Annotated in this window: 54 protein-coding genes and 1 other RNA gene; 34 read left to right on the forward strand and 21 right to left on the reverse strand. The window is 46.1% G+C overall.

Translation table 11 applies throughout. The features are described 5' to 3' along the window. Positions 1–23: 23 nt before the first annotated feature. The 6 genes from QUB63_RS30980 to QUB63_RS31005 form a co-directional block, all read right to left on the reverse strand. Positions 24–323: a hypothetical protein gene (locus QUB63_RS30980; protein ID WP_332949210.1), complete on the reverse strand. Its 300-nt coding sequence runs from the start codon at positions 321–323 to the stop codon at positions 24–26. Next, positions 320–2,599 (reverse strand): ATP-binding protein, encoded by a 2,280-nt coding sequence (locus tag QUB63_RS30985; RefSeq protein WP_332949211.1) that lies wholly within the window; start codon positions 2,597–2,599, stop codon positions 320–322. Before QUB63_RS30985 ends, QUB63_RS30980 begins: the two co-directional genes overlap by 4 nt. A 392-nt stretch (positions 2,600–2,991) precedes the next feature. Then, entirely contained in the window at positions 2,992–3,138 is a 147-nt protein-coding gene (locus QUB63_RS30990) for a hypothetical protein (RefSeq protein ID WP_332949212.1), read from the reverse strand. 64 nt (positions 3,139–3,202) lie between these two features. After that, on the reverse strand, positions 3,203–4,321 hold the full coding sequence (locus QUB63_RS30995; protein ID WP_332949213.1) for an alkene reductase: 1,119 nt from the start codon (positions 4,319–4,321) through the stop codon (positions 3,203–3,205). Positions 4,322–4,647: 326 nt separating this feature from the next. Next, positions 4,648–5,211 (reverse strand): Uma2 family endonuclease, encoded by a 564-nt coding sequence (locus tag QUB63_RS31000; RefSeq protein ID WP_332949214.1) that lies wholly within the window; start codon positions 5,209–5,211, stop codon positions 4,648–4,650. 75 nt (positions 5,212–5,286) lie between these two features. Then, complete coding sequence (locus QUB63_RS31005; RefSeq protein WP_332949215.1) at positions 5,287–7,125, reverse strand: RluA family pseudouridine synthase; 1,839 nt, start codon at positions 7,123–7,125, stop codon at positions 5,287–5,289. 256 nt (positions 7,126–7,381) lie between these two features. On the opposite strand from QUB63_RS31005, the gene QUB63_RS31010 reads away from it, so the two are divergent. The 3 genes from QUB63_RS31010 (at position 7,382) to QUB63_RS31020 (ending at position 10,512) form a co-directional block, all read left to right on the forward strand. Next, positions 7,382–9,064 carry a tetratricopeptide repeat protein gene (locus QUB63_RS31010; RefSeq protein WP_332949216.1) on the forward strand — a complete coding sequence of 561 codons (1,683 nt, stop codon included), beginning with the start codon at positions 7,382–7,384 and terminating at the stop codon, positions 9,062–9,064. Positions 9,065–9,222: 158 nt separating this feature from the next. Next, complete coding sequence (locus tag QUB63_RS31015; protein WP_332949217.1) at positions 9,223–9,366, forward strand: hypothetical protein; 144 nt, start codon at positions 9,223–9,225, stop codon at positions 9,364–9,366. Positions 9,367–9,663: 297 nt separating this feature from the next. Beyond that, positions 9,664–10,512 (forward strand): hypothetical protein, encoded by an 849-nt coding sequence (locus QUB63_RS31020; protein ID WP_332949218.1) that lies wholly within the window; start codon positions 9,664–9,666, stop codon positions 10,510–10,512. A 269-nt stretch (positions 10,513–10,781) separates the two neighbouring features. Here QUB63_RS31020 and QUB63_RS31025 read toward each other — a convergent pair whose 3' ends face one another. Then, entirely contained in the window at positions 10,782–10,907 is a 126-nt protein-coding gene (locus QUB63_RS31025) for a hypothetical protein (protein ID WP_332949219.1), read from the reverse strand. 308 nt (positions 10,908–11,215) lie between these two features. On the opposite strand from QUB63_RS31025, the gene QUB63_RS31030 reads away from it, so the two are divergent. Both QUB63_RS31030 and QUB63_RS31035 read left to right on the forward strand, forming a co-directional pair. Beyond that, a complete protein-coding gene (locus tag QUB63_RS31030; RefSeq protein ID WP_293131611.1) occupies positions 11,216–11,530 on the forward strand; it encodes an RNA recognition motif domain-containing protein in 315 nt (104 codons plus the stop codon). Positions 11,531–11,935: 405 nt separating this feature from the next. Next, a complete protein-coding gene (locus QUB63_RS31035) occupies positions 11,936–12,547 on the forward strand; it encodes a hypothetical protein (RefSeq protein WP_332949220.1) in 612 nt (203 codons plus the stop codon). 192 nt (positions 12,548–12,739) lie between these two features. Here QUB63_RS31035 and egtD read toward each other — a convergent pair whose 3' ends face one another. Then, positions 12,740–13,783 carry an L-histidine N(alpha)-methyltransferase gene (gene egtD / locus QUB63_RS31040; protein ID WP_332949221.1) on the reverse strand — a complete coding sequence of 348 codons (1,044 nt, stop codon included), beginning with the start codon at positions 13,781–13,783 and terminating at the stop codon, positions 12,740–12,742. Between the two features lie 22 nt (positions 13,784–13,805). Here egtD and QUB63_RS31045 point away from each other — a divergent pair, with 22 nt between their 5' ends. Both QUB63_RS31045 and QUB63_RS31050 read left to right on the forward strand, forming a co-directional pair. After that, a complete protein-coding gene (locus QUB63_RS31045) occupies positions 13,806–13,937 on the forward strand; it encodes a hypothetical protein (protein WP_332949222.1) in 132 nt (43 codons plus the stop codon). Positions 13,938–14,007: 70 nt separating this feature from the next. Then, a complete protein-coding gene (locus QUB63_RS31050; RefSeq protein ID WP_332949223.1) occupies positions 14,008–14,238 on the forward strand; it encodes a tautomerase family protein in 231 nt (76 codons plus the stop codon). A gap of 12 nt (positions 14,239–14,250) precedes the next feature. Here the strand turns inward: QUB63_RS31050 and QUB63_RS31055 are convergent, their stop codons facing one another. Both QUB63_RS31055 and egtC read right to left on the reverse strand, forming a co-directional pair. Continuing rightward, a complete protein-coding gene (locus QUB63_RS31055; RefSeq protein ID WP_332949224.1) occupies positions 14,251–15,609 on the reverse strand; it encodes an SUMF1/EgtB/PvdO family nonheme iron enzyme in 1,359 nt (452 codons plus the stop codon). Continuing rightward, on the reverse strand, positions 15,581–16,369 hold the full coding sequence (egtC, locus tag QUB63_RS31060; protein WP_332949225.1) for an ergothioneine biosynthesis protein EgtC: 789 nt from the start codon (positions 16,367–16,369) through the stop codon (positions 15,581–15,583). The genes QUB63_RS31055 and egtC overlap by 29 nt, the downstream gene beginning before the upstream one ends. 187 nt (positions 16,370–16,556) lie before the next feature. Between egtC and QUB63_RS31065 the strand changes: the two genes are divergently transcribed. The 3 genes from QUB63_RS31065 to QUB63_RS31075 all read left to right on the forward strand — a co-directional run bounded on the left by QUB63_RS31065 (position 16,557) and on the right by QUB63_RS31075 (position 18,169). Next, positions 16,557–16,775 carry a hypothetical protein gene (locus tag QUB63_RS31065; RefSeq protein WP_332949226.1) on the forward strand — a complete coding sequence of 73 codons (219 nt, stop codon included), beginning with the start codon at positions 16,557–16,559 and terminating at the stop codon, positions 16,773–16,775. A gap of 153 nt (positions 16,776–16,928) precedes the next feature. Beyond that, entirely contained in the window at positions 16,929–17,216 is a 288-nt protein-coding gene (locus QUB63_RS31070) for an RNA recognition motif domain-containing protein (protein WP_332949267.1), read from the forward strand. Positions 17,217–17,362: 146 nt separating this feature from the next. After that, complete coding sequence (locus QUB63_RS31075) at positions 17,363–18,169, forward strand: DUF1838 domain-containing protein (RefSeq protein WP_332949227.1); 807 nt, start codon at positions 17,363–17,365, stop codon at positions 18,167–18,169. Between the two features lie 78 nt (positions 18,170–18,247). Here QUB63_RS31075 and QUB63_RS31080 read toward each other — a convergent pair whose 3' ends face one another. From QUB63_RS31080 to QUB63_RS31090, 3 genes are all read right to left on the reverse strand, one after another. Further along, positions 18,248–19,282: a VOC family protein gene (locus tag QUB63_RS31080; RefSeq protein ID WP_332949228.1), complete on the reverse strand. Its 1,035-nt coding sequence runs from the start codon at positions 19,280–19,282 to the stop codon at positions 18,248–18,250. Positions 19,283–19,395: 113 nt separating this feature from the next. Continuing rightward, a complete protein-coding gene (locus tag QUB63_RS31085; RefSeq protein ID WP_332949229.1) occupies positions 19,396–19,842 on the reverse strand; it encodes a hypothetical protein in 447 nt (148 codons plus the stop codon). 216 nt (positions 19,843–20,058) lie between these two features. Beyond that, the gene (locus QUB63_RS31090) at positions 20,059–22,503 is read right to left on the reverse strand and encodes a putative PEP-binding protein (protein WP_332949230.1); all 2,445 of its coding nucleotides are present in this window, start codon (positions 22,501–22,503) and stop codon (positions 20,059–20,061) included. Positions 22,504–22,576: 73 nt separating this feature from the next. Here QUB63_RS31090 and QUB63_RS31095 point away from each other — a divergent pair, with 73 nt between their 5' ends. After that, on the forward strand, positions 22,577–23,263 hold the full coding sequence (locus tag QUB63_RS31095) for a ComF family protein (RefSeq protein ID WP_332949231.1): 687 nt from the start codon (positions 22,577–22,579) through the stop codon (positions 23,261–23,263). A 234-nt stretch (positions 23,264–23,497) separates the two neighbouring features. On the opposite strand, the gene QUB63_RS31100 is transcribed toward QUB63_RS31095, so the two are convergent. Continuing rightward, complete coding sequence (locus tag QUB63_RS31100) at positions 23,498–24,079, reverse strand: 2'-5' RNA ligase family protein (protein WP_332949232.1); 582 nt, start codon at positions 24,077–24,079, stop codon at positions 23,498–23,500. Positions 24,080–24,207: 128 nt separating this feature from the next. Here QUB63_RS31100 and QUB63_RS31105 point away from each other — a divergent pair, with 128 nt between their 5' ends. From QUB63_RS31105 to QUB63_RS31175, 16 genes are all read left to right on the forward strand, one after another. Beyond that, complete coding sequence (locus tag QUB63_RS31105) at positions 24,208–24,474, forward strand: YciI family protein (protein ID WP_293131564.1); 267 nt, start codon at positions 24,208–24,210, stop codon at positions 24,472–24,474. Between the two features lie 23 nt (positions 24,475–24,497). Then, an RNA gene (gene ffs / locus QUB63_RS31110) (signal recognition particle sRNA small type) lies at positions 24,498–24,594 on the forward strand. Positions 24,595–24,617: 23 nt separating this feature from the next. After that, a complete protein-coding gene (locus QUB63_RS31115; RefSeq protein ID WP_332949233.1) occupies positions 24,618–25,001 on the forward strand; it encodes a phasin family protein in 384 nt (127 codons plus the stop codon). A gap of 317 nt (positions 25,002–25,318) precedes the next feature. After that, entirely contained in the window at positions 25,319–25,762 is a 444-nt protein-coding gene (locus QUB63_RS31120) for a hypothetical protein (RefSeq protein WP_332949234.1), read from the forward strand. 24 nt (positions 25,763–25,786) lie between these two features. Continuing rightward, positions 25,787–26,356, forward strand: coding sequence for a Uma2 family endonuclease (locus QUB63_RS31125; protein ID WP_332949235.1), 570 nt, complete (start codon positions 25,787–25,789; stop codon positions 26,354–26,356). A gap of 61 nt (positions 26,357–26,417) precedes the next feature. Further along, a complete protein-coding gene (locus QUB63_RS31130) occupies positions 26,418–27,845 on the forward strand; it encodes a DNA phosphorothioation system restriction enzyme (RefSeq protein ID WP_332949236.1) in 1,428 nt (475 codons plus the stop codon). 328 nt (positions 27,846–28,173) lie between these two features. Next, positions 28,174–28,449 (forward strand): hypothetical protein, encoded by a 276-nt coding sequence (locus tag QUB63_RS31135; RefSeq protein WP_332949237.1) that lies wholly within the window; start codon positions 28,174–28,176, stop codon positions 28,447–28,449. Then, on the forward strand, positions 28,446–30,512 hold the full coding sequence (locus QUB63_RS31140) for an AAA family ATPase (RefSeq protein WP_332949238.1): 2,067 nt from the start codon (positions 28,446–28,448) through the stop codon (positions 30,510–30,512). The genes QUB63_RS31135 and QUB63_RS31140 overlap by 4 nt, the downstream gene beginning before the upstream one ends. Then, a complete protein-coding gene (locus QUB63_RS31145; protein WP_332949239.1) occupies positions 30,502–31,158 on the forward strand; it encodes a Uma2 family endonuclease in 657 nt (218 codons plus the stop codon). The genes QUB63_RS31140 and QUB63_RS31145 overlap by 11 nt, the downstream gene beginning before the upstream one ends. 46 nt (positions 31,159–31,204) lie before the next feature. Then, positions 31,205–31,864: a Uma2 family endonuclease gene (locus QUB63_RS31150; RefSeq protein ID WP_332949240.1), complete on the forward strand. Its 660-nt coding sequence runs from the start codon at positions 31,205–31,207 to the stop codon at positions 31,862–31,864. A gap of 12 nt (positions 31,865–31,876) precedes the next feature. Next, positions 31,877–32,209, forward strand: coding sequence for a nucleoside triphosphate pyrophosphohydrolase (locus QUB63_RS31155; protein WP_332949241.1), 333 nt, complete (start codon positions 31,877–31,879; stop codon positions 32,207–32,209). Positions 32,210–32,360: 151 nt separating this feature from the next. Further along, entirely contained in the window at positions 32,361–32,831 is a 471-nt protein-coding gene (locus tag QUB63_RS31160; protein WP_332949242.1) for a DNA phosphorothioation-associated protein 4, read from the forward strand. Positions 32,832–32,841: 10 nt separating this feature from the next. Next, positions 32,842–33,900: an endonuclease/exonuclease/phosphatase family protein gene (locus QUB63_RS31165; protein ID WP_332949243.1), complete on the forward strand. Its 1,059-nt coding sequence runs from the start codon at positions 32,842–32,844 to the stop codon at positions 33,898–33,900. A 77-nt stretch (positions 33,901–33,977) separates the two neighbouring features. Continuing rightward, the gene (locus tag QUB63_RS35190) at positions 33,978–34,166 is read left to right on the forward strand and encodes a DUF6888 family protein (RefSeq protein ID WP_442921882.1); all 189 of its coding nucleotides are present in this window, start codon (positions 33,978–33,980) and stop codon (positions 34,164–34,166) included. Continuing rightward, positions 34,153–34,371 carry a DUF6887 family protein gene (locus tag QUB63_RS31170; protein WP_332949244.1) on the forward strand — a complete coding sequence of 73 codons (219 nt, stop codon included), beginning with the start codon at positions 34,153–34,155 and terminating at the stop codon, positions 34,369–34,371. The genes QUB63_RS35190 and QUB63_RS31170 overlap by 14 nt, the downstream gene beginning before the upstream one ends. 61 nt (positions 34,372–34,432) lie before the next feature. Further along, positions 34,433–34,669, forward strand: coding sequence for a hypothetical protein (locus tag QUB63_RS31175; protein ID WP_332949245.1), 237 nt, complete (start codon positions 34,433–34,435; stop codon positions 34,667–34,669). Between the two features lie 95 nt (positions 34,670–34,764). Here the strand turns inward: QUB63_RS31175 and QUB63_RS31180 are convergent, their stop codons facing one another. The 3 genes from QUB63_RS31180 to QUB63_RS31190 all read right to left on the reverse strand — a co-directional run bounded on the left by QUB63_RS31180 (position 34,765) and on the right by QUB63_RS31190 (position 37,100). Beyond that, positions 34,765–35,157 (reverse strand): type II toxin-antitoxin system VapC family toxin, encoded by a 393-nt coding sequence (locus QUB63_RS31180; RefSeq protein WP_332949246.1) that lies wholly within the window; start codon positions 35,155–35,157, stop codon positions 34,765–34,767. Further along, positions 35,158–35,409 carry a DUF2281 domain-containing protein gene (locus QUB63_RS31185; protein WP_293190650.1) on the reverse strand — a complete coding sequence of 84 codons (252 nt, stop codon included), beginning with the start codon at positions 35,407–35,409 and terminating at the stop codon, positions 35,158–35,160. A gap of 98 nt (positions 35,410–35,507) precedes the next feature. Then, positions 35,508–37,100, reverse strand: coding sequence for a DGQHR domain-containing protein (locus tag QUB63_RS31190; protein ID WP_332949247.1), 1,593 nt, complete (start codon positions 37,098–37,100; stop codon positions 35,508–35,510). A 472-nt stretch (positions 37,101–37,572) separates the two neighbouring features. Here QUB63_RS31190 and dndB point away from each other — a divergent pair, with 472 nt between their 5' ends. Further along, on the forward strand, positions 37,573–38,682 hold the full coding sequence (gene dndB / locus QUB63_RS31195; protein WP_332949248.1) for a DNA sulfur modification protein DndB: 1,110 nt from the start codon (positions 37,573–37,575) through the stop codon (positions 38,680–38,682). Between the two features lie 55 nt (positions 38,683–38,737). On the opposite strand, the gene QUB63_RS31200 is transcribed toward dndB, so the two are convergent. Then, positions 38,738–39,349 carry a hypothetical protein gene (locus tag QUB63_RS31200; RefSeq protein WP_332949249.1) on the reverse strand — a complete coding sequence of 204 codons (612 nt, stop codon included), beginning with the start codon at positions 39,347–39,349 and terminating at the stop codon, positions 38,738–38,740. A gap of 237 nt (positions 39,350–39,586) precedes the next feature. Between QUB63_RS31200 and QUB63_RS31205 the strand changes: the two genes are divergently transcribed. The 6 genes from QUB63_RS31205 (at position 39,587) to dndE (ending at position 46,379) form a co-directional block, all read left to right on the forward strand. Beyond that, the gene (locus QUB63_RS31205; RefSeq protein WP_332949250.1) at positions 39,587–40,555 is read left to right on the forward strand and encodes an HNH endonuclease; all 969 of its coding nucleotides are present in this window, start codon (positions 39,587–39,589) and stop codon (positions 40,553–40,555) included. Positions 40,556–40,589: 34 nt separating this feature from the next. After that, positions 40,590–42,296 carry a DNA phosphorothioation system sulfurtransferase DndC gene (gene dndC, locus QUB63_RS31210; protein ID WP_332949251.1) on the forward strand — a complete coding sequence of 569 codons (1,707 nt, stop codon included), beginning with the start codon at positions 40,590–40,592 and terminating at the stop codon, positions 42,294–42,296. Positions 42,297–42,423: 127 nt separating this feature from the next. Beyond that, positions 42,424–42,987, forward strand: a complete 564-nt coding sequence (locus QUB63_RS31215; RefSeq protein ID WP_332949252.1) for a GxxExxY protein — start codon at positions 42,424–42,426, stop codon at positions 42,985–42,987. A gap of 344 nt (positions 42,988–43,331) precedes the next feature. Continuing rightward, complete coding sequence (gene dndD, locus QUB63_RS31220; RefSeq protein WP_332949253.1) at positions 43,332–45,326, forward strand: DNA sulfur modification protein DndD; 1,995 nt, start codon at positions 43,332–43,334, stop codon at positions 45,324–45,326. A 5-nt stretch (positions 45,327–45,331) separates the two neighbouring features. Beyond that, positions 45,332–45,973, forward strand: a complete 642-nt coding sequence (locus QUB63_RS31225) for a restriction endonuclease subunit R (RefSeq protein WP_332949254.1) — start codon at positions 45,332–45,334, stop codon at positions 45,971–45,973. Between the two features lie 4 nt (positions 45,974–45,977). Beyond that, positions 45,978–46,379: a DNA sulfur modification protein DndE gene (gene dndE, locus QUB63_RS31230; protein WP_332949255.1), complete on the forward strand. Its 402-nt coding sequence runs from the start codon at positions 45,978–45,980 to the stop codon at positions 46,377–46,379. A 522-nt stretch (positions 46,380–46,901) separates the two neighbouring features. Here the strand turns inward: dndE and thiD are convergent. The 3 genes from thiD to QUB63_RS31245 form a co-directional block, all read right to left on the reverse strand. Beyond that, a complete protein-coding gene (gene thiD / locus QUB63_RS31235) occupies positions 46,902–47,735 on the reverse strand; it encodes a bifunctional hydroxymethylpyrimidine kinase/phosphomethylpyrimidine kinase (protein ID WP_332949256.1) in 834 nt (277 codons plus the stop codon). Positions 47,736–47,743: 8 nt separating this feature from the next. Next, positions 47,744–48,664, reverse strand: coding sequence for a hypothetical protein (locus tag QUB63_RS31240; protein WP_332949257.1), 921 nt, complete (start codon positions 48,662–48,664; stop codon positions 47,744–47,746). A gap of 58 nt (positions 48,665–48,722) precedes the next feature. Beyond that, the coding region (locus tag QUB63_RS31245; protein WP_332949258.1) for a hypothetical protein at positions 48,723–48,915 on the reverse strand (193 nt) is incomplete at its 5' end.

Consider the following 48,915-nt stretch of genomic DNA (forward strand, 5'->3'; position numbering starts at 1 on the left):
TCTGTCCACTGCTTTACCGAGAATTACCTATTTAAAATATAGGTAAATATAGATATTCTGTCAACTGCCGTTAACCCATCCGTTCCCGGTAAGTTCAGGTCTAGCAGAATCAGTCCCGGGCGGGGAGCAGTTTTAGGATCGGTGTAGGGTTCGGTGCGGTAGAGAAACGCCAGCGCCCGATCGCCATTAATGCAGCGATAGACGGGGATCTCCGAGGAATATTGGTTTAGGTAGCGTTGGAGGGCTTCAAAGTCTTCGTTGCTGTCTTCAACGATCGGCAAGGGAGGGAGTTGCACAGTACACATGGCTGAATATCGGGTCATGGTTTCACCGCCCCCGATAAGGTGAAGTAAAACGTGCTGCCCTCACCGGGCGTGGATTCTACCCAAATTTTTCCCCCGTGTCGAGCGACAATTTTTTGGACGATCGTCAAACCTGCCCCTGTACCGCCACCATATTCGTCTTGTGCGTGGAGCCGCTTGAATATCTGAAAAATTCGCTCCCAATGGTGCTGGGGAAGTCCAATGCCGTTATCCCGGACGTAAAACCTGTAGGGAATCGGGTCTTTACCGCTGCCAGTTTCTGATTCGATACAGCCAATTTCCACCCCTTTCTCGCTTCGATCGTTGTATTTAATCGCGTTGCTAATCAGGTTGATGAATAACTCGCTGACTTGAGTGCGATCTCCGGCAATTGTCGGCAAAGTTTGGGGCAGGCGAAACTCGATCGCCTGCTGCGGCTGACCGATCTTTAAAGTGTCGATCGACTGTCGCACCAGATCGTTGAGATTTGTCGGTTGGCGCGAAAGTTCCGTGCGTCCCAGCCGGGAATAGTGTAGCAGCGAATTAATCAGATCCTCCATCCGCTGCGTAAGGCGCACCAGCGTTTGCAATTTGGCGGTGCCGTCGTCTTGCAACACATCCCCATAATCTTCTATCAAAAAATTAGAGTAGTTATGAATTCCGCGCAGCGGTTCTTTGAGATCGTGGGAAGCGACGTAAGCGAAGGCATCTAGTTCAGTGTTACTGCGTTCTAATTCTAAATTGATCCTTGCCATTTCATCTGCCTGACTGAGGATAATCCCGACGATCAGGCTGCGCAGTTCGGTAACGGTTTCGATCTCGCAGGACTTCCACGCCTCCGAGGTGCCCTGCACCGTTTCTTGCCATAGTTCAAAGGATTTGCGGGGAGACAACCGCATCTCGCCATCGGCTGCGACTTCGACAGGTTTGTTCGGGTTGCCGCCCCAGTTAACCGTTTGAATCACTTCTGGACGGAACCAGAGGATGTAATTTTGGTTGACTTGGGAAATTTCTAATGCTAACAGTCCACTTGCAACGGCCTTAAATGACTCTGCGGTTGGATAAATTTCAGACAGCGATCGGGTTTGAAACAGGTTGTGTTGAATCTGTGTTTCGATCCAGTCCCGCAAAGCAGGCAGTTCAGCTTCTGGCGGCGTTTTACCGATACAAATGACTTTTTCGCCCACAAAAACCGCAACTCCCGTCGCACCCACGAGATCTAGCAGGTTCGAGTTCAGTTGCACTAATCCATCCCAGAAGCTTTTTGACTGAGATAGCGATTCTACAAACTTGCTTTGCAGCGACTTCAACGCCATTTTGTAGTCTAAGTCTTCCCGATCTTCCTTGCTTGCCAGTTCGATCGACATCACCTGGGCCACAAACTCGCACAGGCTTCGCACGCTATAGGGAACATAGTTCGCCGTCGAGTGATGGCAGGAAATCAGCCCCCATAATTTTTGGTCTTGGATGAGTGAAATAGACATGGAGGCTGATACACCCATATTTTTGAGGTATTCCAAGTGTACGGGAGACACGCTCCGCAGCACCGATAAACTCAAATCCGTCGGGCGATCGTCTAAGGGATTGTGCGCTGGCACCAGTGCGACAGGCTCATAGGTGGAGTCGGGAATCAACCGCAGCCAGTTGAGGGTGTAAAGCTGTCTCGCTTGCTTGGGAATGTCGCTGGGCGGATAGTGCAAGCCCAGATAAGGCGTCAGCCTCTCTACCCGATCTTCTGCAATCACCAGCCCGGCTCCTGCGGCATCAAATTGATACACCATGACGCGATCGAATCCCGTGATTTTTCGCACTTCTTTAACCACAACCGCGCACATCTCCCGCAAGGTTGGAGCCTTTTGAATTTTAGTAATCGTGCCTTTTACTCCCTGGAAAAACTCAAAAAAGTTCGTTTTTTTTGTCGTTTTTTTGGGTTCTAATTCCAAAATAATCAGACTGTTACAGCGATGAACAATTCCATCAAACCGAAGTAATTTTTTTTGACGTTTGATGGAAATATCTAACGGATTCACATACTCAAACTCTTCGCTTAAGCATTGCCGGAGCGCCTCAATTTGCCCGGGAGCGAGTAAATTTAATAACGGTTTGCCCAACAGCTCTTGAGGATGCCTACCCACCAATGCAAACGTATTGCTGCTGACCTGGATGATGTTCAAGTCAGGTTCCTGCAAAACCAACAGCACCCCGTGGGGCTGAATCAGCCCGGGAATTTGAATCGGTTCGCGATCGCAATTGGTTAAATCGACAGTTTGGGTTAAATCAACAACCTGATTTATCATAAATATTGCGCGAAACTCCGGCTAAAAACAATTTTTTTTTCTCTTTAGTAATATCGTGTCCGGTCGATTCCCATAACAAAAACAGTTTGTAGTGCCCACTTAAGTCCGCTCTCAGTTTGTAGTGCCCACTTAAGTCCGCTCTCAGTTTGTAGTGTCCACTTAAGTCCGCTCTCATGCTGGGTACTGTTGTCCTAACGAGCGAACGAATCTGATTGCGTTTAATCGATCGGACACGATATAAAGCACTTCTCTAGAAGCTGGCAACGATCTGGTAAATTCACCTCAAGAGTCCAACAACTCTCCTTCAAAATAGCTCAAATTTGCCTGATTGGTACGGGAGACGGCTGCATATCCCCATTCTCCGAGGCGTTAACTTTGCTTTTGGTAACGCCTCAGATCGCGGCAAATTGCTTTTGATTGTGCGCCGCCAATTGTCGAATTTCCCGCATCATAGTGCCGACTTCAGGTTGCTTCAGCACCTGTGTCTGCTCTTGCAAAAATCGCCAACAATATTGAAAGGCATCTGCATTCCGAAGCATAAATCTGCGGTTGACCGATCGCAGATTTATGCAAGAGCTCGGGTACCCCAACCGAGCGCCTCAACTAAGAAATAGCTGCCGATTCCTGATAGCGAGGAAAGTCAATATAACCTTCAGGCCCAAAAGAATACCAGACGCCCATTTCAGCAGGCGGATTGAGCGGCCAACCGCGAGCAAAACGCTCTACCAAATCCGGATTGCTGATAAAATCCCGACCAAAAGCAATTAAATCCGCAACTTTGCTGCTCAAAGCCGTTTCGGCCTGTTCTTGAGTGTATCCGCAGTTGCCAATCAGCGGCCCTGCAAACACATCGCGAAACTCTCCTATCATCATCGGCGTTCCCAATTCGTGAAAGCCAAAAGCTAAACCATCCACAAGGTGAAGGTAAGCTAAACCATAGGCATTTAACTGCCCCGCGATATACAGAAAATTTTCCCGATAATCAGGAGAACCCATATCATTGTAAACACCGTTAGGAGAAAGTCTAACTCCCACTCGGTTGGCAGGAAATACTGTGATAATCGCCTCCACAATTTCCTTGAGAAAACGGTAGCGGTTTTCGACGCCGCCACCATAGGAATCAGTGCGGTGATTAGTTTTTGATTGCAGGAACGTGTCAATTAAATAGCCGTTAGCTGCGTGAATTTCTACACCGTCAAAACCCGCCATTTTTGCCCGTTCTGCGGCCTTGCGATAATCTTCTACAACGATCGAGATTTCGTGGGTTAACAGAGCCCGGGGAGTTTCGTAGGGTTGTTTGCCGGCAGGGGTATGAATGCCTTCTCCGTTGATTTTGATGGCAGACGCTGCAACTGGCAATTGATTGTTTTCCTGAAAACTGCTGTGAGAAGCTCGCCCGCAGTGCCAAAGCTGCATGAAAATCGCCGTTTCTCTAGCATGAACTGCCGCTGTAACTTGTTTCCAAGCTTCGCCTTGCTCGTCTGAATAAATACCGGGCGTATTCAGCCAACCGTTAGCTTGAGTAGAAATCACCGTAGCTTCTGTCACGATCAAACCAGCACTGGTCCGCTGAGCGTAATACTCCGCCATTAAGGCGTTTGCCATCCGCGTTTCACCGGCTCTGGCCCGCGTCATGGGTGCCATGACTGCGCGGTTTTTTAACGATAAATCTCCCAATTTGAAGGGACTCAGCAAAAGTGAAGAAGTTGTTTGAGCCGTCATAATCTTGATATTTCCTTAACAGAATAATCGGGAAAATTTGAGTTCGATCGCTTTTCAATATAACTTAAACAAACAGGACTTGCGAACAAATCTTTGGTCAGCATATCTCTTTGTAAGGTGCTTGTGGCTCATCCTACGGATATAGGCTGAGCGGATGGGTGCGTACTGTCAACCACCTACGGCAGTAAGTAGTCGTAGGGTGCGACGCAGAGCTATAAATTCCCAAAGAAATATTGACAATCTTACATATCCGCACCTGAAAAATAGTTGAGCAAACAAATTCAATACTTCTTTTGTAGTAAAATTTTTGATAAATGGTATTAGTGTTAATCAAGCAGCCAACTAAATAAACCTTCAACTGTCAGATTGAATTCTTTGGCAAATTCTGGCACTGGTAACAGTACATCCGGTTCGTCATAAAATGCTGTTGCCCGATCGCGCAAATAAACAAATACACATTGCTCAGATGGGTCAATCAGCCAACTCATCTGCGTTCCGTGCTTCAAACAATGTAGAATATTTTTCGTTACCTTAGTTTGGCTTTGGTCGGGCGAAAGAATTTCGATTGTCCAATCAGGGGCTATTGAAAAAATATTAGCCACTTCGCCATTTTCCTTGCGAGGAATCCTGCTCCACAGGAATACCGAAACATCTGGTATAATCGATCGCCCACCAAAAGTGCAGCGGAGTTCTGAGAAAGCTCGTGCCATCTTCTTGGATCTTACAACCGAGTTAATAGCAGGGGACAATTCAGTTTGAACTGCACTGTGTTCTCCTTGTGGCATTGGTTTTTGGACGATGCGTCCATTGATGTATTCGCTAGCTGGTTCCGTTTCCGGCAGCTTCAGAAACTCTTCTAGGGTAAGGGTTTTAGTTGGAGTCTGTACCATTTTAAGGTTTCCTGAACACAGGCGAGTTGAGATTCTTATACTTGTTATTCTACTTTCAGCCGATCGCCCGCACGATCAAAATGGCGTCGCCACCTGTAAGTGCAGCCTTTTTCCCAACTGCGGGTGCTCAAAGGAAAGTTCTCGCGCGTGCAAGTGCAGCCGGCTCGCAGCAGCCCGACATCCGTAAAGTCGATCGCCCAAAATCGGTATCCCCAACCCTCGGACATCCGCCGCATGAACCCTCAATTGATGAGTGCGTCCCGTCAGCGGCAAAAACTCCACGCGATCGTAATTTCCCTGTTTCGCCATTACCTGAAAGCGAGTAACACTGGGTTTTCCGCGCTCCCAATTAACTTGCTGAACCAGGGAATTTTCCGGGTCTTCTTTCACCGGGAGTTCGATCGTCCCCGCCTCTGTTTTTACAGTCCCCGAAAGCACTGCTTCATAAACTTTGTGAACCAGGCGTTTCTCAAATTGCAGGCTTAGTTGACTGTTGGTTTCTTTGTCCCGCGCCAGCAGCAAAATCCCCGATGTTGCTAAATCTAAGCGGTGCACTGCGGTCAGTTCTAACCCATCCGGCAACAAGTTCCGCAACCGACCCAGAACGCTATCTTGATTGTCCAGATAACGGCCGGGAACTGACAGCAACCCCGAGGGTTTATCGATCGCAATCAACCATTCGTCTTCATAAACAATCGGCAGCATTTGCTGGCAATCGGTTATTGTAACGCGAGCGGTAACGGGCAAGATGCCCGTTACACAAGATTTTTCATGACTTGTGGGCTGGGCTTCTTGCCTGTCTCTCAAAGGCTGATTGACAATTGTTTTCGCTGCTGTTTTTGACCGAGTTTTGCTATTAGCTGGCGGTGGAAAATCCGGGCAAGCTTTCGGTTCCGAAACACTTGGATTTTGAGCCAATCCTGACAGCAAAAAACCCATCAACGGCTGACACCGATCGCCGCAAGCACCGTAAAATTCTCCCGGAACTTTGTCACCCGATGGCGGCCCCCACCAAAACTCAGCCATTGCTAGGGGTTTCAGATTGTATACTGCCGCGCTGTGGAGCAATTTTGGCGCGCAGCAGTCGCCGGTGCCAGTGGGAATAGAATTAGCTGGCATTAATTCCTGGAGCGATCGCGATTTCCCCAAAAAATTCACCAGAGTGTAAGCCGCGTGCATCTGCGCCTGAAGTTCGCGGGAAAGTTCTTTTCGCCCTTGTTTCAGCATCCGCATCCGCTCATCCGCAGCTTCAATTAATTGTTTGAGCGGCCCCAATGTTTCATCCCGCTGCCGTTTCAATTGCCTGCGTTCAATTCCCTCCAAACGGCTGGCTTGATTCAGTTGTTCCAGGGCTATTTCGAGTGTTTCTGCTGCCCGAGTTTGACACAGTAACTGGCGTTTTTCATCTCGCTGCTGCTTGCAATTGCGGTGGCGCGCATTCAAAACTTGCAATTGCAATTCAAACTCACCGCATAAGGCTGCATACTCTTGTCGCTGCGGGAGTTGCTTGAGTGCAATCAGTTCCTGTTTCATCGCCTCCAATTCGGTCAGCGTGCGGGCTTCCTCGAATGCAACTCGCGATCGTCCCGGAATCGGCGGCACCCAGCCGTCAACAACGCTGCAACCGTTCAGCAGCCCCGAAAATGCTTTGAGAACCCGCTGTTCCCCCCAAGGCATCTCCACCAGCAATATGCCGTACATCTTCCCCTCGCGATCGTAGGAACCGTCAGCAGCAAGGTATTCCATCAAACCTCGGGCGAGATCCTCAGACATTCGAGTGCGCGGCAGTCTCAGCAGCTCGCCGCTTTGAGGGCAATGCCCTTCGTACCAATAATTGGGGCCTGAGCCGATCGACCCTCGCTCTCCGTCGGTAAAGCAGTCTGTGAAATCTAAAAGTGAGTGCAGAAGTAACATATTAAATTTGGTTTGAAAACTCGATCGGGACATATTTGTTTGTGTCCTGCCCGTATTGTACAGCCGTGTACCGAAAGTGGGGGCGCTGCATAATTTTATACAGATACAGTTAACTTATGGTTAAGTCAACATAATTTGTCGCATCAGACCTGATATGGTAAATTGGTTCCAAAACAGCAGCGAGTTAAGAAAAGCATAAGTTAATATATAAGACCGCAAGCTTGTTATCCCACTAAATTTTTTATATGTAAGGCGTATGCCAGACCTCTCGAATTCGGCCACGGAAAACTCCTCAAACCCCCAATCAGCTCTGCTGCCGCCGATTTTAAGAATTTTTGCAGCATTTCCAGATTACGATCGGGGCAATAGACACTACGCATCGGGAAGGTACGAAGCTGCAATCATTTGCTACTCAAAAGCGGTGCAAATTAAGCCGGACTGGGCCCGGGCGTGGCTGAATCTGGGCAAAGCTTACAAGCAACTGCACTCCTGGGCCGAAACGGTGGCCTGCGGCGATCGAGCTATTGCCATTAATCCAGAAGAATACTGGGCTTGGATGCTGCGCGGGAGTGCACTGTTAAATTTGCAAAATCACTCAGAAGCGATCGCTGCTTTCGACAAAGCAATTGAAATCAATCCAGAAAAGCACGAAGCTTGGTATCAGCAGGGCAGAGTTTTAGAGGAATTGCAGCAGTGGGATAAAGCAGCAACCTGTTACAAAAAAGCCACCCAAATTCATCCGAATTTGCCAGCGATGTGGTACCGGCAAGGCAACGTGTTGCTGCAAGCAGAGCGCTACGCTGAAGCCGTGGCGGCTTACGAGCGCGCGCTTAAACTCGTCCCGACTAATTGGGAAGCTTGGCTGAACCGAGGTTTGGCTCTGATGAAGGCGGAACGCTACGCTGAAGCTGTAACTTCTTACGATCGCGCCATTCAACTGCAACCACAAAACAGTCTGGCTTGGTTCAATCGGGGCATTGCTTCCGCAAAATTGCACAAATATGCAGAAGCGGTGACAGCTTACGATCGGGTACTGCAACTGCAACCCAACGACTCCGAAGCCTGGTTTTATAAAGGCATGGCCGTCAAACACCAGTGGCCCGATGCGGCAATTGCTTGTTTCGATCGGGCAATTCAAATGAATCCTTTTTATCCCGAAGCATGGATCGGGCGCGGTCAAACACTGTCAGAATCGAGAGATTATGAAGGCGCGATCGCTGCTTTTGACCGAGCCATTCAAATTAATCCGAATTTCCCCGAAGCTTGGCTGGGTAGAGGCATCGCCCTGGCCGAATTGGAACGCTACAAAGATGCTATCATCGCTTACAGCAATGCCCTCCAAATAGAAGGAAATTTTCTAGAAGCTTGGAATTTGCGAGGCGAAGCTCTCGAAAAATTGCAGCAATACGAAGAAGCGATCGCCTGTTTTGATAAAGTAATCTCTCTGAGTTCGGAAGCAGAAATTACATCAAAAGTAGGGTTGCAGCAAGGGGCGGCGCTGGAAAAATTGCAGCGTTACGAAGAAGCCGTCGCAGCTTACAACCGCATAATTAAAATCGTGCCAGACAATTTTGAAGCTTGGTGGAAACGCGGCAACGCCCTGTCAACTTTGGAGCAGTACGAACAAGCTCTAGCATCATACGATCGAGCAATTACTATCTGGCCTGACAGCTATCAAGGCTGGGTGCAGCGAGGCCTGGTGCTGGGCAAAATGCAGCGCTATGCCGAAGCACTCGTCGCTTTTGACCGAGTGATTCAACTCAAGCCCGACAACTGGTTCGCTTGGGCGCAGCGGGGCGACGTTTTGCAAAAAATGCAGCGGACTCAAGATGCAATTAGCTCTTACGGAGTCGCCCTAGAAATCAAACCAGATTACTACGAAGCTCTAGTCAGTCGAGAAGAATTGAGGCTCAAAGGCGCGATGTCAGGAAAATGGTAAGACAGTTGACAGTTGACAGTTGACAGTTGACAGTTGACAGTTGACAGTTGACAGTTGACAGTTGACAGTTGACCTGTGGTAGGAAAGCAGTTGACAGTTGACAGTTGACCGCTTGACAGCAAACAGGTTGACCGCTTGACAGTTGACCGCTTGACCGCTTGACAGTTGACCGCTTGACAGTTGACAGAAGGAAGAAGGAAGAAGAAAGAAGAAGGAATTTGAGAAATGGAAGTCGAGAAATGGAAGTCCCAATTCGAGAAATGGAAGTCGAGAAATGGAAGTCGGAAGAAGGAAGAATTTAGCTATATCTCTCTTCTTCTTTTCTCTTTTTCTGCGCCAATAACGCTCTCTGCGGTTCATGAAAAAAACTCAAATTCACCAATCAAATACTATTGCTAGAGCGGGATGAAATTGGGTTGCCGAAGTAATGAAGAGTCTCCCGCAAAAAAACTCTTATAACGTTTGAGCGTTCGGACTTCAGTCCTCTGCTTTTTCGCTCGGACTGAAGTCCGAACGATAGAACTAATTAAAGGGGGGTTTTGCGATAATACACAATATGAATTATTGGCAAATATTAACAGATACGACCGAGCAAAAAAATGACACAATCAGACAATTCGATCGCAATTGCGAGTTCCACTTCCCAACAGCCACACCCAAGTTCGCTACAGCAGGCAGATGAGGCAATTTCCGAATTTGAACGATCGAATCGGCCCAGCTTTTGGCCAGCTTTAAACAAAACCCAAATCATCGCCGAAATGCGATCGCGCATCCTCGATCCTTTCCAAGTAAATCAAGGCGGACAGCCTTTTTGTGGCCCCGCCGCCGTCACCTTTGCACTCTCGGCGCGCCGCCCCCTCCGCTACGTCGAAATCTGCCGCCATCTTTGGGAAACCGGCAGTTTTCGCACTCAATCTATGCGATCGATTTCTCCCTCAATGACGCTGCGGCACAGCAAAGGCAATTTGCGGATGCCTCAAGCAGACTGGATGGTTTTATCCGCACTCCGGGAATCAGAAAATTTGATATTTCCCATAGAAGCAAACGCCCCAGAAATTGTCCGCAACATCAGCGGGATGACCAAATCTTGGGAAATGGCCGGCTGGGCGCGAGAAATTTTGGGCGGCCGCGATGTAAAATCTCACTACGCTTATTTCAGCGGCGATATTCCAGCGCTGCGGGCCGCCGATGAGGCAATTCAAGCTGGGGGATTTGCTTTTGCTTTGATTACTGCTGAGGGAATGCTGGGCAACCAACCGCCGCTGATCCCTTATCCGAGTCACTGGGTGGCGCTGTTGGGAAATATCGCAATTGATGAGGGAAGTTCCAGCAAGGGCGATCGATCTCGCGTTAGCTTTGATATCTATACTTGGGGGAGAAAAATGCACGTAGATATTGCTAAGAAATCTTTTGAGAATTATTTTTGGGCAGCCATAGCAGGGCGCTAAATCTGATGCGATGGGAGATGGGAGATGGCAGATTGGAGATTGACTCGGAAGATGAATCTGAGGCTTAAGAAAATTATCTCTGGTGGCACCAGCAGGATGCCGGCCCAGTCATAAAAGAGCGCGGTGTCAGTTATAACTGAGTTCTTGCACGCCAGTCAATAAGGGGATTTTTAGTGGGTGGGGACGGGTTTATTTAACCTGTTTGCACCCCGCTCGGCTATTAGTGAACGCGCCCCTACAGCTTCCACACGAATGGTGCAAGATCTCAGCTATAACTGATATCGGGCAATATTTTCAATAAGACCCAAACCACCGGGTAACAGCGACGAAAAATCTTGACCCTCTGCTCGATACCGCAGCCCGAAACCAAGCTGATACCATTTTAAATTTTCCATTTTTCGATTTGAGATTGGGACTGACTGATGACTGTCGGGGTTTGGAGCGCCCGATCGCGAGTTGCATTTTTTTTAAACTGGTATGATGACGGCAACAGTGCAAGATGTCAGTTATCGCGAATACTTTCTGTCGGAGATTGCCCGACGGCACCCAAAATCGAAAATTCTGACAGCCAATTGCTGATTCTGCTGGCTTCATGTTATAGTGGTTTTTCAAGAATTAAATTCGGTTGCGTAGTTTGTTGGTGTTTATTTACAAGCGTCTCTCCGGATCTAAGTCTCTGCACCCTAATGATTCTGGAGATTTTATGTCGATTTACGTGGGTAATCTTTCATATGAGGTCACATCAGACGACCTCAGCGAAGTATTTGCCGAGTACGGTACTGTAAGCCGCGTCCAAGTGCCAGTGGACCGGGAAACAGGCAGAATGCGGGGTTTTGCTTTTGTGGAAATGGCGAGCGAAGCAGAAGAAGCAGCAGCCATCGCAGCTTTAGACGGTGCTGAGTGGATGGGCCGCGACTTGAAAGTCAACAAAGCCAAACCTCGCGAAAACAACAACAACAAACGCTCCTCGGGTGGCGGTGGCTGGGGCGACAACAATCGCTCTTCACGACGCTACTAAGTTTTGAGACTGAAGATTTGAATTTGGGTAGTTGACAGCAAGTGCGAATGCTGCTTTTTTTTTCGGGTTGTTCGACTCGCCAAATATAACTCCCAAACCTCATTCGTCAGTTTAGCCCCCTCCTATGAGGGGGCTTTGTTTTTGGCGCAAAATCCCGCGAGGTACGCCCGCAGCGCAGCGGACAGCCTAACTCGCAATTCTGTATCGTGATTAACTGCTTTTTTCAAGAAGCTTTCGGGATTTCTCGGCCCAACTCCTGTAAACTGTCTAACTAGAATTAAGCAGAAATAAAAGTTAGAATAACGGCAAAAGCGATCTTGCTCAAAAAAAACAAATAATCTTTACTAAAAATTAGCCGATAAAACCAGCCCGACCCGCAAATCAATAGATTTTGCCTGAATAAAGATGTCCAAGGTCTACAGCACGGCCCAACTCATTAAAATCCTCGAAGAAGAGCGCCAAGCTTGCTTGCAGGGGCGCCGCCTCAATTTGACTGAAACTCCTGCTACAGGGAATCCCGTGATTGACCGCTTTCTCACATCTGAGGGCGTTCAAAAGTTCACTGCTTATCAAAATTTTAAGGCGGCCGTGCACGAATACCAGCGGGAACATCAAGTTTCTGGGATTGTCTGGCGGGAAATGGCGGTTAAGGGCAATACTCTACGCTATCCGGCAGTGGATGACGAATTAATAGCTCTACCGGTTGATTTGATGACGCTGAAGGCAGCTAAGATTTCTATGTTGGAATTTTGGCAGCAGGTAACTGCGGGGATGGATTTGTATTTGAGTATTAACAGCGGGAAGGATTTTCGATCGATCGAGCCGGTTGATGTAGAGGCTGTAGCCCAGCGCACAGAATGGGCGAGTCTCTGGAAGTGGGAAAAGTTGGATTTTCTCGAAATTTTGTTGCAGTTGGGCTGGGGGAAGCCGGAGGAGGCTTATTACAAGCGGGGATGGCCGGCATCGGGCAGCGAGTATATTCACGCCGTAAAACCCGGACAGCGGCCGATTTGTTAACAGTTGACAGTTGACAGTTGACAGTTGATAGTTGACAGTTGACAGTTGATAGTTGACAGTTGTCATTAGCGATTGTACTTCGTTTTTCCCTTTTCCTTGTTGTTTTCCAATTATACCAATTACCCATTACCCATTACCCATTACCAACTGCCAATTGCCAATTACCAATTACCAATTGCCAACTGTCAACTGTCAACTGTCCACTGTCAACTGACAAAGCATCAAGCCAAACCACTGATTTGGATCTGTCCAAACTTGTACAGGCTTTAAACCGCGCTGCGAAAGTTCTTCCTTTACACTATTGAGATTAAATTTGCGGGAAATTTCGCTGCGGATAGTTTCTCCTGCTGCAAATTCAACCGTTAAATCGAGGGCGCGCAAGTTCACGCTTTGCGCTTTCTTACTTCTCAAGTGCATTTCAATTTGACATTCCTCTTGATTGTAAAAAGCCCAATGCTCGAACTGCGCTAAATCAAAATTTCCCTGATACTTCCGATTTAAATGCCGCAGCATATTCAAGTTAAATGCTGCCGTCACTCCTTGACTGTCATCGTAGGCCGGCTCTAAAATATCCTGAGATTTGTCCAAGTCAATTCCTAGCAAAAAATACTCTCCCGGCTTCAATGCACCGACTATTTGGGAGAAGAATACATCGCATTCTTGAGCGTTGAGATTGCCGAGGGTACTGCCTAGAAAGCAAATCATTCGGGTTGGCAGCGGGGACGGTGCAATTTTAGCTAAGGCTAATTCGTAAGTGCTGACAAGTCCGTGAATCTGGAGCGATGGATAATCTGCTAAGAGTTGACAAGCGCTGCTTTCTAGGATAGTAGGGCTGATGTCGATCGGCAAATAGTGCAGCGGATATTCCAATTGGCTGTAAGCATCGAGGAGAATCCGGGTTTTGGTGGAACTGCCGCTGCCGAGTTCGACGATTTCGCACGGGCCCGTCAAATGGGCGAGATCCCCCGCACATCCTTGTAAAATCTCCGTCTCAGTGCGCGTCAAGTAGTATTCCGGCAACTGACAAATCAACTCGAACAGGTTCGATCCGCGATCGTCGTAGAAATACTTGGGAGGCAGGGTTTTGGGGTTTTGAGTCAACCCGCTAACGACATCGCTGCCAGCATTGATTTCTGCGGGTGTCGGTGCTGCTGCGCTCACCAGTCGCTCTAAGTGCAGCCTGTTTTCCTTACTTGAAGCTGGGTTTGTCGTGTCGGACAGTCTTGGGGATTTCATAGAGTAAAATTAAGATGCACAAATGGGTATAGCACGCAGTCGCGTTGCCAGATATCGCGCTCAAGCCGGATTTTTCATGCCGATCTCCGTTCTGTATTTTCTCACCGAATGGCGATCGCTCCTCAAATTGAAAATTATAAATTATCTATTGTAAGTCTAAGCCTTACAAAGGCTGATAAAATAGCGGTCAGTTTGTATTGACTCTTGAGATTCAAGAAATCACAATGCCATACGTCAACATTCAGATTACGCAAGGTGCTACCAGAGAGCAGAAAGCTCAACTTGTCAAAGAAGTGACTGACTCACTGGTACGCATTCTTGGCAAAAAGCCAGAACATACGCATATCGTCATCCAAGAAATTGCAGAAGAAGACTGGGGATTCTCAGGGCTACTAACAGACGACTGGAAGAAACAGCAAACCTCCACTGATGAAACACCGAAAAAACTTGTTTAATAACTGACAAAATCATCGAGCGCAGCGAAAACCAGCGATAATTTGCCGCACGCCCGGATAGTACCAATTCCGAAAACTCGATCGCAGTGCCTGAGGAAAAGTAGCCCAACTCCCACCTTTTAAAACCCGGTGCTCTCCATCAAAATAAACTTCCGAGTATCCCCTGTAAGGATAACTTTCAAATCCCGGATAGGCGTCAAAGGTTGAAGCTGTCCACTCCCAAACATTGCCCAACATATCGCAGCAGCCCGCTGCACTTGCTCCCTTGGGAAAGGCATCAACGGGGGAGGTATTGGCAAGATGATTGCCGTGATTGCACAGGCTGGCATTTGGCTGTGCTTCTCCCCAAGGATAGGTAAGTTTCCTCTGATTTGCGGCATCCCAACTGGCAGCTTTTTCCCATTCGGCTTCCGATGGTAAACGCTTGCCGGCGAAGTTGCAGTAAGCTTCGGCTTCGTACCAACTGACGCCGCAAACTGGATGGTTGCTGAAAGCTGGATTTTCTGACCAGTAAAGCGGGCGATCGACTAAATGAACTTTTTGCCATTCCCAGCCCTCAGCAGACCACCAATCGCGGTTTTGATAGCCGCCGGATGTCATAAAATCTCGGTATTGACCGCAAGTGACGGGATAGCGATCGATCGCGTATGCTTCTAAATAACACAAGTGGCGCGATCGCTCGTTATCCAAAGCCTCAGCAGCATCGCTTCCCATATAAAATTCCCCGCCCGGAATATCGATCTCTGGGGAATCGGTAATGGGTAATTGGTAATGGGTAATTGGTAATTGGCGAGCGGTAATTGGGAATTGGGAATTGGGAATCGGTAATCGGCAATCAGTAATTAATCTTTCTTTCTCCTCCTTGCTTCTATCCATTACATCCGTTACATCCGCTACAAAATCCGTTGCCAATCTTCCTTCTTCCTTCCTTTGCATTTGCAACACAAAAGCAACAGTTTCGCAGTGCTGGCTTTCGTGCTGAATAATAAACCGCCAGAGACGTTCTTGCTGGGCGATCGGCGCAACTTCCAAATAATCTAACACCTTTTTTCTCACCGCATCCAGATACAATTCAACTTCTGGTAACGCAGGCAAAAAAACCCGTTGTTTTTTCGGCAAAATATCCGCAGCAAACAGTTGGTGATACTCAGGAAAAACAGGCTTTAACCCAGCACACCGCTGCAACAGCCACAAATCCTCAGTATAAGCAATGTGGCCTAAGTGCCAGCCCACCGGGCTGAAATCAGGATGAGCTTGACGGCAGAAAGTATCGTAATCGATGTCTGCAAATAGCTTGAAAGTGCCGCGGCGACACTGCTGCAAATCCTGATAAATTCCCTCTCTAGAAGATTGGATAGATTTCGATATCACCGTCTGCTCCCGTACTGATAATGCTCTCTTCTGGACACTCGTGCCAATTGCCAGCAAATAAAGGCTCAGAAGCAATGATGACAGAATTCGGGAAATTTGGATCGTCTCGCAGCCAATAAAGGGAAGGAGGGGCTTTTGGGGAAGCAAAGCGAGAGGCCACGAGCTGGTGTCCGTCGCTGATAATGATATTAGCTGAAAATTCTACTTGGTGAACGTTTGCTAGCTCAGCTAAGGTTTTCAGGGAGTTTTGCAAAGCAGCTTCTAGAGTCAGATTTGTGTTGGTCAATTCATTGACAAATAAGCCGAAAATGTGCTCGGAATCTGTAGTACCGTTAATGGATTGATAAACGGTATCGCACAGCCGATCGCGAATTGGTCTGTAAAGAGTTTTCCGAAAATTCTGCACGAAGCCGTTGTGTACGAACAACAGGCGATCGCGCCCAAACGGCTGACAGTTGCTCAAATCTAGAGCTTGTCCTGAAGTTGCGCTGCGAACGTATCCGATCGCGCAGCCGGATTCAACGTATCGGCTGATACTCGGCAGATTGATGTCGTTCCAAATTGGCTGTACATTTTTATAGGTAAACGGGTCAGTATCTAGGTGGGGGTGATACCAACCAATACCAAACCCGTCAGCGTTGACCAGGCCAGAAGTCATTTCGCGGGGCTCGTAACTCTGCACAATTAGCGAATGTTCCGGCTTGTACAGAATAGTATCGAGTAAAATCGGCTCCCCGACGTAGCCAAGCAAACGGCACATAAAATTTTGTAAGCATACAGATTAGCATTTTAGTCCATTAGCCGATAAATTGCCCGTTAGCGAAGCCCTCGAAGAGGATCGCCCATCTTCAACACTGAGAGGGCCAGTTTTTTGCAGGTCGCTGCCAGCATCGCGGTACAAACGGTACAGTAAAGGTAGAACCCCAGCAGCACAAGGAGACTCTTGAATGTTCCTCGACGAACTCATCCCAGTGGTCAAAGAATTGATCCAACAGCCGATCGCCTTTGCGGGCGGATTTTTTTCTGGCCTGCTTCGACTCAACCTTCACGAAGATCCCGTTAGAAGCTGGATCGACGAACAAGCCGGTTCAACTTCCTACACTCCTGGCGCAGCCGAAGCCACCAACGCTAAAAGCACGGGGCCTCAGTCGATCTCGATCGACTAAGCAAAAGCACTAACTATTGCAGTCAGTACAAAGGGCTTGTCAGTGCGGCAGGCCCTTGTAGTTAGATGCGATTGTCCAGTTGTCAGCCCAATGGCACTTGAGTGTCAAATCAATCGGTTATTATGTATGCACAACAAGTTCAGTTCGATCGACATGACTATCTATATTGGAAATTTGTCCTACCGCGCCACCGAAGAAGACCTGAAATCAGTATTTGCAGAGTACGGCACAGTCAAGCGAGTTGTCTTACCTACCGACAGGGAAACCGGTCGGATGCGCGGTTTTGCATTTGTTGAGATGATGGAAGATGCCCAAGAAGACGCTGCAATTACCGAATTAGACGGTGCAGAGTGGATGGGGCGCCCCTTGCGAGTCAACAAAGCTAAACCCAAAGAAGAGGGAAATCGAGGCGCCGGTATCAACAGGAACAGCGAATATTAGTCCGCGGTGCGGCGGTTGACATTTTGTCGGAACTCACCTGATAGCAAGCGCGCCATTAGCCCCGCATTGTTAGCAGCAGTTGACTCGCAAGCAGGAAATGTCAAATCCGCTGCACAAAAACATCGACCCTTACAGGAGCCTGCGGTATGGTTTTAGTACAAGAATTTGATGCCAAGGAATGGGTGAAAACCCGCAGTTCCCTGGACGGTGAAGCCACATTTCTCACCTGGAACGGCGCGATTTACTCTTTTGTTCCCAACGAACCGAAAAAGCGCTTGTTCAAAATAGTTGGGATGAGTGCGAGCAGGTGTATTGCTGACGGCGATGGCGGCTGGAAATTCACCTCGCGAGAACTAACTTACTATCTCGATCCCAACAGCGGAGAAATTCTCCACAAATGGCAGAACCCTTGGACAGGAGAAGTCCTCACAGTTGCACACGTTGCTAACAACCCCGTTCAAGGTGATTTTAAGGGAATTTTCCCGGCGAAAGTAGATGGAGAAATTACAACTTTTAGCTTTGACTTATTTCCCAACTATCCCAATCCTTTAGCTGAAGAACCGAGATTTGCTGATTACAGTCCAAATCCCATTTATCAAGCTGCGGAGTTGTTTAAGCTGACAGTACCCACGGCGGAATTATTAGATCCCGAACTTGTTTCAGTTTCTCAAGTAATTCTGAGTTGGGATAGAATTGGGCCGTGGCTGGCGTGGATGAAAATGGGAAATCTGCCCGGTAACATGATTTACAGCGCCACTGGTTCTAAAGTCCAAAGTTGGACAGATTTACCTCAATTGCTGCAAGATGAAATTAGGACTCGCATTCCTTTGTATAAAGATGCGCCGAAATCGCAATTAGATGTAGAAGATATGACTTCTTGGATTTATTTTCAGAAAAACTTTGATGCTTATCTCGCAGGTGAAAGATTTCCTTTGCCAGCAGCAGCAGAATAAACTCATAATACGATCGTAAAATTGGTGCGAAGTTGGGAATGCAGCTATTCCTCAAAATCTGATGGCTGGCATTCTTAACTACGAAGCTGATTCTATTAATGTCCAGAAATAGCCGTCAGGGGCGATAAAGGAAAAACTCGGTTCTCCAAATTCATTAGGGACTATTTCGGTGATTTTTTGGGCGTTGCTGGCTTGGACTCGGTGAAAGTATTCTGGGATGCTAGACACTCGATAGGTGTACAGCGACATTCCCAAACAGCCGGTTCGAGCGCGATCGACTCCATCGTCTAGGGCGATCGAACTCGGGAACCTCAGAATATACAGTCTACCCGATCGCGCGGCTGCAAAATCTGTTTTGGACGATCGCGGATCGTCAAAAGCCGTCACCACAAATTTTTCGCCCGGGTGAAGATCGAAAATCTCCCTTCCCGCGAGGGAAGATTCAAAAGTAGTTTCTACATCATCGCGGGCGCGAATCAAGCCCAGAACTTCTTCATAAAACAACAATGTTTCTTTGCTGTCATCTTGAATTATCATGCCCATGTGGGTAATTTGACTCGTTTTGAAAAAAGCATTTTCATTGATTTTTCCGTAATTGGGCAGGGCATAGTTGAATCTTTGAAAAAAAACTTGCCGAGTCAAAGGCTGCAACAACATCATCTCGCGTACCCCGACAGCCGCCCCGACAAAAGGACGCGCTTTGCGCTCTTTGTTGTAAATAACCTCCCAGCGGGGAGAGGTATATTTCACAGGCAAATTTGCCGACTGGGCATCTTCGGCATGGTTGAGAATATTCAACAAATCAGCAGTTAAAGTAGTTGCCCAACGGTTGCCTTTTACCTTCATAGACGACATTTGCAAGCCGTTATTTCTAGGTTTTTCCCAAACCATCAAGCGAATTAATCCGTGATCTGCATCTTGGTGTTCGAGCCGCACGGATCGCACTTTTGAACAAACTCCATACAATTCGGCAGCCACCGATGCCGATAATTCTCCGATTTCACCGATGCGATATCCAAATTGCTCCCAGTATTGAATTTGTGGAAGCGCATCAGTAACCCCGATACACATTTCATAAATGCCTGCGATGCCAACCGGCTGTACTTGATTCATATTTTTTGAGACATAATTTGCGGGCGGGATGTCGAGCAACCCGATTTCTGCTCGAATACCTTGCTGCTAAAACCAAGATTTATCAGGAGAAACCGGGTCGCTCAGCGTCTGTTTTAGAAAGAGTAAACTCGCCCTTTTTCATCTATATATACTGACCTATCTTGTCTGGTTCGACCGTCGGAAGTGCTGATGCGAACCGTCACAATGTTTTGCTTGGCATCAACATTATAGTCGTATTTTAAAGTTGTGCTTCCTCCTTTGACATTAATCGGAATATTGGCAATGTCGGCGGTGCGGTTGCTGACGCGAACCATGATGTTTTTGCTGGCTCCCACAGCCAAGGATGACAATCCGACACCTGATTGACCGTATTCTAGGTTTAATCCGGTTTCATTTAACAGTCTGAGGGTGATGTTGCGAGTAGTGTCAACCTGCGCTTGAGGTTGCCAGAATCCCGGTTTTACGCCGCCGTCTGTTGCTGGTTGAGATAATGCTGGATGGGGATGCAGAGAGCCGAGGGCGGCAAGTATTGCAACCGCAGCAATAATTTTTGATTTCACTGTTTCTACCTCCGGTTAAAGTGTGGGTGATATTTCTATCTTAGCTTGAAAATCGGATGTTTTTAATTGATGACAAGGGTTCTCAAACCCGGTACAACAGTAAAAGTCAGGGGTTGAGGGCGATCTATCTATTCAGAAACTGGGTTTTTGTAATCGCGGTTAATATTGTTGCTGTTTGCATCGGAATAATAATTTTTGTACGGGGTTGGCGGGACGCTAATTGTTAACGATCGATCGAGCGGCTTCTAGGAGCAGGCGCTGTTCCGCACGGGCGATCGCCCTGCAAGTCTGTTCAGCAGCATCCACATTCACCGAAATAGACGAAATTCCCCACCGCACCAAGGATTCAACTGTCTCGGGATACAAGGCTGGAGCGTCGCCGCAGATCGAGCAAGGAATGCCCGCAGCCCGGGCTTCTCGGATTAATTGTTCGATCGCCTTCATCACAGCTCGATCGCGCCCGTTAAAACCACCTGCTACCTGTTGGGAGTTGCGGTGAATGCCTAACAGAAATTGAGTTAAATCGTTGGTGCCGATGGAAATTCCTTGAACTCCGGCTTTTACGTAATCTGGCAATAAAAATAACACCGAAGGAACTTCCGCCATAATCCACAGTTGAAACTGGGCAGGCCGATTTTTCCAAATTGTTTCTAAGCGCTGGCGGCAGTAGACAAACTCGTCCACAGAGCGCACGAAAGGCAAAATTAAATTGATATTTGTATGGCCTGACTCGCAGACTTTTTGAAGTACGGACAACTCCCAATCAAATAACTCCGGTTCAAAGGTATCGCTGAAACTACCGTGGGCTCCTGATTCGCGCAAATCGAGAGAGCGATAAAATATCGGCTGCGGCTCCACTGCTGCTGCAAATAAACTGAGGCAATCCGCCATTCGATCGACAAATTCCGATTGGCGGTGGTCTTGCAGCCAAATTTTGGGGTTTTGACAGTCCAAAGCTTCTAATGCCATTAATTCCGATCGCAGCAATCCGATGCCGTCTATTGGCAGATTTTTGAGGCGGTCGATCGAACTCGTTTGGCTGACGTTAACTAGCAGTTGAGTCGCCGTTGGCGCGCCCCAAACATATTCGGCAGACTCAGCCCGTCGAGGTTTAGACGCGGGATTGGACGATCGCTCTGATGTTGAAAATTGGTGGTTGGCTATTGACATTTTTGCTGCTGTACTGTATAGTTCTTCATTTTCTGCTGTTTCCTCAAGCCGGCCGCTGTCTGCTGTGTCGATCGCCGGATGTTGGGCGAGGGCAAAAACTTCTCCGCTATCGCCGTCTACCAACACCGAATCGCCAGAGGCGATCGTCCGAGTCGCCCCGGCAACTCCCACAACAGCGGGAATCCCCAATTCTCTCGCTAAAATGGCACCGTGGCCTGTCATGCCTCCTTGTTCCGCAACTATCCCCGCAGCAACTTTCAACCAAGGCAGCCAATTGGGGTCGATTGTCCGGGCGACCAAAATGCTTCCGGCTAAGAATTGGGCGTTTTCGGGGTGGGAATTAGTCATCACTTGGGCAATTGCTTCGGCTTTTCCTGAGGCGGCGGCCAAACCTTTGAGGATCGCAGGAGTTCTGGTTTTGGCGATCGGATTTTCCCGTGCGGGCGCGACTTTTTCCCGTTTCAAAAGACGAACTCGAGTAAAATAAAACTGCGGTTCGCCACTGTTTGCTGTCCGATCGAGCGTCCACTCCAAGATTAAATCAGACTCAAATTCGGCGATTACTTTTTTGCTCAATTCCAGGATTTTTTGCAGTTGCGATTCGTCTAAAACGTATTCATTTTGTGCTTTCTCTCCCAGCGCCCAAAGTTCCACGCAACTGCCAGCACCATCAGGAATTATGAATGCAGAATTGGGAATTTGTCTGCTTTCCCAATTCTCTATCTGCGGGTTTTTTTTCGGTTTTCCCGCGTCCGCTTTGAGATGGTACGCTAATGTTTTGTAACCGAGCCGCTGGAATTTAACCGCCCCTGTTTCCGGCTGCACTTGATAGTAATCGGGGATGGTTTCTCCCCGAGCCAGGGACATTCCCAAACCGCTGGTGGCTTGGATTTCCCACGCTGCACCGCAGTTAGTTTTTACCTCGCCCGCGGCGATGGCTGGGAAGATTGGCTGCACCAAAACTGCGGGATTGATTTGCTGTATCTTCATGCCGCACCGCTGCCAGTAAAATAGACTTCTGGCTCTGAACAGTTCTGCCCAAGCTCGTTTGAGTCCGGCCTCGATGGCTTCTGGTTCTGGGCCCGCTGCGTGAGATTCCAGGATTCCGGCTGTTTTGGGGCTCCGGTTCGTCAGGGAAGGGCGAAAAATTAAGGCTTGGGAGTTGAGTTGAGCAACAGCAGACTCTAGGCCCGAGAGCAGCGAATCTGGCAGTTTGGCTGCGAGGATTTGGTGGCGGATGCTGCGGGCGATGGATTGCAGTTGTCTGGGTTCATCGACATTCAAGTGCAGGGAAGAGTGGGGCCAGTCAGCAAACAGCGGTTCTAGCCAGTCGATCGACTCTAAAAACTGCCAAAATGTTGTAGCCGGCACGACAAAACCCGGTACAGCGGGATGATTTTTCTGAAGCAAACAGCTCAAGTAAAATGCTTTTTCTCCCACTGCATCTCGGTCTGAAGGTTTAATTTTGTCTAGCCAGTAGAGGTTTGTCACGCCCAGAGCCTGTCCTTGGAAACAAATTTAATTTTGATAGTTTTTCTCATTAATCACATACCACAATTTTAGGATGAACAAGCGAAAATGGACGGGATTGGTCAAATCTTTTCTCAATCTATTTCTTAAGTCTAAGTGTCCTCTTTGTCAGCGATCGGCCGCCGGAGAGTTTTGTGGGTACTGTCACAAGCAACTTCAGCGATGTCAGTTAGCCGATTCCGGTCGATTTTGGGATTCACAGCAGCGTGTTTTTGTGTGGGGCGAGTACGGCGGGACTCTCAAACGGGCGATCGCAGCTTTGAAATATGAAGGCAATCCGCAATTAGCCAAACCTCTCGGCGGCTGGCTGGCAGAAGCTTGGCTGAGTTTTCCCGAAATAGCCCTTGATAATCTAACAGTTGTACCGATTCCCCTGCACCCAGAAAAGCTCAAAGAGCGCGGTTTTAACCAGGCGGAACTGTTGGCTGAAAGTTTTTGCGAGCTGACGGGTTTGCCTTTGCAGCGGCACGGTTTGGAGCGGGTGAAAAATACTCAGGCTTTATTCGCTCTGACACCGCAGCAGCGAAAAGCTGAAATGAAAGATGCTTTAAGTTTGGGGAAAGATTTTCGGCGCCGTCTCCCCCGCGATCGAGTGCTGTTAGTTGATGATATTTACACTAGCGGTACTACGGTGAAGTCGGCAATTAAAACTCTGAAAGAGTCGGGAATTTCGGTTTACGGAACTGTGGCGCTTGCAACTCCTAATAAGCGCGATCGGTAAGCTGTTTTGCCTTTAACTTCAAACAGGTTCGTAGCGGACGCACTTGCAAGTCCGAAGAAACCGGGTTTCTACGAATATTTCTCGTCACTAAATGCAAAAACTCGTAGAAACCCGGTTTCTCGCCCCCGATGCGTAAGCCCTGAAACTATCGATGATTTGCTCACAAGTTTTTTTGGGAAAACGAAAGCAAGAAGACGCGAAGTACGCGAAGAAAGAGTAGAGAAGGAAGAGTGTTCAGGGTTGATTTAGAATTTTTGGAGGCTGGACATTCAGCGGAAAGTGCTTGCTGATGTTCCAGCGGCTGCCGTCGTGAAGCAGCAAAGTTAACGCCTCTGCGGTAAACTCAAAGTGGATCTCGCGCCCGGAAAATTCTAACCAAGCCGTTTGAAAATTCTCCTTTGTTAAATCGCGAAACGCTACAGTCATGTGCGGTACAAATGGGCGAGTCTGAGAAACTGGATGGACAATTCCCAAATTTGCCTCCAAATAACTCATCAAATCTCTTTGCATCTCCAGCAATTGGGGCGATTTCACGACATCAGCGTAAATGACGCGGGGCGCGAAAACCGCAAATCCTGATAGAGTAACGGGAATTGGCTGCCGGTTTGCCGAAAACCGCTTCAAACTTTCCTCTAATTTGGGAACATCCGCCCCTGGCCATTCAAAAGTAGGTTGTAGCGTGACGTGGGGCGGCGAGTTCAACGCACCGCGGCTGTTGTAGTGTTCCGCAAAATACAGTTTAATCTGAGTAATGTGGTTTTGAAGATCGTCCGGCGGCACTAAAGCAATAAAAAATCGCTGTTTTGACGGGTTCATAGGATAGCATCGCAGTGAGGAAGGAACGGTGGAGTACGGGCGATCGAGTATTTACTCAATGCGCCGTACCAAAAACCCCATTCCCAATCTACAATCCCAAATCCAAAATCTAAAATCTAAAATTTAAAATGCCTTGGTTTGTCAAAATTGAACAAGGAATTGTGGAAAAGCCTGTCTTTGACCAGTACGTGCCAGCTCACAGAGCTTATGTCCGAGATTTGATTTCTAAAGGACACCGAGCGAAAACTGGCTACTGGGCTAGGCGGGGCGGCGGTATGTTGATGTTTGAGGCGGGTTCGATGGATGAGGCGAAGGCGATCGTCGCTGAAGACCCTCTGGTGAAGAACGGTTGCGTTATTTATGAAATTTATCACTGGTGTGTGGTTGAAGAATAAATAACTGTGCTATACTCATAAATGAACTGGACCCACGCGATTCCAACGCCCAAATCTTGTCAGGACCGGAAGGTAGCAGCAACACGGGATGCTTGTAATAGGCGTGGTCTCCGGTTCACCCAGTTTTATGAGGTGTAGTTCCTATGCCTGGTTTCGGAGATATTTTACAAAAAGCAGTTTACCTTGGTGTCGGGCTAGCTTCCTACGCTGGTGAAAAAGCTGGCAGCAAGTTAACTGAATTGCGCACTGAAGCTCAAAAGCTGGCAGATGAACTGGTGAAGCGGGGCGAGATGTCAACGGAAGAAGCTCGTCGCTTTGTTGATGATATGGTGCAACAGGCTCAGCAGCAGCAACCGCCAGTAGAACCCGCTGGAGACAAAAAACCGGCTGAACCTCGGCGGATTGAAATTGTTTCTGAGGAAGAAGATGTTTCGGCAAAAGATGCTAAAGAAACTGGCGGCGTAGACAAGCTCCGCGAACAGGTGCAGAATTTACAAGATGAATTGCGGCGGCTGAAGCGCGATTAAGCTGAAAAATCTCGCACAGCAAAGCATGAAGGGAACTCAGGATCGTAATCTTGAGTTCCCTTTTTGAATATCTCCCAAGTCTGATGTGGATGAATATCGGGCATTAGGTAATAGAATGGTTCTGGATGCACTACCAACCAAGAAACCGGGTTTTTAAACTCTTATTGAGGGCGATCGGCAAGTATTTTCGTTTAAAAACCCGGTTTCTAGTCACCCGTGCTTCCTGGACTATAGAATTGAGAGTAGGTGCGATCGCTTCGCATGAGGCTGGCTGCACCTGTCTGTTAAATATTTTGCAATAACAACCTGTCAAATTCATGGAAGATTGGTCTAAAGATTTTTTTGAAGTAATGGAAAATGCTGTTTCTGAAGTAGAGCATTTTTTCACCGAGATCGGCGAAGAGTTTGTCGAAATGCTGGACGTTTTGGCAAAGATTTCGGAAGAGTTTACAGAACAAGTACAAAATAACCTGATTACTGAGGTTGACGGTTATTTTAATGAATTTGACGGTTATTTTAATGAATTTCTCGAACCCATAATTGAAATTTGCCGGGACTTCGACCCGGAGTTTGACGAGATAGATTTGTCGATGGTGACTTATGTAGACCCTTCGCCGACGCAGCATCCCGTTTGTCGCGGTTGCACTAACTATCACGGTCAAGTTTACGGCGGGAATTTGTTGGTTTGTGCGATGCACCCGAAGGGTGTGGAATCGGATAGTTGTCCTGATTGGGAAACTGACGGCGATGTGAATTTTTAAGAGTTTTTGAGGGTTTATTTGCTTATGTTAACGTCAATTGAGTCTCCCTCCAAGATTTCTCTGGAAGAGTTTTTGCTGCTACCAGAAACTAAGCCGGCTAGCGAATATGTTGACGGTCAAATTTATCAAAAAGATATGCCGCAAGGAAAACACAGTACGTTACAATTCGAGTTTCCATCTGTTATTAATCGAGTTGGTAAACCGCAGAAGTTAGCTTATGCGTTTCCAGAATTGCGCTGCTCTTTTGATGGACGTTCTATTGTTCCAGATATCGCAGTTTTCGAGTGGTCGCGCATTCCTCTGAATTCTCAGGGAAAAATTGAAAATAGGTTTGAAATTGCACCGGATTGGACAATTGAGATTTTATCGCCGGAGCAAAGTTCAACTCGCGTAATTAATAAGATTCTGTTTTGCCTCAAGAATCATACTAAATTAGGTTGGCTGATAGACCCGGAAGAAGAATTGGTAATTGTTTTTAAACCGCAGCAGGAACCTGAGATTAAAGAGAATGAAGATGTTTTACCCGTACTTGATGTGCTGTCGGATTTGCAATTGTCGGCGGCAAATTTGTTTGAGCTGTTAAGTTTTAGTTAGAAATGAGTTACAGTTGAATCGGGGTAATGTTGCATCTAACAGCATTTAAAGGTGAATCGCAATGGCGGCTAATCATGTGCAATCTGGGTTTCCGAGGATGCCGCCATCGCTGCAATTGCGGCAGTATCAGCAACAGGCGGTTGATAATTGGTTTGCCAATCAGGGACGCGGTACGCTGAAGATGGCGACGGGTAGCGGCAAGACGATTACTGCGCTGGCGATCGCCACTGAATTGTACAATAAAATTAACCTGCAAGTCCTGCTGGTAATTTGCCCGTACTGCCATCTGGTGAATCAGTGGGCGCGCGAATCGGAGAAATTTGGTTTAAAACCTATTTTGGCCTTTGATAGCGCCCGCAGTTGGCAAAATAAGCTGGCGGCGGGTTTGTATGAAGTGCGAGCCTCTTCGAGGGCTTCGCTAACTGGCGATTCCCTACGGGATAGCTGCGCTTCACGCGGATTTCTGACAATTATAACGACAAACGCCACATTAATGTTGGATAGCTTGCGATCGCAAATCCGCTATTTCCCAGAAAAAACCCTAATTATTGGAGACGAAGTTCACAACTTAGGCGCGCCCCGTTTAGGAGAAAGTTTGCCGCGCAATATTGGATTGCGCCTCGCCCTTTCCGCCACCCCAGAAAGACACTTCGACGAACAAGGAACCGAAGCTATTTTAGATTATTTCGGCCCAGTTTTGCAGCCCGAACTGACCTTAGCCGATGCCATCCGCCAAAAAGCATTAGTACATTATTTATACTATCCGATTTTAGTCGAATTGACCGAATCCGAAACCCGCAAATATTCCTACTTAACTAAAAAAATTGGCTGGGCGCTGTCGGGCGAGGAAAAAGTAGAACAAAATGATGCTTTAACAACCTTATTAATGCAGCGGGCTAGGTTGATTGGGGCGGCGGCTAATAAATTAACAGCGTTGCGAGAACTAATGATGCACCGTCTCGACACAGCCCACACTTTATTTTACTGCGGCGACGGCTCTATCGAAGCAGGTGCGCGCCGAAGTAACAACCGCCAACTCACAGAAACCGCGAAATTATTGGGTTCAGAATTAGGCTATCGAGTTAACACTTATACGGCGGCGACTCCGGTAGCAGAAAGAGAACGATTGCGCCAACAATTTGAAAGCGGAGAATTGCAAGGTTTAGTAGCAATTCGCTGTTTGGATGAAGGCGTTGATATTCCAGCAATTCGCAATGCTGTAATTTTAGCAAGCAGCAGCAATCCGCGCCAGTTTATTCAGCGCAGGGGACGAATTTTGCGCCCGCATCCGGGGAAGGAAAGGGCAACTTTATTTGACATGATTGTTATGCCTCCCGATTTGGGGAGAGAAACCTTAGAAGTTGAGCGCAACTTGCTGCGAAAAGAGTTGAGGCGGTTCTTGGAATTTGCCGATTTAGCTGACAATGCTGGGGAAGCTAGGGTGAAATTGCTGCAAATTCAGAGGCGCTATGGGCTGTTAGATATTTGACATTTATTCAGGTTCGGTTTATCTTAAAAAGATAGAATTATTTTATGGCAGTTTGAGTTGTTAGTTGAGTTTGCGATCGCGCGCCGACTTCAGAAACCCGGTTTCTTTGTAGATTTCTCGTGAGGGGAGAGCAAAACTCGTAGAAACCGGGTTTCTCCTCCTCTGCGTAACCCTGTAGCTTTTGATTTTTGCAATATAATAAGTAAATTCACCTAATTAAACGTCAAATACAGATAACTCAAAAGCAAACTCTATAAGCATTCTTCCTTCTATCCGTTACATCCGTTACATCCCGTACACTGCTCGTTGGCCGAACTTCCTTCTTCTTATGACTGAAAATCTGAATGAAAATCTGATTAGGGCTTTTAGATATGAAGATAGTGCGATCGCGCCCGTACCGATCGCCATTTTAGCAGAAAAGCGTTCGGGTTATCACACTGACAAAGATGTGAGCGACGTACAGCAACCAATTACGAGCGCGCCGCCGGAAGTCCGACAAATTATCGAGCAGGTATTGGAACTTGAAAAAGATAAACTTTACATGAAATCTCCGCGCTATATTAGCGATGACATTTTGAAAATCATTAAGGAAGCAATTGTATGAAATTGATTTCAATAGTTCTCTGCAATTTTCGGCAATTTTATGGCAAAAGTCCCGAAATAAAACTAGCCGGGGGCGAGAGAAATATCACAGTAATTCATGGCAATAACGGTTCGGGAAAAACAGCCTTAATGAATGCCTTTACCTGGGTGCTGTACGGAAAATTTAGTGCAGCTTTTGCTGCGGAAGAACACTTAGTAAACAAGCGCGCTCTTGCTGAAGCTGAAATGGGAAAAGCTGTAGGTTGTTGGGCAGAAATTGTGTTTGAACATGACAGCAAACGCTACCAAGCCCGGCGTGTTTGTCGCGCATATAAAACTGAAAATTCAGTAGAACACATCAAAGGCGAATTGTTCCTACAAGTAGCCAAAGATGACGGTCGCTGGATTCCAACAGCGCAGCATCCAGATGATATTATCGGACGAATTTTGCCAGAAAGTTTGCATCAATATTTCTTTTTTGATGGCGAGCGAATCGAGCAAATTGTACGGCATAATAAGAAAGCAGAAATTGCCGAAGCCACCAAAGAATTGCTGGGAGTAGAGGTGCTGAATCGCTCTATCAAACATTTAATAGATGCTAAAAAATCTCTGGAAACAGATTTAATCATGATTGGTGGTTCCGAAATAAAAAAACTCTTAAAAGAAAAACAAAACTTTCAAAAAGAAGCCGAGCAGCTTTCACAACGACAAGTAGAAATTCAGGTCGAATTAAATCATCAAGCTGAATTAAAACAAGCAGTTAATGCTGATTTGCTCGAACGCAAGGGTGCTGCTGAATTGCAAAAATTGCGAGACGAATTAGAAAGCCAACGAAGTTTATTTAAAGAAAAAATTAGTCAGGCTTCTGATTCCCTAAAACGAGCAATTTCTGGGCGCGGTTACACGATATTTCTGTCGGATGCGGCGGCTGAATTTAACTTAATTTTTGGTAATTTGCGGGAAAATGGCCAGTTGCTTTCCGGGATTGGGCGGCCGTTTTTGGAAAACTTATTAGCCCAGCAGCGGTGTATTTGCGGTGCCCAATTACCTCCCGGTTCAGAAGCGTGCGAAAATGTTAACGGTTGGATGGATAAAGCGGGTGTTGGCGATGTGGAAGAAACTACTATCCGAATTAGCGATCGCGTCAATGAAATTGATAGACAAGTGGCAGATTTTTGGGAGGAAATTGACCGCCAGCAAGCCAATATCAGCCGCGATAGAGCCGAACTTTCTCGGGTGGAAAATCAGTTAGATGATATTCACAGCAAGCTGAAAAATTTTCCTGACGGCGATGTCAGCCGCTTGCAAAAGCGCTTGGATGAAATTGAGGCAAAAATTGGTGAATTGCACCGGGAAACAGGCTCTAACCAGCAGCAGATTGAGAGTTTGAATGTGCAGGTGGCGGCTTTGGACAAGCAAATTGACAAGCAGCAACTGAACGAGCAAAGGCAAGTATTGGCCCAGCGCCGGATTGCTGCGACTCAGGATGCGATCGATCGTCTAACGGAAGTGCGATCGCGCTTAGAAAAACAGTTTTGTTCGCAGTTAGAAAAGCGAGTGCAAGATATTTTTAGTCAAATTTCTTTTACTCCGTACATCCCGAAGTTGAGCGATAAATACGAACTGACGCTAGTAGAAAATACGTCGGGAAAAGAATCTTTAGTAGCCGCTTCGACCGGAGAAAATCAAATCCTCAGTTTGTCGTTTATCGGCGGAATTATTGAGGGCGTGCGCGAGTGGAGTCAAAAGAATACTTTGATGGGCCCGGATAGCAGTACGTTTCCGATTGTCATGGATTCTCCCTTTGGCAGTTTGGACGAGATTTATCGGAAACAAATTGCGAATAAGTTGCCAAAATTGGCGAATCAATTGGTAGTTTTGGTAACGAAAACTCAGTGGCGCGGAGAAGTTGCTAGAGAGATGGAAAGCTGCATCGGTAAGGAATACGTGCTGGTGTACAATTCTCCGAAGGCTGATTGCGAAGAAGATGCGATCGACCTGGGCGGGATGCGCTATCCTTTAGTTAAGCGCAGTCCAAATGAATTTGAATATACGGAAATAGTAGAGGTGGATTATGGCTTCTAATTCGGTAATTACGCAGGTTTTGGAAACGGATATTTGGCTGAAAGCGACATGGGAAGAGTTTCTAGCCTTCGCTGACGATTCAGCTTGGGAAAAGGGCAAGTTTTATTATTATCAAGAACACATGAGGGTAGAAATGTCACCAATAGGGCCATTGCACGCGCGTCATAATTCAATTATCCCGTATGTAGTTATTCTGTTTGCTGCATTGAGAAATATCCGAGTAGTTCAATTTGCTAATGCCAGTTTCCGCAAAACAGGTATTCGTGAGTTTCAACCCGATCTAGCTTACTACATCGGTTCGGATTTGAGAGGGCCTCCTAATGATAGTAATTCACCTGTTAATTTGAATGAATACGATCCGCCTAATTTGATAATAGAAATTGGTGCATCTTCTTTTAGCGATGATTTGGGTAACAAGCGGTTGCTTTACGAAGATGCAGGAATTAGTGAATATTGGGTGGAACGTGCAAACACGCGGGAGGTTTTTGCCTTTGCGATTAATGGCGGAGGTAGCGGTAGAATTCAAGAGTCGCGGGTTTTGCCGGGGCTGGAAATTGCGTTAGTTGAGGAAGCTTTGAATCGAAGTCAAACTCAAGATGATGGGGAAATTAATCGCTGGTTGATTCAAACTTTTAGTCAAGGTTGAAGGAAGTTTGATGTGAAATTTGAATATACAGAAATAGTAGAGGTGGATGATGGCTTCTAGTTCGGCAATTACGCAGGTTTTGGAAACGGATGTTTGGGTGAAGGCGACGTGGGAAGAGTTTCTAACCTTCGCTGACGATTCAGCTTGGGAAAAAGGCAAGTTTTATTATTATCAAAAACACATGAGGGTAGAAATGTCACCAATAGGGCCATTGCACGCGCGTCATAATTCGATTGTTGCGAGAGTTGTCAATTTTTATACGGTTTTTAGAAATATCCGACTAATTGAGTTCATTAACGCGAGTTTCCGCAAAACAGGTATTGGCGAGTTTCAACCAGATATAGCTTACTACATCGGTTCCAATTTGAGAGTTCCTCCGGCTGACAATAATTCACCTATTGATTTGGATGAATACGATCCGCCTAATTTGGTAATAGAAATTGGTGCGTCTTCTTTTAGCGATGATTTGGGTAACAAGCGGTTGCTTTATGAAGACGCAGGAATTAGCGAATATTGGGTTGAACGTGCAAACACGCGGGAGGTTTTTGCGTTTGCAATTAATGGAGGAGGTAGTGGCAGAATTCAACAGTCGCGGGTTTTGCCTGGGCTGGAAATTGCGTTAGTTGAGGAAGCTTTGAATCGAAGTCAAACTCAAGATGATGGGGAAATTAATCGCTGGTTGATTCAAACTTTTAGTCAAGGTTGAAGGAAGTTTGACATGGAAAAAGAGTATCATAAGTTGGTGCGCGATCGCATTCCTGAAATTATTCGCCAAAGCGGGAATGAATGCGAGTTTGTCATTTTGTCCGATGCAGAATACCGTCAAGCTTTGCGGCAGAAATTGATTGAGGAAGCAGCGGAAGCGGCGGCGGCGGATCGGGATGATTTGGTGGCGGAATTGGCGGATTTACACGAGGTGATGGATGCGCTGATGGCTAGTTTTGGCATTTCGGGCGATCGACTTTTGGCCGAAAAAACCAAGCGCCAGGAAGCCAGAGGAGGTTTTACCAAAAAAATCATGTTATTGCGGACAAAGAAACCGGGTTTCTGAGTTGATATGTTTCGGGCTGACGCATGGGGCCAGAAACCCGGTTTCTATGAGTTTTGAGTTGAGGAATCCACAATATAGGAAGAAACCGGGTTTCTGAGATTATTAAGTTATTACCAGATGTATAATTGTTAAAAATTACATATTCATCCCAATGGCTGCTAACAGAATTAGAATTGCTAAAGACAAAGCCGATTTAGTCAAATCCTTAACTTTATCGGATAACAACTCCGGGCCTTTTCAGACTTACGCCGATGTCATCGCCTTCGCCGCAGCCTTGGGAAATCACCGGAAAAAGCGAGCGCCCTTGGGGGAAATTTCTAAACGCGAACCCGGTGCGATCGACGTTGATATTTTTGTATCGAGGGGTTACGATATGGCGATTAAGTTAATTGCGATCGCCGAAACCAAAAATCCTCAAATTCTCTCCCATCTCGACGAACAATTGGAAGCCGAACGCTTGCATATTTTTGAAGAATATGCTAACGGCGGGCTGGAGGTATTGCGAGAAGAGTTTCGGGGTGCGGCCGATTATACCGATCGCCTTTTGTTGTTCTTAATTTCGGAAAGAGACAATCAACATCGGTCAAATGAAGAGTTTGATTTAAGCAAGTTCTTATTTTAATAGGTTCTCAATGAAGCACATACCAACAGATATAATCAATAGAGCTTTAACGCAATCTATAAAATTTCTCGCTTACAGCTACTCAGCATTTATTATCTGCTATTTCCTGCTGAGATTAATCTTTTGGGATCGGCTGTCGAGTGTTGCCTTGATTAGCACTTTTCTGCCCTTAATTCTCTTCCCAACTTTCCTGCTTCCCATCATCGGAGTCTCAATCATCAAAAAAAGATGGTTCTCGATTATTTCGGCGATCGCCTGCATTTTCCTAATAAGTTGGCTGCACATTAAATACTTTTCTCCAGCACCAATCAACAGCACAGATTCGCAGCCCCGACTCAAAATTTTATCCCATAACGTCGGCTGGTATACAACACAGTCACCAACTTTAGTTAAACTAATTGAACGGGAAAAACCAGATCTTATATTTTTACAAGAAATCGTTCAGAAACATACTCAAAGAGCTTTCACTTGGTTAAAAACAGAGTATCCCTATCAAATTGGCACTCCCCCGGTAGGAATTCTCAGTAAATATCCCATTGTATCCAGCGAAATACTGCACTTAGCAGGCCATCCAGAAACGCAGCAGCGGGCAATTATTAAATTTAACCACCAAGAAATAGTCATTTATAATATGCAAGCTACCGGGCCGTGGTTTAAAATATATAAAAAATGGCGTTTTCTAAAAATTCCCGTTTACAAATATGGCAAACGATCGCCTGAGATTCAAGATTTAGTGCAGCGAGTCGAGAAAGAAACTCTGCCAGTAATTGTCGCGGGCGACTTCAATATGACAGACGAAACTCAAGACTACTATAACGTGCAAAAAGTCATGCAAGATTCTTTCCGAAAATCGGGGTTTGGGTTTGGTTTTACCTGGCCTCACGGTTGGGAACTTAAGTTTTTGGTAAAAAGCTCTAATTTGAGACTAAATTATCCCGTTTGTCGGATTGATTATATTTGGTATTCCCAGCATTGGGGTGCTAAATCGAGTTCGGTTTTGGAAGCAACGGAGTCCGATCATTTGCCTGTGGGAGCAGAATTAGTTTTGTTGAAACCACGTAATAGTTAAGTTTAATTTAATGTATTAGTGAATTCTTTCCTAGAGTTATATGTTAAAATAACTATGAGGTGGAATGATTAACCCCAATGCCTACTGCTGCCCAGCTAGAGAGTTTATATCGCATCTGTTATCAACTGACTTACACAATGCTTCAGCCCATACATCTTGTTTGTGTTGACGAGCGAACTCGTAACGTATACATATTGGCTGGGTATGATGAAGAGCTTGAGTTCCAAATTTTACCCAATGGGGAGTTTGCTGATGAGCCAAGTTAACTATAACGAAATGTCGAATACTGAATTGAAAAAGTATTTTCTCAAACATCGAGGCGATCGAGCCGCTTTTCAGGCGTACTTAGACAGAATCAATCAGCATCCGCTGAGGATTATTGCAAGTCCCGGCGATCCTGATTTTGATGAGAAAGTTCAAGCCGCAATTCGCCAAAAGTTAGAGGCGGCAAAAAATAGTAGCAGCAGTTAGCCATCTAACAATTAAAATACTGTCGGCGCTTGAAAGTTTGTGAGAACAAGAGGTACACCCCATGCAAATTACCCTCACCATTCCTGAATATTTAGAACAGCAGCTTCTGGAGAAGGCTAGCCAACTCAACCTGCCGATCGAAACCCTGATTTTGCAATCCCTAGGTCAACTATTTGAAGAAGACAAAGACGAGCCATCTAAAGAAGATATCCTCAACAGCCTCCTGATTGCGCTTCAGGAAGTAGAAGAGGGCAAAGTTCATCCGATCGCAGAACTTTGGGATGGTATTGATGTCTGAACTATCATTATTCAGGTTCTATTGTCAGCTCAATTGAGGAACTACCACCTACTTTTAAAAGTATCAATTTAACAAGATTTTACTTTTGAAGCTAATCAATACCAGTCTGCAATCGCGAGTCCCGAAATTCTAGAAAATTCCTTGACATTGTGGGTAACGAGAGTGCCTTGAAGGGCTACGGCTGTCCCTGCAATCAAAACATCGATGGGGCCGATGGGAGTACCTTGTTGATCCAACTGGGCGCGAATTATAGCAGCCGCAAGAGCAGCATCGCTATCGAAAGCAATAACGCTAACTCGGCTCAAAAGTTGCTGAAGTTGTTGAGTGCGTTTGGCTGGCGAATTGGATTTAGCAATGCCGACTTGCAACTCAAAAATAACGATCGCAGAAACGACTATTTCCTGGGGAGAAACATTAGCAATGTTTTGAGCAACTTGTCCCTGACCTTTGAAATAGTAGATCAAGGTGTTTGTATCCAAAACGTACATTTACAAACTCTCCCGCAAAATGTCTTGTCCAGATTCAGCACGAATATCCTCGATAGATGGAAAATCTTTTCCCCAAGTTCCAGCCAGGGAAAAAACAAATTCAGCCCAAGGAATCGGAGAGTCTACGGTGTCTGTTTGTTGATTCGCGCTCAAATGCTTAGCACAGACGAATTCAGCGAAAGTGAGGATTTCACTAGCTTGGTCTTTGGGAAGGATTTTGGCGATCGCATAAATCTGTTCAGCGATGGTCATAACCTGGTTCTAGGTAAGGTGCAGATTCAATTATACAAAATCTATTTGCTTCCTGCTTTATCAGTATTCCCCGCTGTGGACTTTTTGGCCAATAAAAATTAGGTAAGGACAGGCGGCAATCCCACCTCTTTCGGATGCACAAACCTGGCATTAAAACTAACAGCTTTATCCTCAAAAGTCCTCGCTTGGGCCACCGCTTGCCGCAAATGAGCCCGATCCATATCGTCCTCAATGCCCGCCACCAAATATACAATTAACTTTGCCGCTAACTCCCTTCCAGAAACTAGCATTCGCTTTTTGTTCGGATCGTACAAAATCCCGTACCACGCAGACTCAGGATTGTCCATGTGGCTGAAACCTTCATCCACATCGTACTTGCGAAGTTTGTCGAAAACAGATTTCAGCGAAAGTTTCTTTCTAAATACTAGAATTCCCAAAGCATTAGCTAAAGCAATTTGACCGACTGGACGGAACAAAATATTTCCCTCGCCCCCCGGCTTTTCAAAACTAAATCGGCGCAATTCTGCTGTTTCTTCGCCGCTTTCAATTCTTTGATAGCTGGGCAAAGTTGCTAAATGATCGAACAATTTCTTAAACTCTTCTATTCCCTCTTTCAGTTCCTGATCTTCGGGACGCATGGGAATTAAACCTTTTCTTTCCGGCTTCCAATGGGGGAATTTGTATTCTAAATACCGTTGGGCCATATCTTGCAGCGCTTGCAATGTGGTTAACACTGTTGATTTGGCTGCGACTGTGGCGCTGTCCCAATTAACGCGGGGATTTCTATCTTCTTGTTCTTTTAATAAGGGATGGGTGACGGCAATTTTGCGGGCGCAAATCGCAAATCCGTTATCTTCGTTCAATAATGCTAGCTGTCCCTGACTCAGCGTTACCGCCATTAAGTTAACGTGCACAAAGATCGATCGCACGCGCCGCTGTGCTTGCTGCCGAGTTTCCCCAGCCACCGCCGCCGGGATAAACTCAATCCCGATTTTTTCGTGAGCTAATTTATACACTGTTTCGGGGTCAATTTGATACTCTTGGGCTAAATCTTCGAGGGTAATTGCATCGCCGACAGGTTTTTTATTTTTGTTATATCTTTGCAGGATTCCGGTTTTAATTAAACTCATTAAACCTTGAACTCCCATCAGCCGGTGCTGACCGTCTAAGGCAAAAATCGAGACTTTTTGAGATACATCCAACAGCCCTAAGTTCTCGTTTTTATCAAAAGATATGAATTCAGCGGCTGATTTAGTCGCGACGCCGTTTTTATCCCATTCCTCAGCGTGAGGATTGTCTACCCACGGGGGACTGACGACTACTAAAACTGCGGGGAATTTGTGGGATTTTCGGGCGGCCAAATATTGAGTGAGGGCGGTTTGGCGCGACCAATCTAAGGGGCGCTGAATAATTTCGTCAATGGTTTCGTCGTCGCGGACGATGTTGTTGGTTTGGAGGTCGAACTTTTGCCGGAAAAGCGGCATTTGCGAGGCGAAACGGACGCGGGAGTCTAACCATTCTAGGGTGACTGAACCGATGTATGCTTCGCTGTTTCCCATCTGGGTTTTTTGTACGAAAATGCGATCGTCCTTTCCTAAATAATTATCTAATAAAAGTGCGATTTCCTGTCTTTCACGATTTTCTTTTTCCAAAAACTGAATAGCGAGGTCAGCCGCTGAGTTGGTAGTCATTCGCAGTTTTTATATAATTTACCTATTTTTTCAAAAATATCATGAGTTAAAATTTATGTCAACTCTTGTTTTTTTAAAAAGTATGTGAAATACTAAAAATAGCTACCCGATGCAATTATCATAAAATGTGTTATTTGTCAATAGATGATTGGCGATCGGTCTTGATGCAGGTGTGTCGGGGTATCATGCGCCACCGTCGGGGCCCGCCAGGGGTTGAAAACCCGCCACCATCCGGGCCCGACAGGGGTTGAAACCCCTGTCTCATAGCGAAAGTCGTCTAAAGACGACTGAATATGGATAAATGTCGAGATTTTCAGTCGGTTAAAACCGACTTATGCTATGAGACGGGGGTTTAAACGAACGGCGGACTTTCGGGTAAGCGATGGGTTTAAACGAACGGCGGACTTTCGGGTAAGTGAGTTAATTGCCGATCGCCCTTGCTTCATATTTATCTGCGGCTTCACAAAAAAATATGTCTACTCCTTCCTTTGAATACATTTTGCCGGTCATCCGGGGAATTCAAGCGGGCCGCGAATATTACGTATCGATGTGTCCGGTGCGTTTTTTGCCGAAATTGTTCCCCTTAGACTCTGAAGAATTGCCGCCGTCTCTGCGGGCAAAACGCGCGCTTAACCATGCTAGGATTCCCGAAATTGCTGATTATTTTGTCAAGAATTCGGGGAATTACACTTGTGGGGCGATCGCCGCTTCTATTGATGCGGATATTACTTTTGAATCTGTGGGAAATGATGCCCAGGAACGCAAAATCGGTTGCTTGCGAGTGCCGATGGATGCTAAATTTACTATTAATGACGGACAGCACCGGCGCGCGGCTTTTGAAATAGCTTTGCAGGAAAATCCGCAGTTGGGATACGAGACTGTGGCGCTGATTTTGTTTCTGGATATTGGGTTGGAAAATTCGCAGCAAAAGTTTGCCGATTTGAACAATTTTCAAGTTCCTTTGGAGTCGTCGCTAAGTCTACTTTACAATCACCGGGGCGATTCGGCTTTTGTGCTGAAGGCGGTTGTTAAGCAGGTTGAGGTGTTCCGCTGTTTGACTGAGATGGAGAGGGGGAGTTTGAACGGGCGATCGCCCAAATTGTTTGCGCTAAGTGCGATCGATCGTGCTATCATAGGTTTCCTGTCCAACATCCACAGCAGCAAACACGCGAAACCCCCTCGTTACCGCGCCACAAAACAGGAAAAAGAGGCAGAACTTGCTCAGCAAATACAACAGGCGGTTAGTTATTGGAATGCGGTCAGCAGTTTTATTCCTGATTGGCAATTAGTTCTGCACAAGCAAGTTGCGGCGGGGGAAATGCGCCGGGATTGCGTGCACTGTCACAGTGTGGTACTGGAGAGTTTGGGGGAAGTTGGGGCTGTTTTGCGATCGGTTTTTCCCGATCGTTGGGAGGAACATTTGAGCCTTTTGCAGCAGGTTGATTGGTCGATTTCTAATCCTGATTGGGAGGGAGGTATTTTGTTGAAAGGGGGGATTTCTAAGTCGAGGGCGAGTGTTAGTTGGATGACTGATTATTTGAAAAAGCGGCTGGGTTTAACAACCGCAGATGAACGCGGATGAACGCGGATTTATCAATCTGGTTTGTAGTTGCAGCGTCAAAATACTACCCGCATAGCTAATTAAAATAGCGCCGAAATGGTTCTGCCAGAATCCCCAGAATTTGGTCGAGCTGAGTAATAAAATATTCAGTCAAATCAATTTTCAACAACTGATCTTCTAAAATTAGGAATTTCCAGTTTGTACCCGTTGAAACTGCTCCGTAAATCGCAGATTGTTCTTGCCCTTTGCGAGCATTAAATATCTGAGCCGCAGCCATCTGAGCCGCACACTGTCCCAATCCTATTCTAATATCGTTGTCTTTTGCTTCGACTAATGTCAAGACTGGGGCAGTCACCAATGATTGATTGCTCGACGCACTGAGGAGAAAGTCACAAGCGCCGGTTAATCCTTTGGTTTCTTCGACATTAAATGTGTTGCCTGAAAAGTAGCCGATTTGATTGTTGAAGGTGCGCCGTATTTCGAGTAGAATGGGAGTGATGATTAATTCCGACCGAGCTTTTTCGGTGCTGATACTTGAGGCTAAGTCTAAGGTTTCGTCTAGGGTTTGCTTGAGGCGTTCCGAAGGTGCGATCGGGGTAATTTGGCTGAATAAGTGGGGAATGTCTTCAACGGTTAGATCCAGGGTTGAGACGGCTTGGTCGATCGTTTTGAAGTCGCTGTAGGACATATTAGATTTTTTTGGGGGGTGGGAAAGATGATTTTTTGAACCGCAGATGCACGCGGATGAACGCGGATAGTGATATCATTATCTCCTGTTTAGATCGGGAAATTACATTTTAGTCTGCTGACAATGCTTAAATTTCTGATTTCGGCGTTATGGTTGTGCCATTGGGCGCTTAACTCTCTGTTCCAAATAGTGTAAAATTTGAGGTTAGATTGTATTTAATTAGAACGGGAGGACAAAATGAGTAGGGGAGAAGAGTCTGAAAATAAGAATTTAGCTTATTATCGCAAATGTTTTGCGGAACTTAATGTCAGTCGTACACGCCAACGTGGCAACGCTCATCATAAGCCAATATTACTCTTGTCAGTCATCGACCTAATTGCTCAAGGAATAATTAAAGATAATAAAATTTATGTTTCAGATGATTTGGTTAAAACATTTAACAAGTATTGGGATGTCTTAGGTTCTGACTCTCACCAGCGTGGTTTGCACTATCCATTTTGGCATTTGGAAAGCGATGGATTCTGGCATAACACACTTAAGTCTGGATTTAATGGTTCAAAACCTAAAACAACCAACAAGCTAAGAGAAGCTGTAGAATACGCGAGTTGGGATCGTGAATTATTCCATTTACTCCAAGATCAAAATTCTCGCTCGGAATTAATAGATACACTGGTAGCTGTATGGTTTTCATCAAATAAGGATGATCTCGGAGATATTTTGCAAGTCAATCAAGACTTTGAAAATTTTGTTCAGACACAAACAGAAATATCAGACACAGCAGGGAATATTGACTCTGAACCGAGGTTCTATTTAACTAAATCGGCTGTTAGAAATGCTGTTTTCAGGAAAGCCGTAGTACATATATATGATTACAAATGTGCATTGTGTCGATTAAAAGTAATCAGAAATCTCACTCAAAATATTGTAGATGGCTCACACATTAAGCCATTTTCAAAGTTTTATGACAATCAAATTAATAATGGGATATCATTGTGTAAAAATCATCATTGGGCTTTTGACCAGGGTTGGTTTGCTATAGATGACAATTATAGAATTATCGTCGCTAATGACTTAGAAGAGGAATCGCCAAATGCCAGGACTATGAAAGACTTTCATAGTGAAAATATTCTGTTGCCAACTTTAGACCAATATCTACCAAGACTTGAATCGCTACAGTGGCATCGGCTGAATGTATTTAGAGCATAATGACCTCACTAAATTTACAAACACGACAAAAGTAATGCAAGCACCACTCGTTTCACCTCGTAATGTTCCAGACTTAGTGGAAGAAATAGAAAAATTAAGTAAAGAAATCAAGGACTTATATTGCTTAGATGATATACCTTGGGTTGTAGGATATTCAGGTGGCAAAGATAGCACTACCGTAGTGCAGCTTATCTGGTATGCAATCGCAGAATTGCCACCTGAAAAAAGAACGAAAACAATCTATGTAATTACAACTGATACACTGGTAGAAAACCCGATAGTTTCTACTTGGGTGCGTCACTCATTGAAACAGATGAAGTCTGCTGCCATAGAACAACAGCTCCCAATAGAACCTCATCTGCTTTATCCAGATATTAAAGATACTTTCTGGGTAAACTTGATGGGCAAAGGCTACCCAGCACCGAGAAATGGGTTTCGCTGGTGTACTGAACGCCTAAAAATCCTTCCTTCTAATCGGTTTGTTCGTGATGTGGTGAGAATTAATGGGGAAGTGATTTTGATATTGGGTACTCGCAAAGCTGAAAGTATTAAACGCGCTATTTCAATGGAGAAACATGAAATCGGTCGCATGAGCGATCATTTAAATGATAATTCTAATTCCATTAAATCTCTACTTTATCAGAGTCCTAGTCTGCCTAATTCTCTAATTTATAGTCCGATTGAAGATTGGCGAACAGATGAAGTTTGGATTTATTTGAATCAGTGGTCAAATCCTTGGAAAAATAGCAACAAAGATTTGTTTACTATGTATCGAGGTGCAACAGCAGACAATGAATGTCCTTTAGTTGTCGATACTTCTACGCCGAGTTGTGGCAGTTCTCGCTTTGGTTGCTGGGTTTGCACAATGGTAAACCAAGATAAATCTATGCAGGCAATGATTTTAAATGATGAGGAAAAAGAATGGATGCAGCCTCTCCTGGATATTCGCAACGAATTAGACATTAAAGACGATCGCCCGAAAAGAGACTTCCGCCGCATCTACGGTAGAGTAGAACTGTTTGAACGCAACATGGGCGACGACAAAACCTCCGTCGAACCCATCCCCGGCCCGTACACCAAATTCTGGCGGGAACACTGGCTGAGACGAGTCTTAGAAGCACAAACTAAAATCCGCAAAACCGCACCCCTAGAAATGCGCGACATCACCTTAATTACCCCGGAAGAACTCAGCGAAATTCGCCGAATTTGGCTGGAAGAAAAACACGAATTCGACGACAGTTTGCCCCGGATTTACGAAGAAGTCACGGGCGAACCTTTTGCAGATTCCCGCCCAGCCGCCGAAAGAAAACTCCTCGGTAGCGACGAATGGACTGCGATCGCAGAAATTTGCAGCGAGGACGAAATGCACCTGGAATTGATGGCAAAACTCCTCGATACAGAACGCCAATATTACACAAAACCCCGCCGTACAGGCATTTACGCCGATTTGGACAAATGCTTTGAAACCAGTTCGCGATCGAAGGAGGAAGCCATTGGTAACGCCCACTACCAACGCAACTTAAAAACAGCGGTGGAAGCTGTGAAAGCAAATCCGACTGAGAAAATTCAACAAGTCAAAAGTGCGATCGCCCAAACCAACACTTCCGCCAAAAACGAGACCGTCGATATTGCCAAACTCAAACAAGAACTTGAAAGCAACAGCAATCAAGGGAAGCAGCTATCTTGGGCGGATATTAAATATTCTACTCCAGATGTAGGAGAGAAAAATAGCAAAGATTAGCACGCAACCGCCTGCGGTTAAACCCCAAACTTGTTGACAGCCACTTTGTGCGATCGCATATAATGGTTGTCAACTAACCGCAGCATTACCAAACCCTCATCGTTTAAATTACCCAATTTTTACGACCATGATAGATCCTAATATTCCCCATCAGGATATGACATACAGCATCATCGGCTGTGCAATGAGAGTACACCGGAGGACGCAAAAAGGTTTAAGAGAAAAACACTACCAAAGAGCCTTTGATGCAGAAATGCTGAAATCCGGTATTACAACAGAAATGGAATATCCCAGACAAATTTACGACGGTCAAGTTTGGATGGGAATCCTCTATCTAGACCATTGGGTCAATGAATGTATTGTAGTAGAGGATAAAGCCGTAAATTATCCAATGACCGACAAAGACCAAGCTCAAATCATAGCTTACTTAGCAGCTACAGGAGCGAAAGTAGGTTTATTTATAAACTTTGGTCGCAGCAAATTAGAATATCGCCGCATTCTCCCACCAAAATCCGTACAAGGTTGGCAAAAACACATTCAACCATACTTGTGGCGGCCCAGAACAAGTGGCAGAGGTTGGATGAGGGGAAGTTCAGGATCGTATGAAGAAACAGATGCCGAACTCCCCTTACCTCCCAGCATTGGGCCCCAAAACCAGGAGGAAGATTCAACCGATGTAATTGATTGGTAGCAAGGGGGGAAGCGGTTAGCAACGGATTCGGTAACGGATGTAACGGATGTAACGGATGATTAGCAACGGATTCGGTAACGGATGTAACGGATGATTAGTCACTGATTAATTATCAAATCTAATTCCTTCCTAATATTTTCCCACCAACCAGCAACCCATCCCTTAAATCCGTTACTTGCATCCGCTGCTAACCGCCCCCCCCACCAGCAACCCATCCGTTAAATCCGCTACTTGCATCCGCTGCTAACCGCCCCCCCACCAACCAGCAATTCATCCCTTAAATCCGTTACTTGCATCCGCTGCTAACCGCCTCCCCCACCAACCACCAACCAACAACATCTACAATGCAATTCCTCGAACTCGTCCTCAAAAACTTCGGCCCCTATGCAGGCACCCAAACCATCAATCTCCGCCCCGAAAAAGACGGAAATCCCTGCCCAGTCATCCTATTTGGCGGCATGAACGGCGGCGGCAAAACCACCCTCATAGACGCCATTCGCCTCGCCCTCTACGGCGGCCGCGCCCAATGTTCCACCAGAGGCAATTTAAGCTACAGCGACTTCCTCAATCAATCCATCAACCGCCACACTCCTGCATTAGAAGATACCCGCGTCGAACTAACCTTTGAACAAGTCCAAGACGACCACTTAACTCAATTTAAAATTGTTAGATACTGGAAAAAACTTGATATTAAAGATAGCCTCAGCATTCTTATATACAGCGAAATAGTCAAGGATTGGTGGTCAGACAAAGCAATTACTAACACCTGGGACGAATACATCGAAACTCTTTTACCAGTCGGAATATCCAACCTGTTTCTGTTTGACGGCGAACAAGTAAAAGAACTCGCCGAACTCGAAACTCCGCCCGAGTTTGTCGTCGGGGCGATTAAATCTCTGCTAGGTTTAGAATTAGCAGAACGCCTCGCCGTCGATTTAGAAATTTTAGCCGGCCGCAAGCGCAAAGAAATTGCTGGCAAAAAAGACTTGGCAGCTTTAGAAAAAATTGAACAAACTTTTCAGGAAATTACTGCTGAGAAAGAACTGGCGATCGAAAAACAAGCCAGCCTTAAAAATGAATTAGAAAAAGCTCAAAAAAACCAGCAACAAGCATCAGACAAATTTATTTATCAAGGCGGAAAAATTGCTGCCGATCGCAGTCAACTAGACAGACAGCTAAACGACTACAAAGATCGGGCAGACAAAACCCGTCTAGCCATGATGGAGTTGGCATCAAATACGCTACCCCTAGCCCTAATTGCGCCCCTGCTAAGTGAAGCAAAAACCCAAGCCGAAACCGAAGCCGGCCAGCAGCAAGCAAAGATTGCCCAAAATGTTATCAAACAAAGAAGCGATCGCCTCCTCAACTACATCGCAGAAATCTCCTTAAATGCCCAACAGCTAGATAAAATCCAAGACTTCATCCGCCAAGAAGATCGAGAACTCGAACAGCAAGCCGGAACCGACACCCCGCCCTGGATGAACGCCAACAACGACAACATCCAGCAACTAGAAAATCTCCTCAGTTACCAAATCAAAGCCCAGCAAACTCTAGCCGCCCAACAAATAGCAGAAATCACAAACATCGAAACAGAAATCGACTTCACAGACAGAGAACTCGCCGCCGCCGCTTCCCCCGAAGCTTACGAGAAACTAGAATCCGAGGTCAGGAATGCTCAAAAAGCAGTCGCCATTGCAGCCGCAGCCTTGGAATCAGCCGATCGCCAGATCGCAGAATTAGACAAAGAATTAGCCAAAACCCAGAAACAACTAGAAAGCTACAGCAGCGAATACATTACCATCAGAAACAGCCAACACGTCATCGCTTCGATCGCGAAAGCACAAAATACCCTCAAACTCTTCAAAGAAAAACTCACCCTCAAAAAACTCAACAAACTCGAAATAGAGATTACCGACTGTTTTCGCTACCTCTTGCACAAAACCGACCTGGTGCACAGAGTTGCGATCGACACTGACACATTTAGCCTCTCAATTTACGATCCAGAAGGCAAACTGGTACCCAAACACCGACTTTCGGCAGGTGAAAAACAATTGCTGGCGATCGCCTTTTTGTGGGGATTAGCCCGAGTATCCGGGAGACAGTTACCAGTTGCGATCGACACTCCCTTGGGCCGCCTCGACTCATCCCACAGAAACAACCTAGTCGAACGGTATTTTCCCTCAGCCAGCCACCAAGTCATCCTGCTTTCTACCGACACGGAGATTAGCCAAACAGAATATGATAAGCTGCAAGAATTAGAGGCGATCGCCCACAGCTACTTACTTAAGTATGATTCTACTAAGCGTCAGACTACTGTCGAAGAAGGTTATTTTTGGTAAAATCTATGATAAACATCCTGCAAGCGCAAGCCGTAAACCTCCGCGACCTCATCGATAAATTTGGCATTCAGTTAGTTGAAGATGAGCAATTTTTTCGTGAATGGCAAGATGATCTCCCCGAACTCACTGACTTAGACAAGCAACTTCTAGACAAAGTAAAAGTAGGTTACATCAACTTGCTAAATTACCCGCCTTTGCTAGAAAATGTTATTCGCATGGCCGTACTAGATCCGATGCTTTTTATCGGGGATTTTTACTTAGCCCCATTTTACGTTAAAGCGGAAACATCTGTAGAAATTGTCAGCGAAGATGAGGGAACTATCATCCGAGGAAAGATGGATACCTTAGTATTAAAAGACCAATTCTGGGTGATGGTTATCGAATCCAAAAAAGCTGGATTTTCTATTGAAGAAGGACTTGCACAAATCCTTGCTTATATGCTATGTAACCCTCACCCAAATAAACCCAGCTATGGTCTTATTAATGCTGGAGGAAGCTTCATATTTGTTAAATTGGTGAAGGCAGAAGTACCCCTATATGCTTTGTCTGACCCCTTTGATATTCGCAGACGGGGTAATGACTTGTACACCGTTCTCAAAATTATGAAACGTCTGAGTCAATTAGTAATTTTACCAGCAGAGGGCTAAAAAAATGGAACCACCAGTCGATCGCATTTGCCTCTCTCAAACAGCCAAAGACCAACTATCTAAACTGAAACGATCGACTAAAATCGATCGGTGGAACGTCCTGTGTCGGTGGGGATTTTGCCGATCGCTCGCCGAACCCAGCATCCCATCCCCAGTACCCATTCCCAGCGACAGCAATGTCGAACTAAGCTGGGATGTATTTGGTGGCGAGATGGCGGACATCCTGATAATTGCGCTCAAGCAGCGGTGTTACCAAGATAATTTGGGCACGGAAAAAGAAACTCTCGCGAAACAGTTTCGCCTGCATTTGCATCGAGGTATTGGCTATTTAGCTGGCGATCCGAATATTAAGAAGGTTGAAGATTTGGTGGCGATCGCTCTAGAGCCTGAGAAATTGAGAAATTAACTAGCTGTTGACTGTTGACTGTTGACTGTTGACTGTTGACTGTTAAGCAACCCCAAACAAGTATTTGAGTAAAAGTAGGGTGCGTCGCCTCCGACAATCCCGGCTATTGACAGCGATTTAGTAGCGACGCACCCTACCATCATTCAGGGGGCGAGTAACAAGGCTGTGGTATGATATGAGTCTCAATTGTTGGCTGTTGTGGCGCAGGATTTTATAGGAAAGTACGTATTTAATTTGATAGAATAGAGGTTGGAAAGAAGTGGAAGTTTGAAAGTAATAATTTAGGAGTTCCATCGGGCGATCGTTCAATTCAACAATCTCACAATAGGAACATTTTTCAAATTGCAGTTAAAGCAAACTGTCACTTTCTCGGCTGTTGCGATCGCCCCCTCGCCCCACCCCCCCAAACCCAACTAAATCAAGGGCGATCGACCCCCAAAAAACAGACAATCCCACAACTGTCAACCCCCAACTTGATAAGTTTCTCCCTCTTCCCTCTAACTAATGACTAATGACTAATGACTAATGACTAATGACTTCCTTCGCCAACAACGGGAAAAAATGACCCACAGGCCCTTGACCTTCCCCAATATCTAAAGCATATTTGAGGGCAGTAGTAACATAATCTTTAGCTAATGTTACCGACGAAAACAAATCTTTACCTAAAGCCAAATTAGCCGCGATCGCAGCACTCAAAGTACAACCAGTCCCGTGAGTATTCCCAGTATCAACAGTCTCAACTTTCAAAGTCTCTAACTGCGTACCGTCAAACCAAACATCTATTCCCCGCAAATCTCCCGACATTCCGCCACCTTTGACTAAAACAGCTTTCGCGCCCGATCGATAAATCTGTTGCGCCACAGCCTTCATGTCATCTAGAGAAACAATTTCTAAATCGCTCAAAATCTCAGCCTCAAACCGATTCGGAGTTACCAGGGCCGCCATTGGAATCAAATTATCCCGCAAAAATGCGATCGCCCCGTCGTCAATCAGTCGATCGCCCGATCGCGATACCATTACCGGATCGACTACCAAGTTCCCTATTCCCAAACTTTCCACCTGTGAAGCCACCGCCACCATAATTTCCCGATTCAGCAGCATCCCAGTCTTCACAGCATCCACCCCAATATCTCCAACCACCGCCTCAATTTGAGCCGCCACAGCCTCCGCAGACAAAGCATCCACCCGCGTCACCCCCAAAGTATTTTGAGCCGTCACGCAAGTCAAAGCACTCGTACCGTGCACGCAGTGAAATGCAAAAGTCCGCAAATCCGCCTGAATTCCGGCCCCACCGCCGCTATCGGAACCCGCGATCGTCATTGCAACTGCTATCCTTGATTTCTTAATCTCCGGCATAATTATTGTTAGGGTTTTATTTCTATTACCGCTTCAGTCATTCCCAGAAATTTTTGTGCTTGTTCCGTAATACCAAATAGCCGATCGCCGTGACAAAAAATTTCCCAGGCGCGAATTCCCATAAAACCAATACCTGCAACCGCCAAGGGCACCGCTGCGGCACCTAAAACCCCAGCAATGGGGGGAAATATCATACAGAGTGTTAACAGAATCGCGGTAATCGCACCGCCAGCAATACCAGCTTTAGCGGTGGCTGCGGCGACTTGTTGCACTAATTGTGACTGAGTAATTTTGCCTTCAACGCACAACAGCGAGTTTTCTAAGATGGAAAATACTAACTCAATTACTGCTGCTGCGATCGCCCCTTTAACTGCGGCCCCAACGATTTCCGCAACCGCCGCCTTAAAAGCAGCATCCGCTAAAACTTGTTTAGCGACTGCTAATTCTTCGACAGTCATATCTGCACCACCGCGGGCGCGATTCACCCAAAAATCTTCAAAAATCCCGTTAGCAGCTTCATCGCCACCTCCATTGACGCGGGCTTGAATGTGACTCCAATCTTTATCTTGACAAAAGTTGCGAATTGCTTCCGGGCCTTGGGCGCGAATTTGGGCGGGAATGGATTCAAATACTTTTGCTGCTTCTTGAACATTTCGCATTCCATCGCGCACACCAGCCCTAGCAAATTTAAATTGCAGATTTCTTGGCAGATTCTCAAAACGGATGTTGTGCGCGACTTTGAAAGCTTCTTCAGTTGCGATCGCCCCAGCACTAACAATTGAACTTGGCGCTGATTGTACCCACGCCGTTACTAAAGTTGCATTTTCCTGAACTTTACCAGCTATTTCGTTAGCTAAGTTCTGGGTATCGGTAACAGTTTGTTGTACTTTTATAGTTAAAAATTCGAGCGGATTCTGGTTAATTTCCATCTTGCTCCAGCCTGCATCGTTAATGATTCAATTATTCTGACTATAACATTTCTCTGCCCTAGTTATTCTTCGGAATCTTCCAGTCTCGCGTTGCGCGGACTTTGTTTGTGGAGCATCGGAATTCCATTCGGCGGTTATCTTCGTGGCGTTTTGTTTGTGTAGGCCCGAATTCCCTTCGGCGGTTATCTTCGTGGCGTTTTGTTTGTGTAGGCCCGAATTCCCTTCGGCGGTTATCTTCGTGGCGTTTTGTT

It is taken from the genome of Microcoleus sp. ARI1-B5 (assembly GCF_036705795.1).
GTDB lineage: Bacteria > Cyanobacteriota > Cyanobacteriia > Cyanobacteriales > Microcoleaceae > Microcoleus.

Bases quoted from the DNA above. Each gene is read 5' to 3' on its own strand.
- QUB63_RS31025 (WP_332949219.1), bottom strand. From the start codon at position 10,907: ATGGAAAATTTAAAATGGTATCAGCTTGGTTTCGGGCTGCGGTATCGA.
- QUB63_RS31030 (WP_293131611.1), top strand. From the start codon at position 11,216: ATGTCGATTTACGTGGGTAATCTTTCATATGAGGTCACATCAGACGAC.
- QUB63_RS31010 (WP_332949216.1), top strand. From the start codon at position 7,382: ATGCCAGACCTCTCGAATTCGGCCACGGAAAACTCCTCAAACCCCCAA.
- egtC (WP_332949225.1), bottom strand. From the start codon at position 16,369: ATGTGCCGTTTGCTTGGCTACGTCGGGGAGCCGATTTTACTCGATACT.
- QUB63_RS31225 (WP_332949254.1), top strand. From the start codon at position 45,332: ATGATAAACATCCTGCAAGCGCAAGCCGTAAACCTCCGCGACCTCATC.
- QUB63_RS31130 (WP_332949236.1), top strand. From the start codon at position 26,418: ATGGCGGCTAATCATGTGCAATCTGGGTTTCCGAGGATGCCGCCATCG.
- QUB63_RS31240 (WP_332949257.1), bottom strand. From the start codon at position 48,664: ATGGAAATTAACCAGAATCCGCTCGAATTTTTAACTATAAAAGTACAA.
- QUB63_RS31170 (WP_332949244.1), top strand. From the start codon at position 34,153: ATGAGCCAAGTTAACTATAACGAAATGTCGAATACTGAATTGAAAAAG.
- QUB63_RS31070 (WP_332949267.1), top strand. From the start codon at position 16,929: ATGACTATCTATATTGGAAATTTGTCCTACCGCGCCACCGAAGAAGAC.
- QUB63_RS31150 (WP_332949240.1), top strand. From the start codon at position 31,205: ATGATGGCTTCTAGTTCGGCAATTACGCAGGTTTTGGAAACGGATGTT.
- egtD (WP_332949221.1), bottom strand. From the start codon at position 13,783: ATGAAATCCCCAAGACTGTCCGACACGACAAACCCAGCTTCAAGTAAG.
- QUB63_RS31140 (WP_332949238.1), top strand. From the start codon at position 28,446: ATGAAATTGATTTCAATAGTTCTCTGCAATTTTCGGCAATTTTATGGC.
- QUB63_RS31175 (WP_332949245.1), top strand. From the start codon at position 34,433: ATGCAAATTACCCTCACCATTCCTGAATATTTAGAACAGCAGCTTCTG.
- QUB63_RS31045 (WP_332949222.1), top strand. From the start codon at position 13,806: ATGGGTATAGCACGCAGTCGCGTTGCCAGATATCGCGCTCAAGCCGGA.
- QUB63_RS31035 (WP_332949220.1), top strand. From the start codon at position 11,936: ATGTCCAAGGTCTACAGCACGGCCCAACTCATTAAAATCCTCGAAGAA.
- QUB63_RS31185 (WP_293190650.1), bottom strand. From the start codon at position 35,409: ATGACCATCGCTGAACAGATTTATGCGATCGCCAAAATCCTTCCCAAA.
- QUB63_RS31200 (WP_332949249.1), bottom strand. From the start codon at position 39,349: ATGTCCTACAGCGACTTCAAAACGATCGACCAAGCCGTCTCAACCCTG.
- QUB63_RS31120 (WP_332949234.1), top strand. From the start codon at position 25,319: ATGGAAGATTGGTCTAAAGATTTTTTTGAAGTAATGGAAAATGCTGTT.
- QUB63_RS31050 (WP_332949223.1), top strand. From the start codon at position 14,008: ATGCCATACGTCAACATTCAGATTACGCAAGGTGCTACCAGAGAGCAG.
- QUB63_RS31215 (WP_332949252.1), top strand. From the start codon at position 42,424: ATGATAGATCCTAATATTCCCCATCAGGATATGACATACAGCATCATC.
- QUB63_RS30990 (WP_332949212.1), bottom strand. From the start codon at position 3,138: ATGCTTCGGAATGCAGATGCCTTTCAATATTGTTGGCGATTTTTGCAA.
- QUB63_RS31065 (WP_332949226.1), top strand. From the start codon at position 16,557: ATGTTCCTCGACGAACTCATCCCAGTGGTCAAAGAATTGATCCAACAG.
- QUB63_RS30985 (WP_332949211.1), bottom strand. From the start codon at position 2,599: ATGATAAATCAGGTTGTTGATTTAACCCAAACTGTCGATTTAACCAAT.
- QUB63_RS31135 (WP_332949237.1), top strand. From the start codon at position 28,174: ATGACTGAAAATCTGAATGAAAATCTGATTAGGGCTTTTAGATATGAA.
- QUB63_RS31190 (WP_332949247.1), bottom strand. From the start codon at position 37,100: ATGACTACCAACTCAGCGGCTGACCTCGCTATTCAGTTTTTGGAAAAA.
- QUB63_RS31095 (WP_332949231.1), top strand. From the start codon at position 22,577: ATGAACAAGCGAAAATGGACGGGATTGGTCAAATCTTTTCTCAATCTA.
- QUB63_RS31005 (WP_332949215.1), bottom strand. From the start codon at position 7,125: ATGTTACTTCTGCACTCACTTTTAGATTTCACAGACTGCTTTACCGAC.
- thiD (WP_332949256.1), bottom strand. From the start codon at position 47,735: ATGCCGGAGATTAAGAAATCAAGGATAGCAGTTGCAATGACGATCGCG.
- QUB63_RS31160 (WP_332949242.1), top strand. From the start codon at position 32,361: ATGGCTGCTAACAGAATTAGAATTGCTAAAGACAAAGCCGATTTAGTC.
- QUB63_RS31180 (WP_332949246.1), bottom strand. From the start codon at position 35,157: ATGTACGTTTTGGATACAAACACCTTGATCTACTATTTCAAAGGTCAG.
- QUB63_RS31145 (WP_332949239.1), top strand. From the start codon at position 30,502: ATGGCTTCTAATTCGGTAATTACGCAGGTTTTGGAAACGGATATTTGG.
- QUB63_RS30995 (WP_332949213.1), bottom strand. From the start codon at position 4,321: ATGACGGCTCAAACAACTTCTTCACTTTTGCTGAGTCCCTTCAAATTG.
- dndC (WP_332949251.1), top strand. From the start codon at position 40,590: ATGCAAGCACCACTCGTTTCACCTCGTAATGTTCCAGACTTAGTGGAA.
- QUB63_RS31115 (WP_332949233.1), top strand. From the start codon at position 24,618: ATGCCTGGTTTCGGAGATATTTTACAAAAAGCAGTTTACCTTGGTGTC.
- QUB63_RS31205 (WP_332949250.1), top strand. From the start codon at position 39,587: ATGAGTAGGGGAGAAGAGTCTGAAAATAAGAATTTAGCTTATTATCGC.
- QUB63_RS31125 (WP_332949235.1), top strand. From the start codon at position 25,787: ATGTTAACGTCAATTGAGTCTCCCTCCAAGATTTCTCTGGAAGAGTTT.
- QUB63_RS31020 (WP_332949218.1), top strand. From the start codon at position 9,664: ATGACACAATCAGACAATTCGATCGCAATTGCGAGTTCCACTTCCCAA.
- dndE (WP_332949255.1), top strand. From the start codon at position 45,978: ATGGAACCACCAGTCGATCGCATTTGCCTCTCTCAAACAGCCAAAGAC.
- QUB63_RS35190 (WP_442921882.1), top strand. From the start codon at position 33,978: ATGCCTACTGCTGCCCAGCTAGAGAGTTTATATCGCATCTGTTATCAA.
- dndD (WP_332949253.1), top strand. From the start codon at position 43,332: ATGCAATTCCTCGAACTCGTCCTCAAAAACTTCGGCCCCTATGCAGGC.
- QUB63_RS31075 (WP_332949227.1), top strand. From the start codon at position 17,363: ATGGTTTTAGTACAAGAATTTGATGCCAAGGAATGGGTGAAAACCCGC.
- QUB63_RS31000 (WP_332949214.1), bottom strand. From the start codon at position 5,211: ATGGTACAGACTCCAACTAAAACCCTTACCCTAGAAGAGTTTCTGAAG.
- QUB63_RS31080 (WP_332949228.1), bottom strand. From the start codon at position 19,282: ATGAATCAAGTACAGCCGGTTGGCATCGCAGGCATTTATGAAATGTGT.
- QUB63_RS31100 (WP_332949232.1), bottom strand. From the start codon at position 24,079: ATGAACCCGTCAAAACAGCGATTTTTTATTGCTTTAGTGCCGCCGGAC.
- QUB63_RS31155 (WP_332949241.1), top strand. From the start codon at position 31,877: ATGGAAAAAGAGTATCATAAGTTGGTGCGCGATCGCATTCCTGAAATT.
- dndB (WP_332949248.1), top strand. From the start codon at position 37,573: ATGTCTACTCCTTCCTTTGAATACATTTTGCCGGTCATCCGGGGAATT.
- QUB63_RS31165 (WP_332949243.1), top strand. From the start codon at position 32,842: ATGAAGCACATACCAACAGATATAATCAATAGAGCTTTAACGCAATCT.
- QUB63_RS31105 (WP_293131564.1), top strand. From the start codon at position 24,208: ATGCCTTGGTTTGTCAAAATTGAACAAGGAATTGTGGAAAAGCCTGTC.
- QUB63_RS30980 (WP_332949210.1), bottom strand. From the start codon at position 323: ATGACCCGATATTCAGCCATGTGTACTGTGCAACTCCCTCCCTTGCCG.